Raw genomic sequence first — 57,671 nt, forward strand, 5'->3', positions numbered from 1 at the left:
GGCGCACCGCGCGCCGGGGTCAAGCGCATTGCCCACGCGGCCGACGGCCGTTTCGCGGTGACCGACAACTACGGCGACACCCGCGAATATGCCGCCGTGCTCACCACCTGCCAGAGCTGGCTGCTGACCACCCAGATCGAGTGCGACGAAACCTTGTTCTCACAAAAGATGTGGATGGCCCTGGACCGCACGCGTTACATGCAGTCATCAAAAACCTTTGTGATGGTCGATCGCCCGTTCTGGAAGGACAAAGACCCGGAAACCGGCCGCGACCTGATGAGCATGACCCTGACCGATCGCCTCACCCGTGGCACTTACCTGTTCGACAATGGCGACGACAAGCCTGGCGTGATCTGTCTGTCGTACTCGTGGATGAGTGACGCGCTGAAAATGCTCCCGCAGCCCATCGACAAACGCGTGAAGCTGGCCCTCGACGCCCTGAACAAGATCTACCCGAAGGTCGATATCAAGGCGCGCATCATCGGTGACCCGATCACCGTGTCCTGGGAAGCCGACCCGCACTTCCTCGGGGCTTTCAAAGGCGCGTTGCCCGGCCACTATCGCTACAACCAGCGGATGTATGCGCACTTCATGCAGAAGGACATGCCCGCCGAACAACGTGGGATCTTTATCGCCGGTGATGATGTGTCCTGGACCCCAGCCTGGGTGGAAGGCGCGGTGCAAACCTCGCTGAACGCGGTGTGGGGCATCATGACTCACTTCGGCGGCAGCACCCACCCCGAGAACCCAGGGCCGGGTGATGTATTCGATGAAATCGGGCCAATCGCCCTGGCCGATTAAGGAGTTGAGCATGCGCGTCGCCCTGTACCAATGCCCACCGTTGCCGCTGGATGTGGCCGGCAACCTCAAGCGCCTGCACCAGTTGGCCCACGAGGCGTCCGACGCCGACGTGCTGGTGCTGCCGGAGATGTTTCTGAGCGGCTACAACATCGGCGCCGAGGCCGTTGGCGCCTTGGCCGAGGCACAGGACGGACCGTCGGCGCAGGCGATTGGCGAACTGGCCAAAAGCGCCGGGCTGGCGATTCTGTACGGTTACCCGGAGCGCGCCGAGGACGGCCAGATCTACAACGCCGTGCAGCTGATTGACGCCCACGGCCAGCGCCTGTGCAACTACCGTAAGACTCACCTGTTTGGTGACCTGGACCATTCGATGTTCAGCGCCGGCGACGATGATTTCCCGCTGGTGGAGCTCAACGGTTGGAAGCTTGGCTTCCTGATCTGCTATGACCTGGAGTTCCCGGAAAACACCCGACGCCTGGCCCTCGCAGGCGCCGAACTGATCCTGGTGCCCACCGCCAATATGGTGCCGTTCGACTTTGTCGCCGATGTCACGGTGCGGGCACGGGCCTTTGAAAACCAATGTTATGTGGCCTACGCCAACTACTGTGGGCACGAAGGCGAGATCCAGTACTGCGGGCAAAGCAGCATCGCCGCGCCGAATGGCCTGCGCATCGCCCAGGCGGGCCTGGATGAAGCGCTGATCGTCGGTGAGCTGGATCGCCAGTCGATCCTCGACGCCCGTGCTGCCAATCACTACCTGCAAGATCGTCGCCCCGAGTTATACGGTGCACTGCACAAGCCCTGATCCAGCCGGTTTGTGAGCGGTTTGTTAACATGGGCACATTCTACGTTTCGGAAGTGCCCATGCCTGCGCCGGCCCACCCTCATCACCTTCACCTGACCCTGGCCAACGGCTTGCGGGTAGCCTTGCAACATGCGCCGCGCTTGAAGCGTTGTGCCGCCGTTCTGCGGGTGGCGGCCGGCAGCCATGACGTGCCGCTGGCGTGGCCGGGGCTGGCACATTTCCTCGAACACCTGCTGTTCCTCGGTACCGAGCGTTTTCCCACGAGCGAAGGGTTGATGGCCTACGTGCAACGGCATGGCGGCCAGGTCAATGCCAGCACCCGCGAGCGCACCACGGAGTTCTTCTTTGAACTGCCGGTCGCGACGTTTTCCGGTGGGCTGGAGCGGTTGGTGGACATGCTGACCCACCCGCGCCTGACGCTGGAGGATCAACTGTGCGAGCGCGAAGTGCTGCACGCCGAGTTTGTCGCCTGGTCCCAGGATGCCAAGGCGCAGCAGCAGGTCGCGTTACTGGAGGGGCTGGCGGCTGACCACCCGCTGCGGGGTTTTCATGCGGGCAACCGCGACAGCTTGCCGGTGGAACGTGAGGCGTTTCAGCAGGCATTGCGGGAATTCCACACGCAGTTCTATCAGAGCGGCCAGATGACCTTGAGCCTGGCAGGTCCACAGCCGCTGGAAGCGCTGGAAGGCTTGGCACAGCAGTTCAGCGAGCAACTGACCTCAGGACCTCTTCGCCCACACTCCGCGCCACCGGCATTGATGCAGGGGCAAGCGCAGCGCTATCAGCACATCGCCAATGATCACCTACACCACGTCATCACCTGTAACGCTCCGCGTGAAGCACTGGAATTCCTCTGCACCTGGCTCAATGCCTCGGCACCCGGCGGGTTGCTGGCGCAACTGAAAACTCAAGAGCTGGCCAGCGCACTGCAGGCGTCGGTGCTGTATCACTTCGCCGGGCAAGCCGTGTTGGATATCGACGTTACGCTCAGTAGTCCTGTTGAATCGGCGACTCAAATCGAGGCGTTGCTGCACGACTGGTTGAGCTTTTTCGCACACAGCGACTGGACAGCCTTGCGGGAAGAGTTCGCCTTGCTGGCCGCTCGCCAACAACAGACCCAAGGCGCCCTGGCACTGGCGCGACACGACAGCGAGGCACTCTCGGAACAAGCTGTCATTGCCCTCAGGATCATGCTCGAGTCACTGCACCTGCCACCCGCCGCGCACACGTGGCAACTGCCGCCGAACAATCCGTTCCTGCGTCCACCGGTCAAGGAAGAACGCGCCGGCCTGATTCGCGGCCAGACCAGCGCCCACCGAGGGTTGCGCACCTTTGCCCAGGATCGCTCCCGAGGACGTCGTGATGTATCGGCGCTGGTCTTCAGCCAGGCACTGACGGGTGACAATGATGAAGGCGCCCTGTATCTGCAATGGCAGTCTGCCCCGTCTGGCTTGGAAAGCACAGTACAGTCGTTGCGTGAAAATGCCCGGCAGGCGGGCGTCGACTTGTCGTTCGAAAGCCTGGGCAATGACGGGCTGGTGAAGATGGTCGGGCTGCAGGAGCCCATCCCAGCCGTGCTGGAGGTGTTGGCGCAACGCCTGGGCGAACCGCAGGCTGCCCCAACCGTCTCGCCGCCCATGATTGCCATCCGAGCCTTGTTAAAGGCGCTGCCCGCTTGCTGCAGCGTGAACACCTCCGATTCGACATCGTGGCAGGGCCTGGGGCTGGGCTTCTCCGCCGCGAATGAAGCCGCGATCAAAACAGCGGTGACCCGTTTGCCAGGGCAACCGGCGAACCTCAACCCCGTACTCCCCTCCCTCAGCGGCCAACGTATCTGGCACGCGGTGGAAACCGACTCAACCGAAGCCGCCCTGCTGCTGTTTTGCGCGACACCGAGCGCGTCGCTGGAGGACGAAGCCGCATGGCGACTGCTCAGCCATCTGCTCCAGGGGCCGTTTTATCAGCGCCTGCGCGTAGAGCTGCAAATCGGCTACGCCGTATTCAGCGGCATCCGACAGATAAACGGCCACACCGGCCTGCTATTCGGCGTGCAATCCCCCAGCGTCTCCCTGGAAGGCATTGCTGATCACCTGAACACCTTCCTGAAACAACTGCCGGCGCTGATCAACAGCAACGAAGATCTGGGCAGCCTGGTCCTGGCGCAGCAGTTCTCAGCGCAGACACTGCCCAACGCCCAAGCCGCCGAACTGCTGTGGCATGCGCATCTGGCGGGCCATCCACCGGGCTACCTGGAACACCTTCAGACCCACATCCAAACCTCTACCCGAGAAGCACTGCAGCGCGCCGCCCAGCAATTGAACGACGCTGCCGGCGGCTGGCACTGCGTGGCCAATGGCCCGCGCATCAGTGATGACTGGCAAGCGGCTGACTGATCATTGCCGCCCCTGCAAAAAGCTTTTTCCGCCAAGACAGCGCTAACTTGAAAAGAATTGAGTAACATTCCTACGCACAAAGCTGAACATCTCCGACTGGAGGTGGACTATATGTATTGCTTGGTAGTGAACGTCCCATCCCTTCGTAGGAGTAAGAATATGACCTGGTCCAAACCTGCTTACACTGATCTGCGCATCGGTTTCGAAGTCACCATGTACTTCGCCAGCCGTTAATCCGCTGGGTAATACAACGCCTCGGTTCGCCCGGGGCGTTTTTGTTTTGAGCTTGATGGAGCTGCCATGTTTGTCCAGATTCTAGGTTCCGCCGCCGGCGGTGGTTTCCCGCAGTGGAACTGCAACTGCGTGAACTGCGCAGGTTTTCGTGATGGCAGCCTGCGGGCCCAGGCGCGTACCCAGTCGTCGATCGCGATCTCCGACGATGGCGTGAACTGGGTGCTGTGCAACGCTTCGCCGGATATCCGCGCGCAACTGCAAGGTTTTGCACCGATGCAACCCGGTCGCGCCCTGCGTGATACCGGCATCAGCGCGATCATCCTGATGGACAGCCAGATCGACCACACCACCGGCCTGCTGAGCCTGCGCGAAGGTTGCCCACACCAGGTGTGGTGCACCGACATGGTCCATGAAGACCTGAGCACCGGCTTCCCGCTGTTCACCATGCTCACCCACTGGAACGGCGGCCTGGCCTGGAACCGTATCGAGCTGGACGCCAGCTTCACCATCCCGGCGTGCCCCAACCTGCGCTTCACCCCACTGCCACTGCGCAGCGCCGCGCCGCCTTACTCGCCACACCGCTTCGACCCGCACCCAGGCGATAACATCGGCCTGATCGTCGAAGACCTGCGCACCGGCGGCAAACTGTTCTACGCCCCGGGCCTGGGCAAGGTCGACGCGCCGTTGCTGGAGATCATGGCCGGCAGCGACTGCCTGCTGGTGGACGGCACGATGTGGGATGACGACGAAATGCAGCGCCGTGGCGTCGGCACTCGTACCGGCCGCGAAATGGGCCACCTGGCACAAAACGGCCCTGGCGGCATGCTCGACGTGTTGGAGCAGTTGCCTGAACAGCGCAAGGTACTTATCCACATCAACAACACCAACCCGATCCTCGATGAAGACTCCCCCGAGCGAGCGGAACTGGTGCGGCGCAATGTCGAAGTGGCTTACGACGGCATGAGCATTGAACTGTAGGAGCTGACGAGATGACTGACACGCCGATGACACCCGTCGAATTCGAAGCAGCCCTGCGGGCCAAGGGCGCCTTCTACCATATCCATCACCCGTACCATGTGGCGATGTACGAAGGCCGCGCGACCCGCGAGCAAATCCAGGGCTGGGTCGCCAACCGTTTTTACTATCAGGTGAACATCCCGCTGAAAGACGCGGCGATCCTGGCCAACTGCCCGGACCGTGAGATCCGTCGTGAGTGGATCCAGCGCCTGCTCGACCACGATGGCGCTCCCGGTGAGGACGGCGGTATCGAAGCCTGGCTACGCCTGGGCCAGGCGGTCGGCCTCGACCCGGACCAACTGCGCTCCCAGGAGCTGGTGTTGCCCGGTGTGCGGTTTGCCGTGGATGCCTACGTCAACTTCGCCCGCCGCGCCAGTTGGCAAGAAGCTGCCAGCAGCTCGCTGACCGAGTTGTTCGCGCCGCAGATCCACCAGTCGCGCCTCGACAGCTGGCCGCAGCATTACCCCTGGATCGACCCGGCCGGCTACGAATACTTCCGCACTCGCCTCGGCCAAGCCCGGCGCGATGTGGAGCACGGGCTGACCATCACCCTGCAGCACTACACCACCCGCGAAGGCCAGGCGCGCATGCTGGAAATTCTCCAGTTCAAACTGGACATCCTGTGGAGCATGCTGGATGCCATGAGCATGGCCTACGAACTCAAACGCCCGCCGTATCACAGCGTGACCGAGCAGCGGGTGTGGCATAAAGGGATCCCCCTATGAGCTTTGATCGCAGCAGAATACCGACCTGGCGCCAGGGCTATCGCTACCAGTACGAACCGGCGCAAAAAGGCCATGTGTTGCTCTACCCTGAGGGCATGATCAAGCTCAATGACAGCGCCGCGCTGATCGGCGGCTTGATCGACGGCGAGCGTGACGTGGCGGCAATCATTGCCGAGCTGGATAAACAATTCCCCGGCGTGCCGGAGCTCGGCGAAGACATCGAGCAATTCATGGAGGTCGCCCGTGCTGAGCACTGGATCACCCTTGCCTGAAAAGCCAGCCATCGGGTTGCCACTGTGGCTATTGGCCGAGCTGACTTACCGTTGCCCGTTGCAGTGCCCGTACTGCTCCAACCCGCTGGATTTTGCCGAGCAGGGCAAGGAGCTGAGTACCGAGCAGTGGATCAAAGTGTTTCGCGAAGCCCGCGAAATGGGTGCTGCGCAATTGGGGTTTTCCGGCGGTGAACCCTTGGTGCGCCAGGACCTTGCCGAGCTGATCGCAGAGGCACGCAAGCTGGGGTTCTACACCAACCTGATCACTTCCGGCATCGGCTTGACCGAGCAGAAGATCAGCGACTTCAAGAAGGCGGGTCTCGACCATATCCAGATCAGTTTCCAGGCCAGCGACGAACAGGTGAACAACCTGCTGGCCGGCTCGAAAAAGGCCTTCGCGCAAAAGCTGGAAATGGCTCGCGCGGTGAAGGCGCACGGCTACCCGATGGTGCTGAACTTTGTCACCCATCGGCACAATATCGACAAGATCGACCGCATCATCGAGCTGTGTATTGCACTTGAGGCAGACTTCGTAGAACTCGCCACTTGCCAGTTCTACGGCTGGGCGCAGCTCAATCGTGTGGGCTTGTTGCCGACACGGGAACAGTTGGTGCGCGCCGAACGCATCACCAACGAATACCGCGCCAAGCTGGAAGCCGAAGGCCACCCATGCAAGCTGATCTTCGTTACCCCGGATTACTACGAGGAGCGCCCGAAAGCCTGCATGAACGGCTGGGGCAGTATTTTTCTGACAGTCACGCCAGACGGCACCGCCCTGCCCTGCCACGGTGCCCGACAGATGCCGGTGCAATTTCCCAACGTGCGCGACCACAGCATGCAGCACATCTGGTACGACTCATTTGGCTTCAACCGCTTTCGCGGCTACGACTGGATGCCCGAGCCGTGCCGTTCCTGCGACGAGAAGGAAAAGGACTTCGGCGGCTGCCGTTGCCAGGCCTTCATGCTCACGGGGGATGCGAGCAATGCCGACCCGGTGTGCAGCAAGTCCGAGCAGCACGGCATCATCCTTCAAGCACGGGAAGAAGCTGAACATGCTACCCAGACCATCGAACAGTTGGCCTTTCGCAATGAGCGCAATTCACGACTCATCGCAAAAGGCTGAGGGCCTCAGCGCTTGGCGATGATGTAGACCGCGTGAATGATGCCCGGGAAGTAACCGCACAGGGTCAGCAGAATATTCAGCCAGAACGCGCCGGCGAAACCCACTTGCAGGAACACACCCAGTGGCGGCAGCAGAATGGCGATGATGATACGAATGATGTCCATGGGTCAGCTCCAAAAAATCGGCTCGTGTGAGCCGTGTAGCTAATCGACCTTGGCGGTTCGTGAGGGTTCAGTGGGATCTGGCGTTGGGCCATCCATCGTTGTTACACAGACAAAAAAACGCCCCCGGCCAAAAGAATCAGGCCGGAGGCGCCGCGTAGGCCGCGAGACGGTTCAGGAATAGGGGATTAAACGGCGATGCCCTTGCGGCATTGCAGCTGTGCGGTGCGCACGCGGGAGAAGGCGCGGGCCAGGCGCAGGAGCATTTCGTCGATGTTGCTTTTGCTGACTGTCAGGGCCGGGGTGAAGCGCAGGCAGTTCGGTTGCGGGGCGTTTAGGATCAGGCCTTCGTGCAGTGCAGCCTTTACGACAGCGTCCGCAGAATCATCCGACAGCGTCAGGCCCCACATCAGGCCGTTGCCACGCAATTGACCGTGGTCATAGCGGTAGGCCAGGCGGGCCAGGCCTTCACCGAGGTAAAGCCCGGACTCACCCACCTGCTCCAGAAAGCCGTACTCCAGCACCGTATCGAGTATGGCAACCCCGGCCGACGCCATCAGCGCATTGCCATGATGCGTGCCTTCCAGTTCGCCCACGTCGAAACAACAGGCTGTGCCACGCGCCAGCAACGCTGCGAGGGGCACGCCGCCGCCCAGGCCTTTGCCGAGGGTGATGATGTCGGCACGTACGCCGTATTGCTGTTCGGCGAGCAAGGTGCCGCAGCGGCCTATGCCGGTTTGCACTTCGTCGAGGATCAGCAGGATCCCCAGTTCACGGCACAGCCGCTCGACGCCCTTGAGGTAGTGCTCCGTTGCGGGGATTACGCCGGCTTCGCCCTGGATCGGTTCGAGCATGATCGCGACGGTCTGTGCATCCACGGCGGCATGCAGCGCCGACAGATCGTTGAACGGCACGTGGCTGAAGCCCGGCAATTGCGGCTCAAATCGGTTTTCAATGGCCCCAGCCGACGCCGACATCGCCGCGAAACTGCGACCATGGCAACCACTGCTCGCGCTGATGATGCGGTAAGCGCCGCCGCGATGCAGCTGGCCCCATTTGCGCGCCAGTTTGATCGCGGCTTCGCAGGCTTCCGCACCGCTGTTGAGCAGGTACGCCTGGTCGCTGCCGGTGCGATGGCAAAGGCGCTCGACGAGGTTGAGTTGTGTGCGGTTATGCAAGCTGTGGCCCGGATTGATCAGCGCCTGCGCCTGGTCGGCCAACGCCTTGATCAATACCTGCGGGCTGTGGCCGAGGCTGTTGGCGGCGCCGCCCTGGCTGAAGTCCAGGTACGCGCGGTCGTCGCTGTCCCACAGCCAGGAACCCTGGCCACGCACAAATACTTGAGCCGGCCGCGCCACCGTGGGCATCAGCGCTTCGCTGGAAGCGCTGTCGCCTGGCGTATCGAGGATCAGGTCGTCCAGGCTCGGCGCCGCGCGGCGCATATTGAACAGGTTCACACCTCACCCCTGCTGGCAACCGGACCTTGGTCGGTACGCGCGGTGTAACCTGGTTGAAGATTGTTTGCCTTGCCTATGTAAACGCTATCAACATAAACGCTGTTCATTGCCCGATCCGGCCCTGTAAGCCCTGCGAATAGGCGCTAGACTAGGCGCCTCAGGGGCCAACAGCCATTTCGTTTTTCCAGCTTTTTCGATAAGTAAGCCTTATGGATTTCAAGCAACTGCGTTATTTCGTCGCGGTGTATGAGGAAGGCCACGTAGGCCGTGCCGCGGAGCGCCTGTCGATCTCCCAGCCGGCGCTGTCGCAACAGATTCGCCAGCTGGAACAGAACTTGGATGTCAGCCTATTCGAGCGCAGCAGCAAGCGCCTGCTCCCGACTTTGGCGGCGCATACGCTGTACAACCACGCCCTGCCGCTGATCGATGGCCTGCAACAGGCGGTGGAAGCGTTGCGCAACTTCAAGGGTCAGGCGATGCGCACGCTGGCCATCGGCGTGCTGCAAACCGTGCACACCAGCCTGGTGCCGCAGATGCTCGAGCGCGTGCGCAAGGCCCAGCCGCACCTGGTGGTGCAGATCTACGAATTGACCGGACTTGAGATTGAGCGGCGCTTACTGAATGGCTCGCTGGACATCGGCATCAGCTACCTGCCGCCACGCCAGCCAGGGCTGCACGGCGTGTTGTTGTATGAAGATGAGTTGAAGGTGGTGATCCCCGAGGACCATCCCTTGCGCGAATTCAAGAAAGTCTCGCTGAAGCAGGCAGCCGAGTTGCCGATGTTGCTGCTGGGCGAAGAGTTTCAGGTCCGGCAGATCTGGCAGGGCCAACTGGCCAACCTCGGACGCCGCCCGCAAGTGCAGGCGGAACTGAATACCATGGTGGGGATTCTCGACAGCTTGCCTCACACAAAACTGGCGACGGTGCTGCCGGGACGTTCCCAGGATGAACACAATAGCCAGTCGCTGCTGTGGAAACCCTTGAGTGAACCCAGGGTGCCGCTGAAAGTGGGCTTGGTGTGCCGCGATGTGCAGCGCCAGCAGGCGACGGTGGCGTTGCTGCGCACGTTGCTGGAAGACGTGATGAATGCCCCGCAGGTCATCGCCTGACTTTTTCGCGGGCAAAAGAAAACCCCGCCGAAGCGGGGCTTTGCAGACTGTTTCCCTGACATCCATTTCACTCCGCCATCCTGGCAGAATCCTACGTGTCCGTGTTGTTGCTTTGCGCTTCCTGCGCGACGTCCATGTGAAGTAGATTATCGGTGGATCCAATCTGGCGATAGAGGACGAATAGCAGCACGTCATGTAAGAGAATGCTTACACGCCCTCCAAGCCCTTAGAACAGGGCTTCATCCAGCAAAAATAATGATTCGCTACCGGCTTTTACCGACGCACTCAGCGAATGAATACGTGGCAATAGGCGGGCAAAGTAGAAACGCGCGGTGCCGAGCTTGCTGGCGTAGAAGTCTTCTTCCGACTCTTTGCCCAGGGCGGCCTTGGCCATGCGTGCCCACATATAGGCATACGCCATGTAGCCGAAGGCGTGCAGGTACTCCACCGACGCCGCGCCGATTTCATTCGGGTTGGTCTTGGCGCGGTCCAGCACCCAGGCGGTCAACTCATCCAGGTTATCCACCGCCACGCCCAGCGGTTTGGTGAACTCAGCCAGCTCGGGCCCCGCCGAGGCGATGAACGCGCGGATCTCATCGGCAAACAAGGTGTAGAACGCCCCGCCACTGCCAACGATCTTGCGCCCCATCAGGTCCAGCGCCTGGATACCGTTGGTGCCTTCGTAGATCTGGGTGATGCGCACATCCCGCACCAGTTGCTCCTGGCCCCACTCGCGAATGTAGCCATGGCCGCCAAACACTTGTTGGCCCAGCACGGTGGTTTCCAGGCCCAGATCGCTCAAGAACGCCTTGGCCACCGGCGTCAGCAATGCCACCAAGTTATCCGCACGCTCGCGGGCAACAGCATCTTCACTGAACTTGGCGATGTCCAGTTGCGTCGCCACGTAGGTGGAGAACGCCCGGCCGCCTTCGTTCGAGGCCTTCATGGTCAGCAGCATGCGACGCACGTCCGGGTGCACGATGATCGGGTCGGCCACCTTGTCCTTGGCCTGGGCGCCGGTGGGTGCACGGCTTTGCACGCGGTCGCGCGCGTATTCAATCGCGTTCTGGTAGGAACGCTCGCCGGACGCCAGGCCCTGGATACCCACACCCAGACGCTCGTAGTTCATCATGGTAAACATCGCCGCCAGACCACGGTTCGGCTCGCCGACCAAGTAACCCACGGCTTCGTCGAAGTTCATCACACAGGTCGCCGACGCCTGGATCCCCATCTTGTGCTCGATGGAACCACAGCTCACCGTGTTACGTTCGCCCAGGCTGCCGTCGGCGTTCACCATGAACTTCGGCACCAGGAACAGCGAGATACCCTTCGGACCCGCCGGCGCGTCCGGCAGCTTGGCCAGTACCAAGTGGATGATGTTTTCGGTGAGGTCATGTTCACCCCCGGTGATAAAGATCTTGGTGCCGCTGACTTTGTAGGAACCGTCCGCCTGTGGCTCGGCCTTGGTCCGAATAATCCCCAGATCCGTCCCGGCATGCGCCTCGGTCAGGCACATGGAACCGGCCCATTCACCGGAATACATCTTCGGCAGGTAGGTGGCCTTGAGGTCTTCGCTGGCGTGGGTGTTGATCGACACGCAGGCGCCGGACGTCAGCATCGGATACAGGCCAAACGCCAGGCTCGACGAGTTGATCATCTCTTCGACCTGGGCCGACACGGCCTTGGGCATGCCCATGCCGCCAAAGGCAGGATCACCGCCCACACCCACCCAGCCGCCTTCGGCGTAGGTTTTGTAGGCCTGTGGGAAACCGTCCGGGGTGAACACTGCCGTGTTGTCCCAACGGCAACCTTGTTCATCGCCACCGCGGCTGAGCGGGGCGATGGATTTGGCGGTGACCTTGCCGGCTTCTTCGAGGATGGCCTCTACGGTTTCGGCGTCAACGGTGTCTGCCAATGCCGGCAATTGGGCCCAAGTGGTGGCGACCTCAAAGACTTCGTTGAGGACGAAGCGCATATCACGCAGCGGCGCTTTGTAATCAGCCATGGCAAACCTCGTGAGAACGTGAAAAGTGATTCGGTGAGAGTCGGTTTTACAGGCTCAGAGTGTACCCGAAAAACTTTTCAGACACATAGGGTCCACTTGTGACTGACTGGTATTTTTAAGTCATCACAGCGCAAAGGCCTCCGCAGGCAGACTCATCAGGCATTCGCTGCCCGCTTGCACTGCAACACGGTGGGAGGCGGTACGCGGCAGCAGACGTTTGAAGTAGAAGTCGCATGTCGCCAGCTTGGCCTTGGCGAAGTCGGTGTCCTGCTGCTCAAGGGCGGCGATTGCCATGCGCAGCCAAAGGTAGGCGAGAATGACGTAACCGCTGTACATCAAGTAATCCACAGCCGCCGCGCCCACTTCATCGGGGTTCTTCATCGCGGCCATGCCGACTTGGGTGGTCAGCTCGCCCCACTCCCCGTTCAGTTGATTAAGCTGCGCCACATAAGCCTTGAGCTGCGGGTGCTCGGCATTCGCCCCGCAGAACTTATGCACGATCCTGGTAAACCCACGCAGCAACTTGCCCTGGCTGCCCAATACCTTGCGTCCGAGCAGGTCGAGGGCCTGGATGCCGTTGGTGCCTTCATAGATCGGCGCAATCCGCGCATCGCGTGCCAGTTGCTCCATGCCCCATTCGCGGATGTAACCGTGGCCGCCGAAGACCTGCATGCCGTGGTTGGTCACCTCCAGCCCAGTGTCGGTCATAAAGGCTTTGCAGATGGGCGTGAGGAACGCCAGCAGGTCTTCGGCGTCCTGGCGTTGAGTGGCGTCGCTGCTCAGGTGCGCCGTATCGAGCAATTGCGCGGTGAAGTAGGTCAGCGCGCGGTTGCCTTCGTTGAAGGCTTTCATGGTTAGCAACATGCGGCGCACATCGGGGTGCACGATGATCGGGTCGGCGGCTTTTTCCGGGGCCTTGGCGCCGGTCAGCGAGCGCATTTGCAGGCGGTCGTTGGCGTATTTGATCGCGCCCTGGAAGCTTGCCTCGCCATTGCACAGGCCCTGCATACCGGTGCCCAGGCGCGCATGGTTCATCATGGTAAACATGCAGTTGAGGCCTTTGTTCGCCTCGCCGATCAGGAAGCCCTTGGCGCCATCGAAGTTCAGTACGCAAGTCGCCGACCCCTTGATGCCCATCTTGTGTTCGATGGAGCCGCAGTGCACCGCATTGCGCTCACCGGAATCGGCATGGAACTTGGGCACGATAAACAGCGAAATGCCCTTGGTGCCCGCCGGCGCATCCGGCAGTTTGGCCAGCACCAGGTGGATGATATTGACGCTCATGTCGTGTTCGCCGGCCGAGATGAATATCTTGCTGCCGGTGACCGCGTAGCTGCCGTCCGCCTGGGGCACGGCGCGGGTCTTGATCAGGCCCAGGTCTGTGCCGCAGTGGGCTTCGGTGAGGCACATGGTGCCGGTCCACTCGCCCGCGGTGAGTTTGCTCAGGTAGGTGTCTTTTTGCTCGGCAGTGCCATGGGCATGGATCGCCGACATCGCGCCGTGGGTCAACCCTGGGTACATGCCCCAGGAGGTATTGCTGGAGCCGATCATCTCGCTGAGCACCAGGCCCAATGACTGCGGCAGTCCCTGACCACCGTAGGCCGGGTCCGCTGCCACGCCGTGCCAGCCGCCTTCAACGTATTGGGCGAAGGCTTCCTTGAAACCCTTGGGTGTGGTGACGACGCCATTGTCGAAATGGCAGCCTTCTTCATCGCCGCTGCGGTTGAGCGGCGCGAGCACGTTCTCGCAGAATTTCGCGCCTTCTTCGAGGATCGCGCCGACCATGTCCGGGCTGGCATCGGTCGCGCCCAATGCCGCGTAGTGGCCGTGGAAATCAAACACGTTGTCGATCAGAAAGCGCATGTCGCGAAGGGGAGCTTTGTACTCAGGCATGGCAATGTCTCCGTCAGCAGATGGTTTCAACCTACTGCCAGCCACTGCCGCGGACAATCACTGTAGAACCGCTGAATACACCGCCATCACTCAACCGGCAGCGCTCTCCATGCGCACCGCGCCACGCCGAGTTTGCCCGGCCGCCACCACGCAGTTACGCCCGGCGCCCTTGGCCGCGTACAGCGCCTGGTCGGCGGATTTGAGCACCTCCTCCGGCGTGCGCTGCTCGGCCTGACGTTCGGCCACGCCGATGCTGATGGTCACCGAAACACTCGAGGCGCCGCTGCCCGAGCGACGCTGACGGCCCTGTTGGTCGTCGTTAGGACGGTCCGAGTTGCGCAGCTTGATGTCGTAATCGGCGATGATCTCGCGGATCTCTTCCAGGTGCGGCAAGCATTCTTCCACCGTCTTGCCGGCGAACACCACGGCAAACTCTTCACCGCCATAGCGGTAGGCGCGCCCGCCGCCGTTGACCTTGGACAGCTTGCTCGCCACCAGCCGCAGCACTTGGTCGCCAACGTCGTGGCCGTGGGTATCGTTGAAGCGCTTGAAGTGGTCGACGTCGCTCATTGCCAACACATAGTTGCGCCCCAGGCGCTGCATGCGCTCGTTCAGCGCGCGTCGCCCCGGCAAGCCGGTCAGCTCATCGCGGAAGGCCATTTGATAAGCCTCATGGGCCACACCGGCGGCGATCATCAGCATCACCTGGCTGCACATGATGTTCAGGGTAAACGGCAGGATGAATGTCTGCGGCAACATCCAGAACAGGCCCAGCAGCCCCACCAGTTGCGCCGCATGCAGCGGGCGCGGCTGGTACCAGTACTGCGCCGCCAGGGTCAGGAAGCCGATCAGGAACATCGGGTACGACAGTTGGATCAGGCTCATCCAACTGCCATGCAGCGCCGGCCAGCGAATCTCCGCCAACCAGTTCAGCACCGCCTGGGGATAACTCTGCTCGAGCGCCAAGGCCACGCTGCCGATCGCCAGCAACACCGCGCCACGCGCGACGAAGTCACGGAACAGGTGCGTCTTCTCCTGCCACAGCGCGTAGATGCTGAACAACAACGGCAGCAGCAGGCAGCACAAGTGAAACACCACGGCCGCGTCTTCGCGCACGCGACCGTTGTCGCGATAGAAGTCGGTCTGGGTATCGAGCAGGAAGTAGGCGATGTACACCGTGATCATCAGGAACAGTTCACGCTGACGGCGGTACACCGCGCAGTACGAACCGCCGAGCAACAGCACCAAGGTCGGCAACACATTGAACAGCGAGGTGAAGAAGACGTTGAGGTCCTTGACGTACGCAGCCGAAAGCCCAGCCAGCAAGAGCAGCAACGAAGGTAAAAAGTGACTGAACCGTACAGCGGACACGCGCGACAAGGGTAAAACTCCGACCCGCAAAAAAATGATGGCACTGTGCCTCTATACAGACAGTTAAGCACAACCTGCCGAGCATGTATCACATTGCCATCACTGTAACGGCAGCGGGTGGCAATCCCTGAGCGCTGTACTGCGGTTTTTTATCGCCCACAAAAAAGCCGCCGCTCCGGGAAGGAGCGGCGGCTTAGGAAGTGAACCCGGTAAGGCTTAGTAAGCCAGGCCGAAGTCTTCTTCTTTCATGTCCATCAGGTTGTTGGCGCCCGACAGCATGGTAGCCACGTGAGTGCGGGTACGCGGCAGGATGCGCTGGAAGTAGAAGCGCGCGGTCTGCAGCTTGGCGGTGTAGAACGCCTCTTCGGTAGTGCCGGCCGCCAGTTTTTCGGCTGCCAGGCGCGCCATGTCGGCCCAGAAGTAAGCCAGGCAGGCGTAACCGGAGTACATCAGGTAGTCCACCGAAGCGGCACCGACTTCTTCGCGGTCTTTCATCGCGGCCATGCCGACCTTCATGGTCAACTCGCCCCACTCTTTGTTCAGTGCCGCCAGCGGTGTAACGAACTCTTTGACGGCTTCGTTACCTTCGTTGGCCTGGCAGAACTTGTGCACGATCTTGGTGAAGCCCTTGAGCGCTTCGCCCTGCGTCATCAGCACTTTACGGCCCAGCAGGTCCAGGGCCTGGATGCCGGTGGTGCCTTCGTACAGCATCGAAATGCGGCTGTCGCGAACGTTCTGCTCCATGCCCCACTCGGCGATAAAGCCGTGGCCGCCGTAGATCTGCACGCCGTGGTTGGCCGATTCAAAGCCGACTTCGGTCATAAACGCCTTGGCGATCGGGGTCATGAAGGCCAGCAGGCCATCGGCGTGTTTCTTGGCTTCGTCGTCGGTGCCGTATTTGACGATGTCCACTTGCTTGGCGGTGAAGTACACCATCGCACGGTTGCCTTCGGCGAAGGCTTTCATGGTCAGCAGCATGCGGCGCACGTCGGGGTGCACGATGATCGGGTCAGCGGCTTTGTCCGGTGCTTTCGGGCCGGTCAGGGAGCGCATTTGCAGGCGATCACGCGCATATTTCAGGCCGCCCTGGAAGCCGATCTCGGCGTGGGACAGGCCTTGCAGCGCGGTGCCCAGGCGAGCGGTGTTCATAAAGGTGAACATGCAGTTCAGGCCTTTGTTCGCCGGGCCGATCAGGAAACCGGTGGCCGCGTCGAAGTTCATCACGCAGGTGGCGTTACCGTGGATGCCCATCTTGTGTTCCAGGGAGCCACAGGTCACCGCGTTGCGCTCACCGATCGAGCCATCGGCGTTCGGCAGGAACTTCGGCACGATAAACAGCGAAATGCCTTTGGTGCCGGCCGGTGCGTCCGGCAGGCGGGCCAGTACGATGTGGACGATGTTGTCGGCCATGTCGTGTTCACCGGCCGAGATGAAGATCTTGGTGCCGGAGACTTTGTAGGAACCGTCGGCCTGAGGCTCAGCCTTAGTGCGCAACATGCCCAGGTCGGTGCCGCAGTGTGGCTCGGTCAGGCACATGGTGCCGGTCCATTCACCCGACACCAGTTTGGTCAGGTAAGCGGTTTGCTGCTCAGGGGTACCGTGCTCGGAAATGGTGTTCATCGCACCGTGGGACAGGCCTGGGTACATGCCCCACGACCAGTTGGCGGCACCCACCATTTCGCTCACCGCCAGACCCAGGGATTCGGGCAGGCCTTGGCCGCCGTGCTCCACGTCGTGGGCCAGGCTTGGCCAGCCGCCTTCGACGAATTGTTTGTAGGCTTCTTTAAAACCCGTTGGGGTTTTAACGCCCGACTCACTCCAGGTACACCCTTCGATGTCGCCCACGCGGTTCAGCGGTGCCAGCACTTGCTCACAAAACTTGGCGCCTTCTTCAAGGATGGCGTCAACCATGTCCGGGGTAGCGTCCTGGCAAGCCGGCAGGCTCTGATAGTGCGCTTCATAGCCAAGCAGTTCGTCACGAACGAAGCGAATATCACGCAAGGGGGCCTTGTAGTCAGGCATAGCGATAAACCTCTGCTGATGTATCTGGAATGAACAACCGCTTGGAATTGTGCTGTGGCGGTCAAACAGGTGTTTGAAACATACGTTTACCACCTGGGGATGTCAAGCGTCGTCCGGACGCCGTTTGTCATGACGCGGATCAAAGGCGCGCACGGCAACGCTTGCGGCAAGACGCCACAAGACTGCGGGAGTGTAGAAGTGCAGAAGTACGACACACATAAAAAATGTGGGAGGGGGCTTGCCCCCGATAACGATGTGTCAGCCATACACACGTTGGCTGATCCATCACTATCGGGGGCAAGCCCCCTCCCACATTTTTTAGCGCCAGCAGATCAGGCGTAGGTGTCGATCAACGTGCCGAGCATTTCATCCGAGGCCTTGGCGACTTTCACACCCAATTCCACCTGAAATTTGCCTTGGGCCATTTCGACCATGTTGCTGGCCGAGTTGGAAGGCTGTGCACGGTCGTTGGCGCGCAGACGGTCAACTTGCGCATCCGACGGCTGGGTAGTCGCGGCGCTGGCGATCTTGCCGGCGGCCTGGTCGACACGGCTCTGCCCGGTCTGAATGGTGCTCAGGCCCGAGTAAAACGCGCTGCTGCCAGAGATGTCCATGGCGTAAACCTGCCTTTAGAGAATCGTGAAGTTGAATTGAAGCAGATATCCCGGCAAAGGGCCCGTCAAAAACACTAATGGCATAATGCCTTAGCGATAGCCAAAATCAGTCAAGCAGGTCCAACTGCAAGTATTCAGCAACCGCTTCGGCCCCGGCGTGCTTGAGTTTGGGCACACGCCCCAGGCACGGCGCAGGCAGCCGCTCGGCCAGGGTGGCGAGGTTCTCTTCCAGACGAGAGGTCTTGGGGTCGATGATATTCGCCACCCAACCCGCCAGCGGCAAACCGTCCCGGGCGATGGCCTCGGCGGTGAGCAAGGCATGGCTGATGCACCCCAGGCGCACGCCCACCACCAGGATCACCGGCAGTTTGAGCGCCATGGCCAGGTCCGACAGATTGTCCTGATCAGCCAACGGCACGCGCCAGCCGCCTGCGCCCTCGATCAAGGTGAAATCCGCTTGCCTTGCCAGAATCTGCTGCATCGGCTTGAGCAAGGATTGCACCGTGAGCGAGACACCCGCCTCCCGCGCTGCCAGATGAGGCGCGATGGCCGGCTCAAATGCCACCGGGTTGACCTCGGCATAGGTCAGCGGCAATGAGCACTCGGCCAGCAGCGCCAGGGCATCGGCGTTGCGCAAGCCTTTGGGCGTGACTTGGCAGCCGGACGCCACCGGTTTGCCAGCGGCGGTGCTTTTGCCGGCTTGCCGCGCCGCATGCAACAGCCCCGCGGCGATGGTGGTCTTGCCGACATCGGTGTCGGTACCGGTGATGAAGTAAGCGGCACTCATAGAGGTTTCTCCAGCACGGCATACACCACTTGGTAAGTCGCCGGCAGGCCTTGGGCCTGGCGGAACCGCTCATACGCTTGCACCAGTGCAACAATCCGCGCGCGCCCCGTCAACCCTCCCGGCCGGCCGGGGTTGAGGTTATGCGCGCCCAACGCCTTCAATTCGTGGGTCAGGCTGCGTACATCCGGGTAATGCAGCACATGGGGACGGCGCTCCAGGCTGACCAGTCGCAGGCCGCTGGCCGCGCACAGTTGCTGATAAGCCTCGAAGGTGCGAAAGCGATTGACGTGCACCAGGCCATCCGCTGCGCGCCAGCTTTCGCGCAGCTCTTCCAGGGTGCCCACGCACAGACTGGCGAACGCCAGTACACCGCCCGGCTGCAACACGCGATAGGCCTCGCTGAGTACCGCCTCGAAGTTCGCACACCATTGCACCGCGAGGCTGGAGAAGATCAGTCCCAGGCTTTCAGCCTTGAGCGGCAAGCGTTCGGCATCCCCCGCGATGAAGTGATGCGCGCCCCCCAACGGGCGGGCGTGGTTAAGCATGCCCTCAGCAATATCCAGCGCGATGCCTTGGCTGGCGGGTAACCGTTCGGCCAGCATGCGGCTGAAATACCCGGTGCCGCAGCCCATGTCCAGCCAGCGTTGTGGCGCGGTGCCCCCCGGCAAGCGCGCCAGCAACTGGCTGCCCACCGCCCGCTGCAACTCAGCAACGCTGTCGTAGCTGGCGGCTGCACGGGAAAAGGAGGCCGCCACCTGGCGCTTGTCCGGCAAGGCACCCGGCAGCGGGGCGTGGGATAAATCAGTCATCGACGTACTCATGCAAAAAAGCCTGGATCGCCCCCGCCACACCGTGGGGGTCTTCCAGAAGAAAAGCGTGACCGGCCTGTTCAATCAGGCCGATTTCAACATCGGGCAGCAGCGCCAACAGGTCGCTGGCGGCTTCGGCGGGCACCAACCCGTCCAGCCCGGCGAACAGGTGCAACTGCGGGCCGCGATAGGCCAGCAAGGCCTCGCGGGTGTCGAGTTGGGCGAGCAGTTCAAGCCCAGGCATCAATACGCTCGACGGCGTATTCGGTGCACCGCTGACCAGCAGCCGCGACAGCCCGCGTGGGTCCTCGGCGCCCTTGGCGCACAACAGGCCGAAACGTTTGAGGGTGACTTGGGAGTCGGCATGGCAGCCGGCGAGAAACGCGTCGAATGTCTCGGCGGGCATCGCGCTCGGCCAAGCGTCGTGGGCGACAAAACACGGGTTGCTCGCCAAGGTCAGCAGCCCGCAGCAGCGTTCGCCGCGCCGCGCCGCCAGCTCCGACGCCAGCATGCCACCCAGGGACCAACCGCCCAGCCAGGCGTTATCCGGCAAGGTGGCGTCGAGTTCATCGAGCCACTCATTCAGGTCGCTGGAACCCAACGCCGGCAACGGCTCGATATGCACCTGCAGGTGCTCGTCCAGGCCTTGCAAGGCGGCGGCCAATGGTTCCAGCGGCGATACGCCGAGGCCCCAGCCGGGCAGCAATACCAATCGATCACGCATGGTCGGGCTCCGAACTGCCTAACAGGCGAAAACACGCTTCCAACGCATTTAACAATAGCTGCACCTGCGCCGCGCTGTGGGCCGCCGTCAGTGTCACGCGTAAACGCGCGCTGCCGGCAGGCACGGTGGGTGGGCGGATCGCCGTCACCATCAGGCCGCGCTCGCGCAGCATCTGCGACAGGCGCACGGCCTTGGCGCTGTCGCCGATCAGGATCGGTTGGATCGGCGTGAAGCTGTCCATCAGGTCCAGGCCAAGCTGCTCGGCGCCCGAGCGAAACTGGCGGATCAACCCATTGAGGTGCTCGCGCCGCCAATGTTCGGTGCGCAACAGTTCCAGGCTTTTCAAGGTGGCGCACGCCAGGGCGGGCGGTTGGCTGGTGGTGTAGATGTACGGGCGGGCGAACTGGATCAGGCTTTCGATCAGGTCTTCACTGCCGGCTACAAAGGCCCCCGCCGTGCCGAACGCCTTGCCGAGGGTGCCGACCAGCACCGGCACGTCGTCCTGGCTCAGGCCGAAATGCTCGACGATCCCGCCGCCGTTGGCGCCCAACGGGCCGAAGCCGTGAGCGTCATCCACCATCAACCATGCACCTTTGGCCTTGGTTTCACGGGCGAGTGCGGGCAGGTCTGCCAGGTCGCCGTCCATGCTGAACACGCCATCGGTGACCACCAAGGTATTGCCGGTGGCTTTCTCCAGGCGCTTGGCCAGGCTGTCAGCATCGTTGTGCAAGTAACGGTTGAAACGCGCACCGGAGAGCAGGCCCGCATCCAGCAGCGAGGCATGGTTGAGACGGTCTTCCAGCACCGTATCGCCCTGCCCCACCAACGCCGTGACTGCGCCAAGGTTGGCCATGTAGCCGGTGGTAAACAGCAACGCGCGCGGGCGACCGGTAAGGTCCGCCAGAGCTTCTTCCAGCTCATGGTGCGGCGTAGCATGCCCGACCACCAAGTGCGAAGCGCCGCCGCCCACGCCCCAACGGGACGCACCGGCGCGCCAGGCTTCGATCACTTGCGGGTGATTGGCCAGGCCGAGGTAATCGTTGTTGCAGAACGCCAGCAATGGCTGGCCGTCCACCACCACTTCCGGGCCTTGGGGGCTGTCCAGCAGCGGGCGTTGGCGATAAAGGTGTTCGGCACGGCGGGCAGCGAGGCGCGCGGCGAGATCGAAAGACATGCAGGCCTCGGTTAAGCAGGATGTACGCGCTAAAGAATGTGGCAGGGAGCTGATGTGGGTGGGGGCTTGCCCCCGATTGCAATCTGTCAGTTGATGGAGGTGTCGACTGACCCATCGTCATCGGGGGCAAGCCCCCTCCCACACACGTCATTTCCAACAGTGGGGTGGCATTTCAATCAAACGGCGGCGTTGTAAAACTGCTCGCTGCTCTTCTGCTCCACCAACGCCTGTTCGATCGCCGCCTGATGCACCTCATCGGCGTGCTCTTCGCGCGCTTCCGGCAGGATGCCCAAGCGCGAGAACAGTTGCATGTCCTTGTCGGCCTGCGGGTTGGCGGTCGTCAGCAACTTGTCGCCGTAGAAAATCGAGTTGGCACCGGCAAAAAACGCCAGGGCCTGCATCTGCTCGTTCATCGCTTCACGGCCAGCCGACAGCCGTACGTGGGACCGCGGCATCAGGATGCGCGCCACGGCGAGCATGCGGATGAAGTCGAACGGGTCGATGTCCTCGGCGTTTTCCAGCGGCGTACCGGCGACTTTCACCAGCATGTTGATCGGCACCGATTCCGGATGCTCCGGCAGGTTAGCCAGCTGGATCAGCAGGTTGGCGCGGTCGTCGAGGGACTCGCCCATGCCGAGGATGCCGCCGGAGCAGATCTTCATCCCCGAATCACGCACGTAGGCCAGGGTTTGCAAGCGCTCGCCGTAGGTGCGGGTGGTGATGATGCTGCCGTAGAACTCCGGCGAGGTATCGAGGTTGTGGTTGTAGTAGTCGAGGCCGGCCTGGGCCAGGGCTTCGGTCTGGTCCTGGTCGAGACGGCCGAGGGTCATGCAGGTTTCCAGGCCCATGGCTTTTACGCCTTTGACCATCTGCAGCACGTAGGGCATGTCTTTGGCCGACGGGTGCTTCCAGGCGGCGCCCATGCAGAAGCGGGTCGACCCGATGGCTTTGGCGCGGGCGGCCTCTTCGAGGACCTTCTGCACCTCCATCAGCTTCTCTTTTTCCAGACCCGTGTTGTAGTGGCCCGACTGCGGACAATATTTGCAATCTTCCGGGCAGGCGCCGGTTTTGATCGAGAGCAGCGTCGACACTTGCACACGGTTGGCGTCGAAATGCGCGCGGTGCACGGTCTGCGCCTGGAACAGCAAGTCATTGAAGGGCTGCACGAACAGCGCTTTGACTTCGGCGAGGGACCAATCGTGACGCAAGGTGGCGGTGGTGCTGGCGCTCATGGGCGATTCCTTGATTATGCTTTGGCAAGCGCTGCGGGAAGGGCAATACCCACAGGCACGACACGGATGCTCGGCATATTTAAGGAAGATTCATGCACTGTCAACTCAAGCACAAACACCAGGTTTACATCTGGCTAAAAAACATACAATTCTGTTTAGTCTGTGATGAGGCGACGGAATCAGCCCATTGTGTGTGCAACGCCTGCGAAACAGAGCTGCCCTGGCTGATGGAGCACTGCGATGTGTGCGCCCTGCCCTTGCCAATGGAAGGTCTGATCTGCGGCCAATGCCAGAAACAACCACCCGCCTTTAAACAGGTGACCGCGCCCTGGACCTACAGCTTTCCCATCGACAGCTTGATCAGCCGCTTCAAGCACCAGGCGCGCTGGCCTCTCGGGCAGATGCTCGCCCGGCTTTTAGCGCAGCATCTGCAACACCGCCTCGACAACAGCGAACTGACGCGCCCCGACTGCCTGTTACCGGTGCCCATGGCCCGCAAGCGCCTGCGCGAACGCGGCTATAACCAGGCGTTGATGCTGGCGCGCTGGCTCAGCAGCGACTTGAACATTGCCTACGATGAACACCTGTTGTTACGTCCCCATGAAACCGTCGCCCAACAAGCCCTGGACGCCAAGACTCGCAAGCGCAACCTGCTCGGCGCCTTCGCCCTGGCGCCTGGCGCCCAGGTGCAGGGCCGGCACTTTGCCTTGGTCGACGATGTGCTCACCACCGGTGCCACCGCCCACAGCCTGGCGCGGTTATTGATCAATGCTGGCGCACGACAGGTCGATGTGTACTGCCTGGCCCGCACACCCAAACCGGGCAGCTGACTTGACTCCGGCGCACCTTGCCCGCAACGTTCGGCTCATCACATCGAAGCGCATCCACATGTCTCTGCCAGCGTCCCTCAGCCAACACATCATCCGTCGCCCCCAGCGCATTGCCTTGCTGGCGCATATCGCCGAGCAAGGGTCCATCACCCGCGCGGCGAAAAGTGCAGGCCTCAGTTACAAGGCGGCGTGGGATGCCATCGACGAGCTGAACAACCTGGCGCAAAAACCCCTGGTGGAGCGCAGCGTCGGCGGCAAAGGCGGTGGCGGCGCCAAGCTGACGGCCGAAGGTGAACGCGTGTTGCGTCTTTATCAGCGCCTGCAAGTGTTGCAGGCCGAAGTGCTGGGCTCGGACGAAGCCGCCAGCGACTTCAACCTGCTCGGTCGCTTGATGCTGCGCACCAGTGCGCGTAACCAACTGCATGGCCAAGTCATCGCCATCGAGCCGCATGGCCGTAACGACCTGATCCGCCTGCAGCTGGCGGGCGGGCTAACCCTGGAGGCGCAGATCACCCACGACAGCACGCAGCGGCTGGAACTGGAAACCGGCGTGGAAGTGGTCGCGCTGATCAAGGCCGGCTGGTTGGAATTGCTGGCTCCCGGCGACCCTGCAACACCTGGACACAATTGCATGAGCGGCAGCGTCGACGCCATTCTCGACGCCGACGACGGCCCCAGCGAAGTCCGCATCGCCCTGCCCAACGGCCAGGTTTTATGCGCCCTGGCGCAGCCCGGCGCGCTCATCGCCCTCGGCGCCGCCGAGGGCCAGGCAATCCACGTGCAATTCGCGCCGAACAATGTGCTGCTCGGCACGCCGGTTTAACCGCTGCCGGTATTCAAACTGCAACAATTTCGTCACGCCCGCTCCTTAAGGTGTCTGCAAAAACCGCAGGGAGCCTGAGATGAGCCTATTAGAAGAAAACCAAGCCACCGACCTTGAACAGATGGTCGGCCTGACCCGCCGCCGCTTCATCGGCGCCGGTGCCTTATGCGGTGCCGCGATGTTCCTCGGTGGCAACCTGCTGACGCGCAGCGCCCTCGCCGTCAACGCCGCCAGCGCCAGCCCGTTGCTGGGCTTTACCAGCATCGCCGCCGCCACCCGCGACACCATCACCTTGCCGCCGGGCTACAGCGCGTCGGTGCTGATCAGCTGGGGCCAGCCGCTGAGCAGGAGCGCGCCGGCCTTCGATCCGTCCGGCAACGGCACGGCCAAGGCCCAGGAACAGCAGTTCGGCGACAACAACGACGGCATGAGCCTATTCGCCTTCCCCGGCGACGATAACCGCGCGCTGATGGCGATCAACAACGAATACACCAATTACCGTTACCTCTTCGCCCACGGCGGCGCGCCGCAATCGGCCGAAGACGTGCGCAAGGCCCAGGCCAGCGAGGGCGTCTCGGTGATCGAAGTACGGCGCAAGGGCGACACCTGGCAGTTCGTGCAGGACTCGCGCTACAACCGACGCATCCACGGCAACTCGCCGATCCGCCTCAGCGGCCCCGCCGCCGGCCACGCCTGGCTGAAGACCAGCGCCGACAAAACCGGCAAGAACGCCCTCGGTACCTTCCAGAACTGCGCCAACGGCAAGACGCCGTGGGGCACTTATCTGACCTGCGAAGAGAACTTCACCGACTGCTTCGGCAGCAGTAACCCACAACAGACGTTCGACGCCGGGCAGAAACGCTATGGCGTGGTGGCGGCCAGCAAAGACATCAACTGGCACCCGCACGACCCACGCTTCGACATCGCCAAGAACCCCAACGAACTGAATCGTCATGGCTGGGTGGTGGAAATCGACCCGTTCGATCCGCAATCCACCCCGGTCAAACGCACCGCCCTGGGCCGCTTCAAACACGAAAACGCTGCCCTGGCCGAAACCCGTGACGGCCGCGCCGTGGTGTACATGGGCGACGACGAACGCGGCGAGTTCATCTACAAGTTCGTCAGCCGCGACAAGATCAACCACAAGAACCCCAAAGCCAACAAAGACCTGCTCGACCACGGCACCTTGTACGTAGCGATCTTCGATGCGGGCGACGGCAACGCCGACCATCCCAAGGGCAAGGGCCAGTGGGTCGAGCTGACGCACGGCAAAAACGGCATCGACGCCAGCACCGGTTTCGCCAGCCAAGCCGAAGTGCTGATCCATGCGCGCCTGGCCGCCAGCGTGGTGAAAGCCACGCGCATGGACCGCCCGGAATGGATCGTGGTCAGCCCCACTGATGGCCAGGTCTATTGCACCCTCACCAACAACGCCAAGCGCGGTGAAGACGGCCAGCCGGTGGGCGGCCCCAACCCGCGCGAGAAAAACGTCTACGGCCAGATCCTGCGCTGGAAGGCCGACGCCGATAACCACGGCGCCAACGAATTCAGCTGGGACCTGTTTGTGGTGGCCGGCAACCCTGGCGTTCACGCCGGCACGCCGAAGGGCGGTTCGTCGAACATCAACCCACAGAACATGTTCAACAGCCCCGATGGGTTGGGCTTCGATAAGGCCGGGCGCTTGTGGATTCTTACGGATGGCGACTACAGCAACGCCGGTGACTTCGCGGGGATGGGCAATAACCAGATGCTGTGTGCGGACCCCTCCACCGGGGAGATCCGCCGCTTCATGGTCGGGCCGGTGGCCTGTGAAGTGACAGGCATCAGCTTCTCGCCGGATCAGAAGACGCTGTTTGTGGGCATCCAGCACCCAGGCGAAACCGGTGGTTCGACCTGGCCGGAGCATCTGCCGAACGGCAAGCCGCGGTCGTCGGTGATGGCGATTCGGCGGGATGATGGTGGGATCGTCGGCGCCTGACAGGGCCTGATCGAGGGCAAGCCCCCCTCCCACACTGACTGTGTTCACAAGTCAAAATATGTGAATGCAGTCAATGTGGGAGGGGGCTTGCCCCCGATAGCAATGGCACAGTCACCACCTATCTCAGCCCCGGTGCGTTACCATACCCGGCCGGACGCGGCGCTCTGCTGCGCGCAGGAGTTCGCATGGCCCACCCGTTTGAAACACTCACCCCCGACCTGGTGCTCGACGCTGTCGAAAGCATCGGTTTCCTCAGCGATGCTCGCGTTCTGGCGCTGAACAGCTACGAAAACCGCGTCTATCAAGTGGGCATCGAAGATTCGGAACCGCTGATCGCCAAGTTCTACCGCCCGCAGCGCTGGACCAACGAAGCGATCCTTGAAGAGCATCGCTTCACCTTCGAGCTGGCCGAATGCGACGTGCCAGTGGTCGCCCCGATGATCCACAACGGCGAAAGCCTGTTCGAACATGCCGGTTTCCGTTTCACCCTGTTCCCACGCCGCGGCGGCCGTGCGCCGGAGCCGGGTAATCTCGATCAACTGTATCGCCTTGGCCAATTGCTCGGCCGTTTGCATGCGGTGGGTTCCACCCGTCCGTTTGAACACCGTGAAGCCTTGGGCGTTAAGAATTTCGGTCACGACTCCCTCAACACCCTGCTGGAAGGCAACTTCATCCCCAAGAGCCTGTTGCCGGCCTACGAGTCCGTGGCCCGCGACCTGCTCAAGCGTGTGGAAGAGGTGTACAAGGCCACGCCGCACAAGAACATCCGAATGCACGGCGATTGCCACCCCGGCAACATGATGTGCCGCGACGAGATGTTCCACATCGTCGACCTGGATGACTGCCGCATGGGCCCGGCGGTGCAGGACCTGTGGATGATGCTCGCCGGAGATCGTCAGGAATGCCTGGGCCAGCTGTCGGAATTGATGGACGGCTATCAGGAATTCCACGATTTCGACCCACGTGAACTGGCGTTGATCGAACCCCTGCGCGCCTTGCGGCTGATGCATTACAGCGCCTGGCTCGCACGACGCTGGGATGACCCGGCGTTCCCCCACAGCTTCCCGTGGTTCGGCAGCGAGCGCTATTGGGGTGACCAGGTGCTGGCGCTGCGCGAGCAACTCTCGGCGCTCAATGAAGAACCCCTGAAACTGTTCTGACAGCTTCTCTGTGGGAGCCGGGCTTGCCCGCGATGCAAGCGCCTCGGTTTTGCAGGAGTACCGAGGCGATGCTATCGCGGGCAAGCCCGGCTCCCACAGAAAGCACATCCCATCGCCGGACAAATATCCTTACAATCGCGCTTTGTTAGCTGCCTAAGCAAGGATTCTGCAATGCAAGCCGCCAACCCCCGCAAGGGCTACATCCTGGGCCTGAGCGCCTATGTCATCTGGGGTCTGTTCCCGCTCTACTTCAAAGCCATCGCCAGCGTACCCGCCGCCGAGATCATCGTGCATCGCGTGCTGTGGTCGGCACTGTTCGGCGCGTTGCTGTTGATGGTCTGGAAGCACCCAGGCTGGTTCCGCGAACTGCGCGACAACCCCAAACGCCTGGCGATCCTGGCACTCAGTGGTTCGTTGATCGCGGGTAACTGGCTGACCTATGTGTGGTCGGTCAACAGCGGGCGCATGCTGGAAGCCAGCCTGGGTTACTACATCAACCCCTTGGTGAATGTGGTGTTGGGCATGCTGATCCTGGGCGAACGCCTGCGTCGTCTGCAGTGGGTTGCCGTTGGGCTGGCCGCAGTGGGTGTGGCACAACAGGTGTGGCAAGTGGGCAGCCTGCCCTGGGTGTCGCTGGTGTTGGCGCTGACCTTTGGCTTCTACGGGCTGATTCGCAAGCAGGCACCGGTGAAAGCGCTGCCGGGGCTGGTGGTAGAAACCTGGATGCTGGTGCCGATTGCCGTGGCATGGTTGCTGTTCAACCCCTCGGCCCACAGTGCTCAGATGGTGTTCTGGAGTACGTCCGAGGCGTGGTGGCTGGTGGCCGCTGGCCCGGTGACGCTGATCCCGCTGGTATGTTTCAACGCCGCCGCACGGCACTTGCCCTACACCGCCCTAGGCTTCTTGCAATATGTGGCGCCGACCCTGGTGCTGCTGGAAGCCGTGCTGCTGTTCGGTGAACACCTGGCGCCGAGCACGTTGACCGCCTTCGCTTTCATTTGGGCGGGCCTGGTGGTGTACAGCGTGGATATCTGGTTGAGCGTGCGCAAACGCTGATCAAAAAACGCACAATCCTCTGCAAGCCACAGCGGTCATGGCTTGCAGACATCCACCCCAAGGTTATCCACAGCCTGATCCCCGCCATTTGTGCACAAGCCCTTGAAACTGCTCGTTTTTTGCTCAGCTGGCGAAGAGGCCCGGCCGGCGTGGCCTGGCGCCGGGTCTCTACAGGTTATCCACAGGCCCATGCAAGATTTCCATGCATAACCCTGTGGGTAGATTATTCCTCGTGGTGCAGCTCCACCATAAAGTCATCGGCCAAGGTTTCAAGGGACAGTTGTAAGGTATCCAGGGATAACGCTGTCGGCACCTGCAGCAGCGCCTCGGCGGTAAACAGCGGATCACCGCTCATCGGCGCCGGGCGTACATCCGTGCTCAGGCTCTCAAGGTTCACGCCCTGCTTGCTCAGCAGCGCCGTGATCTCGCGAACGATGCCCGAACGGTCATTGCCGACCAGCGTCATCATGATCGATTTAGAGGCCGAGGCTTGCCCGCTACTGCCCTCGCCCACTAACACACGAATGCCGTGTGTGGCTAAATCCTCCAGCGCGCCCACCAATGCCTGACGCTGCTCGGCAGGCACGCTGACCCGCAGGATCCCGGCAAACTGCCCGGCCATATGTGCCATGCGGCTTTCCAGCCAATTGCCACCGTGGGCGGCAATGTTCTGCGCAATACGTTCAACCAGGCCGGGTTTGTCGGCGGCGATAATTGTGAGTACAAGATGGTCCATGGCAAAGCCCTCTGGAATTCAACCTACAAGGTGGACCCGAAGGCCCTTGATAACAAATCGTGTACCATTTTTATATTTATCTGGAACAATCCAATAGTTTTTTGAGAACATCCGGTTCTCCGCTGTGACCGTACGACCAAAGTGGGTCGCTAATCGACGTATTTAGTCTAATTTTCACAACCGCAAGTCATCATGTAGTATGCCCAACCGTGCACTACATAATGAAATCTGAAAAAGCGCATAAGCTCCGCAGAGTGAGGCAAGCAATGACTGAACACGTTCAAGTCGGTGGCCTGCAGGTCGCCAAAGTCCTGTTCGACTTCGTGAACAACGAAGCCATTCCCGGTACCGGCATCACTGCCGACCAGTTCTGGGCCGGTGCCGACAAGGTCATCCACGACCTGGCACCGAAGAACAAAGCCCTACTCGCCAAGCGCGACGATTTCCAGGCGCGGATCGATACCTGGCACCAGACTCACGCCGGTAAAGCGCACGACCCGGTGGCCTACAAGGCCTTCCTGCAAGACATCGGATACCTGCTGCCAGAAGCCGCAGACTTCCAGGCCACGACCCAAAACGTCGATGACGAAATCGCCCGCATGGCCGGCCCTCAGCTGGTGGTGCCGGTGATGAACGCCCGCTTCGCCCTCAACGCCTCGAATGCGCGCTGGGGTTCACTGTATGACGCGCTGTATGGCACCGACGCCATCAGCGAAGCCGGCGGCGCCGAAAAGGGCAAGGGCTACAACAAGGTGCGGGGCGACAAGGTGATCGCCTTCGCCCGCGCCTTCCTCGATGAAGCCGCACCACTGAGCGCCGGCAGCCACGCTGAGTCGACCGGCTACAAGATCGTCGATGGCACGCTGATTGTCAGCCTCAAAGGCGGCAGTAACAGCGGCCTGCGCGACGATGCGCAGTTGATCGGTTTCCAAGGCCCTGCGGCCGAGCCGATTGCAATCCTGTTGAAACACAACGGCCTGCACTTCGAAATCCAGATCGACGCCAGCACCCCGGTCGGCCAGACCGACGCAGCCGGCGTCAAAGACGTGCTGATGGAAGCCGCGCTGACCACCATCATGGACTGCGAAGACTCCGTCGCCGCCGTGGATGCCGATGACAAAGTGGTGATCTACCGCAATTGGCTCGGCCTGATGAAGGGCGACTTGGCCGAAGAAGTGGCCAAGGGTGGCAAGACCTTCACCCGCACCATGAACGCCGACCGCGTTTATACCGGCGTGGATGGCCAGGACGTGACGCTGCATGGCCGTTCGCTGCTGTTCGTGCGCAACGTGGGTCATCTGATGACCATTGACGCGATCCTCGACAAAGACGGCAACGAAGTCCCCGAAGGCATCCTCGACGGCCTGCTCACCAGCCTGGCCGCGATCCATAGCCTGAACGGCAACAGCAGCCGCAAGAACAGCCGCACCGGTTCTGTGTACATCGTTAAACCGAAGATGCACGGCCCGGAAGAAGCGGCGTTCACCAACGAGCTGTTCGGCCGTATCGAAGACGTGCTGAACCTGCCGCGCAACACCCTCAAAGTCGGGATCATGGACGAGGAGCGCCGCACCACGGTCAACCTCAAGGCCTGCATCAAGGCCGCCAGCGAGCGCGTGGTGTTTATCAACACCGGTTTCCTTGACCGTACGGGCGACGAGATCCACACCTCCATGGAAGCCGGCGCGATGGTGCGCAAGGCCGCCATGAAGGCGGAAAAATGGATCGGTGCGTATGAGAACTGGAACGTTGATATCGGCTTGAGCACTGGCCTGCAAGGTCGTGCGCAAATCGGTAAAGGCATGTGGGCCATGCCCGACCTGATGGCGGCGATGCTCGAGCAGAAAATCGCCCACCCATTGGCCGGTGCCAACACCGCCTGGGTACCGTCACCAACCGCCGCCGCACTGCACGCGTTGCATTACCACAAGGTTGATGTATTCGCCCGTCAGGCCGAACTGGCCAAGCGCGAGCGCGCCTCGGTGGACGACATCCTGACCATTCCTCTGGCCAGCAACACCGATTGGTCCGACGAAGAGATCCGCAACGAGCTGGACAACAACGCCCAGGGCATCCTCGGCTATGTCGTACGCTGGATCGACCAGGGCGTCGGCTGTTCGAAAGTACCGGACATCAACGACGTCGGCCTGATGGAAGACCGCGCCACCCTGCGCATTTCCAGCCAGCACATCGCCAACTGGCTGCGCCACGGCATCGTCAACGAAGCCCAGGTCATGGAAAGCCTCAAGCGCATGGCGCCGGTGGTGGACCGTCAGAATGCCGGGGACCCGCTGTATCGCCCGCTGGCACCGGATTTTGACAGCAACATCGCGTTCCAGGCAGCGGTGGAGTTGGTGATTGAAGGTACCCAGCAGCCTAACGGGTATACCGAGCCGGTGTTGCACCGTCGGCGTCGGGAGTTCAAGGCTAAAAACGGCCTGTAAATGAAAAAGCCCTGATCGAGAGATCGGGGCTTTTTCTTTGGGGTTGTGGTGGCTGAACTGGCGCTATCGGGGGCAAGCCCCCTCCCACAACTAATAGGCGGCGCAGCAAACATGTGGGAGGGGGCTTGCCCCCGATGAGGCCGCTATATACACCGCAGAATCAGGACGCCATCCCCAACTCTCGCTTGACCATCTTCGCCAACTTCGCGCTATCAATCGGCTTGAGCAGAAAGTCCACCACGCTCAAATGCATCGCATCGATCACATCCGGCGCTTCCGCGTCCCCCGACATGATGATGATCGGCAACGCCGCACGCGGGGATTCACGCACCTGGCGGATCAGTTCCAAGCCATTGCTGGGCGCCATGCGCAGGTCGGTGATCAGCAAACCGATAGAGCTGCTGGACTTCAACAAATCCCACGCCGCCTCACCATTTTCAGCGGTCATGCAGCGAATACCGTCCAGCCCCAGGATCTCCGCCAGCAGTTCACGCGCATCCTTGTCGTCGTCAACAATCAATACGCGTTGTGGCGGTAAATCAGGCTCCAGCATCACGGCGCTCAGCGCCTCGCGCTCGGCATCGCTCAAAATATCGTGATCGGACATACGGTTCTCAGCAATTCTCATCAATCTCCCAGCACACTCGTCAGACATCTGCGGGAGGGCGATCAATGTGCACTTCGTCGGAAAGTTTGCCTAGTGGGTGTTCTACGGGGTTTGGACGATAGTCATGTAAGGTTTTTCCCTAGTTCTGCGGCATTTTCAGCGACCTAGACTTACGTCCAATGGGCACCCGCCGCGCAGGGGTCGACCATGAAGGACGATAACGACAAAAAAATTGCGGTCACTGTTATGAGTAAAGCTGATGCTTTCGCCCAAGCGGGGAAAACTGCTGTGTTGCAGAACATTCACGGCACCCTGCAGTTCCTGCAACGCTTCCCGCCCTTCAACCAGATGGAAAACGCCCACCTGGCATTTTTGGTGGAACAGTGCCAGTTACGCTTCTATGGCCCCGGTGAGAGCATCCTCAAACCGTCGGGCGGGCCGGTTGAACACTTTTACATCGTCAAGCAGGGCCGGGTCGTCGGTGAGCGGCCCGTGGCCAATCAAGAAACCGCTGAAACCACCTTCGAAATCACCACCGGCGAATGCTTCCCGCTGGCCGCACTCCTGGGTGAGCGGGCGACCCGCACCGAGCACAAGGCCGCCGAAGACACCTTCTGCCTGCAGCTGAACAAACCGGCGTTTATCAAGCTTTTCGCGCTGTCCAGCCCGTTTCGCGACTTTGCCCTGCGTGGCGTCAGCAGCCTGTTGGACCAGGTCAATCAGCAGGTTCAGCAAAAAGCCGTGGAAACCCTCGGCACTCAATACTCCTTGAACACCCGCCTCGGCGAATTGGCCATGCGCCATCCGGTCACGTGCAGCCCAAGCACACCCCTGCGCGACGCGGTGACGCTGATGCATGAGCAGCAGGTGGGCAGCATCGTGATCGTCGATGAGCACAAAGCCCCCCTGGGAATTTTCACCTTGCGTGACCTGCGCCAGGTGGTGGCCGATGGCGCCAGCGACTTCAGTCAGGCCATCGACGGCCATATGACCCAGGCGCCCTTCTTCTTGACCCCGGACCACAGCGCCTTCGACGCCGCGATCGCCATGACCGAACGGCATATCGCCCATGTGTGCCTGGTCAAGGACCAGCGCCTGTGCGGCGTGGTGTCCGAGCGCGACCTGTTTTCCCTGCAACGCGTGGACCTGGTGCACCTGGCCCGTACTATCCGCAACGCGCCGCGTGTGGATAATTTGGTGGCGATTCGCGGTGAGATCGGCCAGTTGGTGGAGCGCATGCTGGCCCATGGCGCATCGTCCACCCAGATCACCCACATCATTACGCTGCTCAACGATCACACCGTGTGCCGGGTGATTGAGCTGACGCTCGCCGAAAAAGGCGACCCCGGCGTTCCATTCAGTTGGTTGTGTTTTGGCAGCGAAGGCCGTCGTGAACAGACGCTGTACACCGACCAGGACAACGGCATCCTGTTTGACGCCAGGGACGCCGCCGAAGCGGCCGAGATTCGTGGGCGTTTGCTGCCGCTCGCGCAGCAGATCAACCAGAGCCTGGCGCTGTGCGGGTTCAGCCTGTGCAAGGGCAACATCATGGCCGGCAACCCCGAGCTGTGTTTGTCGCGGGCCGAATGGGCGCGGCGTTTCGCGGCGTTTATCCGAGAGGCGACGCCGGAGAATCTGTTGGGCTCCAGCATCTATTTCGACCTGCGCGTGGTGTGGGGCGATGAACGTGGCTGCGAGCAACTGCGCCAAGGCATCCTGGATCAGGTCGCGGATAACCGATTGTTCCAACGCATGCTGGCCGAGAACGCGTTGCGCCAGCGGCCGCCCGTCGGACGTTTCCGCGAATTTGTGCTGACCCGTAAAGGCGGCGAGAAAGCCACCCTCGACCTCAAGGTGCAGGGCCTCACGCCCTTTGTCGACGGCGCGCGCTTGCTGGCCCTGGCTAACGGTATCCACGCCAACAACACCCTGGAACGCCTGCGCCAGCTGGTGGTCAAGGCAGTGATCGAGCCCCTGGACGGCGCGGCCTATGAAGAGGCTTACCACTTTATTCAGCAAACCCGCATGCAACAGCATCAGTTGCAGACTCGTGAGAACCAGCCCTACTCCAACCGTGTCGACCCGGAGAGCCTCAACCACCTGGATCGGCGCATCCTGCGCGAATCCCTGCGCCAGGCTCAGCGCCTGCAAAGCAGCCTGACATTGCGGTATCAGCTGTGAGTTTGTTCGGCTGGCTGCGTAAGAAAAAACCAGGGCTCGACGCGGCGCAACAACGACGACTGGAGCAATTGCCCAAGCCTGCAGCATTGGGCGACGGCTCATTGCGCAGCCAACGCTGGGTCGTGCTGGACCTGGAAACCAGCGGCCTGAACCTCAACCGTGACCAAGTGCTGTCCATCGGCGCGGTGGTGATCGAGGACGGCGCGGTGGACTTCTCCCAGCTGTTCGAACGCACACTGCAACGCGCCGAGACAAAACTCAGCCCCAGCGTATTAATCCACGGCCTCGGCCCCAGTGCGATCGCCGCCGGCAGCGATCCGGTTGAAGCCCTGCTGGACTTCATGGCGTTCGTCGGCGACAGCCCGTTGCTGGCCTTCCATGCGCCGTTCGATCAACACATGCTGTGCCGGGCGCTCAAGGACAGCCTGGGTTACCGCCTGGCCCATCCGTTTCTGGATGTGGCCGACATCGCCCCGCTGCTATGCCCGCAAGCCCATATCCGCGAAGCGGGGCTGGACGACTGGATCAACCACTTCAACCTGCACGTGGGCGAACGCCATCACGCCAGCGCCGATGCCCTGGCCACGGCCGAGCTGATGCTCATCCTGTTCAGCCGCGCGCGTGCGCAACACATCGACACGCCTCAGGCGTTGCAAGAGCGTTTGAGCCAATGGAAACGGCGCCAACACGCACCCTCTTTCTAACACCGCTGATCCTCGTAGTGAGCGGGCTTGCCCCGCGCTGGGTGGCGCAGCCACCCCAATAAAAACACCGCGTTCTGCCCGGCAAACCGTTAAATCAGGTTTTGGGGCCGCTACGCAGCCCAGCGCGGGGCAAGCCCACTCACCCCAAAAGCGTCCCCCTTCAAACCGACAGACGCCAATTGCGCCCACCCCACGGCTCTGACACAATCGCGAATAATTCTCGTTAGTTTAAACATCGCGTTTGCCAGGTGCTGCCTTGTCGTCAATCCAGAACCCACACAGTGAGCTTGTTGGCGCGTTGTATCGCGACCATCGTGGCTGGCTGTTGGCGTGGCTGCGACGCAATGTGGCCTGTCCTAGCCGCGCCGAGGACCTGAGCCAGGACACCTTCATGCGCCTGCTTGGCCGTGACGAGTTACGCGAACCCCGCGAGCCCCGCGCGTTTCTCATCGCGATCGCCAAGGGCCTGCTGTTCGATTATTTCCGTCGCGCTGCCCTGGAACAGGCCTACCTCACCGAACTGATGCTGATCCCCGAAAGCGAACACCCTTCGCCGGAAGCCCAGCAACTGATCCTCGAAGACCTCAAGGCCATCGACCGCCTGCTCGGCAAATTGTCGAGCAAGGCCCGCGCAGCCTTTCTCTACAACCGCCTCGACGGCATGGGCCACGCAGACATCGCCCAACGCCTCGGCGTGTCAGTACCGCGCGTGCGCCAATACCTGGCTCAGGGCATTCGCCAGTGCTACATCGCGCTGTATGGCGAGCCGCAGTGACCGTGATCAGTTCCAAGCCGGTCTCGGCCCGTGTGCTGGATGCGGCGATTGCCTGGCAACTGTCCCTCGATTCGGGCGACGGCAGCGTGGTGGAGCGCGAAGAATTCGACAAATGGCTGGCCAGCGATGAAGAGCACGCCCGCGCCTGGCGGCAGTTGGGCATGCTCGACCAGCGTTTCAGTGCGGCCTCGGGCCCGGCGCGGGCGGCGTTGTTGCAATCGCGTGAGGGCATTCGCCAACGTGTGCGCAAGTTGGGCAGTGGTCTGGCGAGTATCGCCGTGGTAATTGGCCTGGCGTTGTTTGCCGGTGAGCGTTATGTGCCGATCCACTATTGGCTGGCTGACCAACGTACCGCCACCGGCGAGCAGCGCACGCTGAAACTGGCGGACGGCACGCTGATCAACCTCAATACCCACAGCGCTATCGACGTGCGTTTTGATGAAAAACGCCGACTGATCGTGTTGCAGGAAGGCGAAATCCTGGTCGAGACCGGCCACCACGACGCACGCCCGTTCTATGTGCAAACTCGCGACGGCAGCCTGCGGGCACTGGGCACGCGGTTTATCGTCAAGCGCGAAGACGACGCCACGCGCTTGAGCGTGCTGCAGTCGGCGGTGGCCGCTCAGCCCGAAGCCCTGCACCGGGAACAGATTTTCAAGGAAGGCCAGCAAGTGCTGATGCGCAGCGACGGTCTCGGCCCTACGCTTGCCGTCACCCCGGCCACCGACGCCTGGACACGCGGCATGCTGGTTGTGGACAACGCTCGCCTGGGCGATGTGGTCGAGGAGCTGAGCCGCTACCGCACCGGTTACCTGGGCGTGGATAAAAACGTTGCCGACCTGCGCATCACCGGCAGCTTCCCGCTGCACGACACCACCTTGGCGCTCAACGCGCTGCTACCGACGCTGCCGGTGCAGATCGAGCAGCACACACCGTGGTGGGTGACGGTTACCCGTAAGCCTTAGGTTTGGCGGTGCCTTGGCTATCGCTTGCTCGCGACGATGCCCTGCCAACCCCCTCAAATACCCCAGACAAAAAATATTTCCATCCCCCCCTATCACTTTTCACTTCTCGTTCGGCACCTAGGCAATTGAGAAATATTTCCATTCAGGAGCCGCCGTATGTCCCGCACGCTAGACACCTTGTTGCGCCCCAGCCTGTTAGCCGTGGCCATTGCCCTCAGCGCCCCGCTGGCCAGCACCGCGCTGGTCGCCGCCGAACAGGCTTCCAGCGTGCGCGCCTACAACCTGCCGGCGGCGCCACTGGCCAGCACCCTGAACCAGATCGCCAGCCAGGGCGGCCTCGCGCTGACCCTCAGCCCGGCGCTGGCGTCGGGCAAGACCTCGGCGCCGGTCCAGGGCCAGTTCGATGCGCCGGGAGCGCTGCGTGAGGCGCTGCGTGGGACGGGTTTGCAGTTGGAGCAAAGCAGTGCGGAGACTTATACCTTGGTGGCTGTGCCGGAGGGGGCCGTGGCGTTGCCCACCACCAATATCACCGGCCAGGACAGTTATGAAAGCGCCTGGGGTCCGGTAGACGGCTACCTGGCCAAGCGCACCGCCGCAGGCACCAAGACCGACACCGCGCTCGTCGAGGCACCGCGCTCGATTTCCGTCGCCACCCGTGAGCAGATGCAGGACCGCAACGTCCAGAACCTGGATGACGCGGTCAAATACATGCCCGGCATCGTGTCTGCCAGCTACGGCAGCGACACCCGTTATGACTGGATGCGTGTGCGCGGCTTCGAGCCGACCCAGTTCCTCGACGGCCTGCCACTGCCGCGCGGTGTGTATGCCAACCCGAAAGCCGAAACCTGGAACCTCGACCGCCTCGCCCTGCTGCGCGGCCCGGCTTCGTCGGTCTACGGCCAGACCCCTCCGGGCGGCCTGCTGGATATGGTCAGCCGACGCCCCAGCGAAGAATCCAGCCATGCCATCCAAGTGCAGTACGGCAGCGACAACTACCGCCAGATCAACTTCGCAAGTACCGGCAAGATCGACGATGAAGGCCAGTTCCTTTATGGCCTCAGCGGCGTAGTGCGCGATGCAGGGACCCAGGTCGACCATATCGACAACAAGCGCTACAACATTGCGCCGAGCCTGACGTGGAACATTGACACCGACACCAAACTGACGCTGCTCTCGCAATTCACCCGCGACGATACGGGTACCACCAGCCAGTTCCTGCCGATCCAGGGCACCAAGATCAAATCACCGTTGGGCGAGGTTTCCCACCACAAGAACCTGGGCGATCCAGACTACGAGTACTACGACCGCACCTACTACGCGCTGGGCTACGCCTTCGAACACCGCTTCAATGACACCTGGCAGTTCAAGCAAAACCTGCGCTATACCAAGTCGGAATTGTCGTTCCAGCAGTTGACTGTGGGTTCCTATGCCTTCTCTCCCGCTAATGCAGCGGGCGATATCAGCCGTTCGACGACCAACGTTGACGAGAACATCGGACAGTTCGCGGTAGACAACAACTTCCAGGCGGATTTTGCTACCGGCGATATCACCCACACCTTGCTGCTTGGCCTTGATCACCAGCGCACCGATACGTCCTACCGCGCAATTTTCGGTACAGCGTCGGATACCAACATTTTCAACCCGATCAACACCCAGCCGACGGTGCGCCCGACCACTGTCCGACCTTTTTACGACTACAACCAGAAAACCGTACAAACCGGCCTTTACGTACAAGACCAGATGGCCTTGGACAAATGGCGCCTGACCTTGGGCGGTCGTGAAGACTGGGTGCACCAAGGCACCACCTACTTCAACCAAAGCGACGCAACCAACACTGACCGCAGCAAGAATTTCAGCGGCAACGCGGCGTTGAGCTATGTGTTCGACTCGGGCTTCGTGCCGTACCTGTCCTACGCCGAATCCTTCCAGCCAGCGAGCAACGCCAGCGTCTCGCCAACCGAATCGTACAAACCCACCGAAGGCAAGCAATGGGAACTGGGGGTCAAGTACCAGCCGCCCGGTTCCAACACCTTGTTGAGCGCTGCGGTTTACGACCTGACCCAGAAAAATGTGCTGGTTACCAGCTTCCAGTCAGGTGGTGTCTCCATCACCGACCAGACCGGCGAAGTGAAGGTCAAGGGCCTGGAACTGGAGGCGGTGTCTGACGTAACCGAAAACCTCAAGGTGATCGCCGCCTACACGCTGGCCAAATCCGAAGTGCAAAAAGGCCAATACAAAGGCAACCGCCTGCAACTCATGCCCAACCAGCAAGCCTCGCTGTGGACCGACTACACCTGGCACACCGGCCCGCTCGACGGTTTCGGTATCGGCTTCGGTGCCCGCTACACCGGTAATACCTACGGCGATCAGGCCAACACCTGGCTGGGCAAGGCCAATGCCTACACCGTGTTCGATGGTGCAGTGCACTACGACCTGAGTCGCCTGGACAACAGCCTGAAAGGTGCATCGGTGAAGTTGAACGCCACCAACCTGTTCAATAAGGACTACCTGTCCACCTGTGATGGTAACTACTGCTACTTCGGCGACCAACGCAGCGTCGTCGCCAGCGCTACCTACCAGTGGTAATCGGCTGAGTTAACCACCAGGCCGCCCCAGTGGGCGGCTTTGGTGTGTCTGAAGGTTGAAAAAATGAAAAGCAAAACCATCCGCCGCTGGTCCTTCATCCACACCTGGACCAGCCTGATTTGCACGGTCTTCCTGCTGCTGCTCGCCCTCACCGGCCTGCCGCTGGTGTTTCACCACGAGATCGACCACCTGCTGGGCAACGAGCCGGAACTGGCGCAGATGCCTGCCGACACGCCGCAGCTCAACCTGGAACAGCTGGTGGCCAAGGCGCAGGCGCATCGGCCCGGCGAAGCCATGCAGTACCTGGCCTGGGACGAAGATGACAAGAACGGCGTGATCGCGATCATGGCGGCCACCGCAGGCACTGAGCCCAACTCGTCACACACCTTCATGCTCGACGCGCGCACCGGCGACGCGCTGGAAACCCCGGCGGCCAACGGCGGCTTCACCTTGTTCCTGCTGCGCCTGCATGTGGATATGTTCGCCGGTCTGCCGGGCAAGTGGTTGCTGGCGTTCATGGGGGTGCTGTTTGTCGTAGCGATCATCTCGGGCACGGTGCTTTACCTGCCGTTCATGCGCCGCTTGAAGTTCGCCACCGTGCGCCGGGACAAATCCACCCGCCTGCGCTGGCTCGACCTGCATAACCTGATCGGCGTGGTCACCCTGACGTGGGCGCTGGTGGTGGGCGTGACCGGCGTGATCAGCGCCTGCGCCGACCTGATCATCGCTGCCTGGCGCCAGGACAGTCTCAGCGCAATGATCGAGCCCTACAAAAACGCCCCGCCACTGACCCAGCGCGCACCGGCCACCGAGCTGCTGAACATCGCCGCCAAAGCCGCGCCCGGCATGGAGCCGGACTTCATCGCCTTCCCCGGCACGCGCTTTTCCAGTGAGCACCATTACGCCGTGTTCATGAAGGGCAGCACCCACCTGACCTCGCACCTGCTCACACCGGTGCTGATCGACGCCAGCACTCTGGCCGTCACCGCCATTGCCGAACGGCCCTGGTACATGGACGCCATGGGCATGTCCCAGCCGCTGCATTTCGGTGACTACGGCGGCATGCCGATGAAGGTCCTCTGGGCGGTGCTGGATGTGCTGACCATTGTCGTGCTGGGCAGCGGCGTCTACCTGTGGGTTGTCCGGCGCAAGGCGGGCAAGCCATGAAGCCGCGCCAGTCGAACTTCTGGAAGGTGTTTGCCTTCCCGCTGGGGATAGGCCTGCTTACGGCGGCAGGGTTGTTCGCGGCGTTATTGGGGGATGGGCTGTGGGATTCGCTGAGTTGGCTGGGGCTGGGGGTTCCGGCAGTCATTGCGCTCTGGGGGGTGCTGCACCGTTGAGTCGGGGGCAATCAATAGATCGCTTCCCAGCAATAATTAGACATTAATAACAACTTATACAAAGCATCTAAATACGCTTAATCTCTGCCCCAGGTCACACATCCTGTGCCGACAGTTTGCGGGGCAATACGTAATGACGCTTCCCATCTATGACCTTGCCGACCTGCGCACTGTGCTGAAGCGCGACGACATGCTGCGCGTGGTGCGCGATGCCTGTATGCAACATGCCCAACACAACGTCATCAGTGCCAAGTCCGGCGAGCTGCTGTTCCAGGAACCTCCTGGGGACTGTCATATCAGGCTCGGCTATTTGCGGGGCGGGGAAACCTTCGTCGTCAAACTGGCCATGGGGTTCTATGAGAACCCGTCCAAGGGGTTGGACACCAATAACGGGTTGATGCTGGTCTTCAGCTCACACACCGGCAAGATCATCGCCATCCTCAACGATGAAGGCTGGTTGACCAGTTGGCGGACAGCCGCCGCCGGGGCATTGGCGGCGAAGGCCGGCGCTCCGCCACAGGTCACCGCGCTGGGTATTCTCGGCACCGGGCATCAGGCCGAACACCAGGCCCACTGGGCCGCACACCTCCTGGGGACCGACCGGGTGTTTATCTGGGGGCGGGACCCGGCCAAAGCCACCCGGCTGGCAGAGAAACTGGGGCATCACGGTTTGTCGGTTCACGCGCTGGCCACGGTTGAGGAGGTGTTCGAGCACTGCAATGTCGTCATCACCTGCACGCCGTCAACCCAGGCAATTGTTCCGGTGTCCGTCGTAAAACCTGGCACCCATATCGTCGCCCTGGGCGCGGACAGCCAGGGCAAACAGGAACTTGACCCGCACATTCTGGCGATGGCCCAGGTCATCATGACCGACGACCACCGCCAATGCGCCGAGCGCGGTGAACTGGGGCATGCCCTTCGCGCCGGGCTGGTCACCAACACTGCCGACATCTCCCTGGGGCACGTGTTGGCAGGCAGCCTCCCAGGGCGCATCAACGCTGACGACGTGACCGTCGCTGACCTGACCGGCCTTGCAGCCCAGGACATTGCCATCGCCACCCTGGCTGTCGGGTTGGTCCGGGCCGTGGCGCCTGGCGATGCGGACAACGTCACCCCCTCCTAGGTACCGAATCAACACCTGAATAAACAATAACAATAAGGTAGGTATTCAAATGAAAAAGCCGCTTAGTACGATTTCCACAGCATCCCTCTGGCTGCTCTGCACCGTCACGGGTGCGGCACACGCTGAAACACTGCGCATTGCCAGCGAAGGGGCTTATCCACCGTTCAATTACGTGGACTCCACCAACACACTGCACGGCTTCGATATCGACATTGCCAACGCCCTGTGTGAGCGAATGAAGGTCACGTGCACCTTTGTCACTCAGGACTGGGAGGGCATGATTCCCGCGCTGCTGGCGAAAAAATACGACGCCATAGTGGCCTCGATGAATGTCACCGAAGAGCGCAAAAAGAAAATCGCCTTCACTAACCGCTATTACCGCACACCGTTGTCGGTCGCCGTGGCCAACGACTCAGGCATCCGCGATGCCCAGACCGACTTTAAAGGCCTGACGGTGGGCGCCCAGTCTTATTCGACACAAGCCATCTACGCCGAAGAACGCTATGGCGCGGCCGGCGCCACGGTGAAGCTCTATCCCTCCCAGGACGAAGCCGCCAGCGACCTGGCGGCCGGGCGCCTGGACGGCGTCATCGCCGACAAATACCCGCTGCTGGCATGGGTAGAAAGTGCCGGCAAAGACTGCTGCAAGGTCCTCGGGGACATTTACGGCACCAACACCGATGCGGCCATTGCGGTACGCCAGGAAGACGTCGCGTTGCGCGAGCGGCTGAACCGGGCGCTGGACGAAATCGTCGCCGATGGCACTTACAAAAAGATCGCCAGCCGCTACTTCGCCTTCGATATCTATTGACCTTCGGGGCCCGGGCACTGGCCCGGGACGCTCCTCCGGCACTGCGGCGCCGTGCTGATCTAGAGCACCGCACGCCCGTGCAGGTCAAATTTCGCGAGAGGGTTCTGGCATGCTCGAACAACTGTCATTGTTATCTTTTGCCAGCGATGGCTGGGGCTCGGCGCTGCTCGCAGGTGCGTTGGTCACGATCGCCCTGGCCCTCGCCTGCGTGCCGCTCGGTTTGCCGCTGGGCCTGGCAGTAGCGCTGGCTGCGCGGTCCAGACGGCGCTGGTTGCGGACTGGAGCCACGGCATTTTCCACGGTATTCCGTGGACTGCCCGAACTACTGACCCTGCTGATCATTTATTACGGCTGCCAGATCGCCGCACGAAAGCTATTTGCCGCCATGGGTTACCAGGGCGAGGTAGCCATTAACACTTTCGTCGCGGCCATGATTGCCTTCAGCCTGGTGTTTGCCGCGTTTTCCAGCGAGATCTGGTTAAGCGCCCTCAAGACACTGCCCAAGGGTCAGCTGGAGGCGGCCGCCATGCTGGGCTTGTCCAAAGGCACGACCTTTCGCAGGGTGGTCCTGCCACAACTGACACGCATCGCCTTGCCCGGCCTGTCGAACAACTGGTTGTCACTACTCAAGGACACCTCGCTGGTTTCGACTATCTCCCTGGTCGACCTGATGCGCCAGACCAGCCTGGCGGTCAGCGTGACCAAAGAACCCATGCTGTTCTACACCGTGGCCTGCTTGGGCTATCTGTTTTTCTCGGCGTTGTCCGGCCGCGTGTTCCATGTGCTCGAACGCTGTTTCAGCCGCCACCAACAGAGTGCCAAGCCATGAACATCGAGAATCTGTTGAGCGCGCTGCTCAACGTGGCGTTGCTTGAACGTTACGCCCCACGCTTTATCGACGGCTTGCTGGTAACCGGCAAACTGGTGGCGATTTCTTTCAGCCTCGGGGCATTACTGGGTCTACTGATTGCCTTGGGCCGCTTGTCGACCTATCGCTGGGTGCGCGGCTTCACTGGCGTCTATGTGTACTTCTTTCGCGGTTCGCCGCTGCTGGTCCAACTGTTCATGCTGTATTACGGCCTGGGGTCTTTCAAAGGCTTCTGGCAAGAGGTCGGTCTCTGGTGGTTCTTCCGGGATGCCTGGCTCTGCACCCTGCTGGCCTTCACCCTGAACACGGCGGCCTATCAAGCCGAGATCATGCGCGGTGCCCTGACCGCCATCGCACCGGGCCAGCGCGAAGCCTCGCAAACCCTGGGTCTGTCTCGCTGGACCACCTTGAGAAAAGTCATCCTGCCGCAATCGCTGCTGGTCGCCATCGGTCCGCTGGGTAACGAACTGGTCCTGATGATCAAGGCCAGTTCCATCGCTTCGCTGGTCACTATTTATGACCTGATGGGCGTTACCAAACTGGCCTTCTCACGCACCTTCGATTTCCAGATCTACCTCTGGGCGGCGGTGCTGTACCTGGTCATCGTCGAAGTCGTCAGGCGCGCGCTCAAACGACTGGAACGGTCACTGAGCAAGCACATCGGGTAATCCGTTCTCCCCCCCACACTGCGGTCCAGAGGGCTAGTCATGAATTCGTACATCACCGCACCAGACGGTCTTTCCCTTTCCGCCCCGCCCACGCGAAACTCCGTGGTGCAAATCAGCGGATTGAACAAATGGTATGGCAACTTCCAGGTCCTTCACGCCATCGACCTTAACGTCAGCCAAGGTGAGCGCATCGTTCTGTGCGGCCCTTCCGGTTCGGGAAAGTCGACCTTGATTCGCTGCATCAGCCGCCTTGAAATTGCCGAGAGCGGGGTCATCCGAGCGCTGGATACCGACCTCGGGAAACCTTCGCCGGCCAGGCATAAAGCGTTGCGCGAGATTGGCATGGTGTTCCAGAACTTCAACCTGTTCCCCCACATGACGGTCCTGCAAAACTGCACCCTGGCCCCGATATCGGTACGCGGCCTGTCACGCAGGCGCGCCGAAGAACACGCACGGCATTATCTGAGCAAGGTCGGCATCGAAAGCCAGGCGAACAAGTACCCCAGCCAACTTTCAGGCGGCCAGCAACAGCGGGTCGCAATCGCCAGGGCACTGTGCATGGAGCCGAAAATCATGCTGTTCGACGAACCCACCTCGGCACTCGACCCGGAAATGGTCAACGAAGTGCTGGACGTCATCGTCAAATTGGCCGACACCGGCATGACCATGCTGTGCGTCACCCACGAAATGGGCTTCGCTCGCCAGGTCGCCGAACGGGTGCTGTTCCTCGACGCGGGACGCATTGTGGAAGACCTGCCCCCAGAGCAGTTTTTTACCGAGCCCAAGAGCGACCGGGCTCAAGCCTTCCTGGCGCAGATCCACCGCTGAGCGCGCAGGTATCGCCAAGACCGGACAACCTGTCAAAGGCAGGGTCGACTCCGTACAATCAGTCCCTTCACATTCAAGTGCTTTATTTCCCCATGGCCAATATCGCGTTCATGAATGCAGCGGCAGACGGCATCGCTGCCTTGCTTTTTCCCGACCTGGAAGCGGTGGTTCACGATATCCGCAGCGGATTGATCGTGCACATCGCGAATGGTTTCTCCAAGCGCAAAGTCGGGGATGCCTCCCTGATTTGCAATCTGCCGGAGCTGGACCAGGGGCTGGATGTCATCGGTCCGTATGAAAAGGCCGGCCCCAATAACCGCACGCTGCGCTCAATCTCTATCGCGGCCCGCTCCGAAGAGGGCGACATCGTCGCCCTGCTGTGTCTGAACTTCGATATGACGGCGTTATCCCAGGTGCAAAAGCTACTCAGCGGCTTCGCCGTGGGCCTGCAACCTCAAGCGCGACCCGCGCCGTTGTTCAGCGCGGATTGGCGGGAAAAGCTCAACGACATCGTCGAGGCCATATCCGTCGAACACTGCGTGCGGCGACGTGACTTTGGTCGCACCGAGATCATGTACGCCCTGGCCCAAGCCAGAGCTAATGGCCTGCTGGACATTCGCAACTTCGTCGATTATTTCGGCGAGTACTTCGATATTTCCCGGGCCACGGTTTACAACTACTTGAGAGCAATCCCGCCAGAAAAAAACTAACCACCGGCCTCATTGGGCACTGATTAAACTGGGTGCCCTGGCGTGCTCCGCCGATAAACCCGGCGCGGCTGAGGACGCCGTCGGTTACCCCACTGCTCTTTCCGAGGAATGCCCATGTCCACTCCCAGCATGACCTTGTTCCACAACCCCGCTTCGCCGTTTGTGCGCAAAGTCCGCGTGCTGTTGATCGAAACCGGCCAGCAGGACCGCGTCGCCCTTCACGGCTGCATGCCGACCCCGGTCAACCCGGATGCGCAGCTGGTACAAGACAACCCCGTGGGCAAGATCCCAGCGCTGCGCCTGGCCGACGGCACGGTGCTGCACGACAGCCGGGTGATCCTCGATTACTTCGACCACCAGCACGTCGGCAACCCGCTGATCCCTCGTGACGGCTCGGCCCGCTGGCGCCGCCTGACCCTGGCCTCGATGGCCGATGGCATCATGGATGCCGCCGTGCTGGTGCGTTACGAAAGCGCCCTGCGACCGGTGGAGAAGCATTGGGCCCCGTGGCTCGACGAGCAGCGCAACAAGATCCGTCGCACCCTGGCCGAGTTAGAGGCTGATGCGATTGCCGAACTGACCAGCCACTTCGACATCGCCGCCATCAGCGTGGCCTGCGCCTTGGGTTACCTCGATTTCCGTCACCCTGATATGCAATGGCGGTCGGATACCCCGCAGCTTGCCGCGTGGTACGCCGAGGTCAGCCAGCGGCCGTCGATGTTGGAGACGCAACCGCCCGTGTGACCTCAAGACTCCCCCCGCGCCGGGCCGACAGTCTTTCTGTAGTGAGCGGGCTTGCCCCGCGCTGGGCTGCGCAGCAGCCCTAATCAAGCAACCCAGGGTGTATCAGGCACGCCTCAGCGGCTGGTTTTGGGGCTGCTGCGCAGCCCAGCGCGGGGCAAGCCCGCTCACTACACGGGGTCCGCGTAGATCAGGAAATAGCTGATTTATCCTGGCCACCAACTGCGCCTTCATCTGCTGATCCTCCCGCAATCCGATCATTGCACTGCCTCCAGGTCAAACTCCAATGGGGCGGTCACCTTGCGCTTGCCCACGCCATACCAGTCCAGTTTGCGCGTCAGCACCATCACCGTGCCCAGCAGGCCGAACAGCAGCAGCGAGCCCATCAGCAACGCGTAATCTTCGGCACTCAGCAGCCCGTACAGCAAGCCATACAACGCCGCCAGCCCGGCAGAAAAGCCCAGGCCATGGGTCACACTGCGCAGTACGTGGCATACGTAGAAGCCAATCAACACCACACAGGCGCTCGCCGAGATCAGGTAGGCCAGAGCGAAGCCTATGTGCTCGGACAACGACAACAGCAGCAGGTAGAAAAACGCCAGCGCAACACCCACCAAGGCGTATTGGATCGGGTGCACCGCCAGGCTTTTGAGCACTTCGAACAGGAAGAAACCGGCAAACGTCAATGCGATGAACAGCAGCGCGTATTTGATCGCGCGGTCGCTCTTGAGGTACTGATCCACCGGGTCGATGAAGTTCACGCCGAAGCTGCGGTTGTTGAAGTCCTCACAGCCTTGCTTGTCCAGGCAGGTTTGCAGGGCTTGTTCGAGGTTGGTGGAGAAGAATGAGGTCTGCCAGTTGGCGGTAAAGCCGTTGTCGGTTACCTCGCGTTGTGCCGGGAGAAAGTTGCCGATGAAGCTGGGGTGCGGCCAGTTCGAGGCGAGTGACACCTGGCTGGTCTTACCCACCGGCACCACTTGCAGTTGTTCGGTGCCTTGCAGGCGCAGGTCAAAGGCAAAGTCCACCACATAGGGCTTTTTGCTGTCCTGCTCCGGCAGCGCCACGTGCACGCCCTCACCCAGCCAATCCACCTGGGAGCCCGGTTCGAACTCCAGGCGCTGGCTGCCCAGTTCCAGCTTCAGCGCGTTTTCGATGCCACGAATATCGCTGATACCCACCGCCAGAAACGCCGGGTCAAAGCGGTAATCGGCATAGTCTTCAGTGATGCCCAACTGCGCAGGCAACTCGAAACGCCCGCTGATGCGGTTGTCGGCATGGAACAGCCGCGCCTGGTAGATGCCCCGTGCGCGCAGCTCGGTTTGCACTTTACCGTCAAGCTCAAAACGGTCCGGCAGGAAATACAGACGACCGCGCTCTTCACGGGTGACTTCGTAGCGTTTGTTGAGTTTTTCATTGAGCTTCCACTCGCGCACGGTCTTGCGATACGGCACCACCATCACCGGGCCGGTGAGGCGCTGGGCGTAGCTGGAGCTGCGGGCAATGTCCATCAGGACGCCATCGCGCAGTTGCTGGCGGTCACTGATGATGCCGTTGATCATCAGCAATGGAATCAGCAACAGCAGGATCAGCAGCGCAATCGCGCCAAGTTTGAAAAGCAGGCTGCGGTTCATGGGTCTCTCCCTGTTTTGATGGGGAGAGTCTGGGCAGCCTGTGTGGGGGATTTATGTGGGCAATGTGGAGACTGTGTGGAGATGCAGTACCACCTGCACGCCGCCTTCGACATTGCCGATCTGCAGCGCGCCGCCGTGCAGCTTCATCACTTCCTCGACAAAGTTGAGGCCCAGGCCGGTGCTTTTGCGCCCGCTGGCCGGGCGTGGCAGTGAGTAGAAGCGCTCGCTCAGGCGTGGCAGGGCGTAGTCGGGAATCGGCGCGGCCTGGTTGAACAGGCTCACCTGCACGTCGTTGTGTCGCGTCTGTGCGCCGAACCTCAACAGGCCGCCGGGCGGTGTGAAGTCCAGCGCATTCTCCAGCAAGTTGCCCAGTGCCTGACGCAATAAGAAGGGTTCGCCATAGACCTTCACATCCACCGCAATCGCTTGTTCGATTTGCAGACCAGCACCTTCAATTCGCGCACATTGGGCGTTGAGCACCTCATCGACCATGGCCGCCAAGGGGATGCTGGCCTGCGCTTCCAGGCCCTGGCGTTGCTCGACCTGCGCCAGGTTCAGCAAGCGTTCGATCAACTGCTGCAGGCGCGCGCTTTCGCTGTCGATATTGCCGACGAAGCGCTGCTGTTGTTCGCGGGTCATATCGCCCTGCAACAGCTCGGCCGCACCGCGTATCGCGGCCAATGGGCTCTTCAATTCGTGGGTCAGGGTGTGTACGTAGTGTTCGACGTAGGCTTTGCCCTCCAACTGCGTGCGCATGTGCTCCACGGCGGTGGAGAGCTGCTTGAGCTCACCGCCACGGTAATGCGGCAACTCGGCACGCCGGCCCTCGCTGACCGCCTGGGCGTAAGCCGTCAACCGACGTAGCGCAACGCTCAGCCACCACGACAACAGTGCACCCAGCAGCAGGCCCAGAATCACCAAGCCGGCGCCATACCACAGCAGGCGACGCTCGGTGCGGTCGACATAGGGCTGCAACGAGCTATTGGGCTTGGCCACGGTGACCACGCCGATGATCTGGCCGTTGTCACGGATCGGCGCACCGACGTGCATCACCGACGAGGTAGGGTCATCCAGTTCGCCGCGGGTGGAACGGGCGCCGTATTCGCCGCGCAGGGTCAGGTACACGTCGTTCCACTTGGAATAGTCCTGCCCCACCGCTTCACCCGAGGAGTCGAGCAGCACGGTGCCCTTGGCGTCGGTCACGTAGATACGGTGGTTGACCTGGTTTTTCGGCAGCCCCCAGATGGTCGCGCCCGGTTGGCGATTGCCATAGGCCTTGAGCAGTTCCGGCCAGTGGCTTTGGCCGAGGGTGCCGTTCTTCACGTCATCGCGCAGGATCTCGGCCAGCAGGTTGGCAGTGTCCACCAAGGTTTCTTCGGTGGATTGGCGCACACCGGGGCGGATTTCCTTCATCACGGTGCTGAGCACAAAATAGCCGGTCAGGCCGATAAACAGGGCATACACCAGGAAAATCCGCAGCCCCAGGCGCATCAGCTGTTGCTCGGGCTGTAGCTGTAGCCAAGGCCGCGATGGGTCTGGATCGGCTCGGCATCGGCGGCCACGCTGCGCAACTTGCTGCGCAGGCTTTTGATGTGGCTGTCGATATTGCGTTCGTAGCCCGCATCGGCCGCCACACCGACCGCATCCAGAAGTTGCTCGCGGCTGAAGACGCGCTCGGGCTGTTCCAGCAGGCTTTGCAGCAAGCGGAATTCATGGCGTGTGAGGCTCAAAGGCTGGCTGCGATAACTGATCTGCATGCGCTCCAGATCAACCTGGAACACCGCAGGCGCAGCACTTGGGCCGATCCGCTTAAGGATCGCCCTGACCCGCGCCGTCACTTCCCGTGGGCTGAACGGCTTGACCACATAATCGTCGGCGCCGATCTCCAGCCCCACCACTCGGTCGATCTCGCCATCCCGGGCACTGAGGAACATCACCGGCACTTCGCTGAACCGGCGCAGTTGCTTGCACGTTTCAAACCCGGTGATGTCCGGCAGGCCGATGTCGAGGATGACCAGGTCGGCCGGCGTCTGGCGCTGATAGGCCAGCGCCTCCTGGCCGAGGCTCAGCCAGGTGGTGGTGAAGCCCTCGCCTTGCAGGGCGAATATCAGTGTGTCGGCTATCGCCGCTTCGTCTTCGACAATCAGGATATGCGGCATGGTGGTCCGTCAGCAGTCCGGTTTGTCCGCAGTGTAACGACGCGCCGGGTTTACCGCAGCGCCGAATTCACGCAGGGCCTTGGCGCCGATCAGCAACGGATAGTTGAAGCTGCTGCGGTCGGTGAGGTTGACCTCGACGGTGCGCTTGACGTTGCCCAGGCACATTTCGAGGTCGACCACCGGACGTTTGGCCACAGTCGGCTCGTCCTTGTCGTCGTCTTCGTCGGCGCGGCTCTTGATCTTGCTGATGCGCGAGACTTTGTGTTCGTAGACTTTATTGGACGCATCCTTGCCGCCGAGGCGGAAGCGCACCCAATCGTCGCCATCACGGGTGAAGGTCTCGATGTCGCGGGCCGACAGCGAGGCGGTCAGCGCGCCGGTGTCCATCTTGGCCTTGAAGGTTTCGCCGATCTCCGGCAACTGGATGTATTCGTAGCGACCGTAAAGGGTCGGTTCGGCGGCCATGACAGGCAGGGCAGCCAGGGCGAGGGAGGCAAGGAGCAGTTTCACGAAGTGATTTCCTCGGAAAGAAGTAGGCGGATTCTAGACCGCAAAGGCAGCACTTAGTTAGCTCACCCCAGCATAACCGGCACATTGTGAAACATTCGTCCGGCGAATTGGGATTTGGCCTCTAGACTCAAGCTGCTTATCATGGCCCGCCCACAGGATTCCAAGAGTTACTTATGCGCCGCCTGCTCACCGGCTGTTTCGTCTCACTGCTGCTCTTGCTCAACACCCTGGTCCTGATAGGCCCGCTGATGGTGTTTGCCCTGCTCAAGCTAGTGGCCCCCGGCCGCTATCGTGATTACATGTCGTGGGCGGTGATGTGGATCGCCGAGACCTGGGCAGAGATCGACAAGCTGATTTTCGCGCTGTGCATCCCCACCCAATGGGACATTCGCGGCGGCGGCGATTTGCGCGGTGACACCAGCTACCTGGTGATCAGCAACCACCAATCCTGGGTCGACATCCCGGCGCTGATCCAGGCCCTGAACCGGCGCACGCCGTTCTTCAAATTCTTCCTGAAAAAAGAGCTGATCTGGGTGCCTTTCCTGGGCCTGGCCTGGTGGGCGTTGGACTACCCGTTCATGAAGCGCTACACCAAGGCGTTCCTGGCCAAGCACCCGGAACTCGCTGGGCAGGACTTGAAGATCACCCAGGAGGCTTGCGAGCTGTTCAAGCGCCAGCCGGTGACGGTGGTCAATTACCTGGAAGGCACGCGGTTCAGCGAGGCTAAGCGCAAGCAGCAGGCGTCGCCGTTTGCTCGCTTGCTCAAGCCCAAGGCGGGCGGCGTGGCGTTTGTGCTGGCGGCGCTGGGAGAACAGCTGGACGCCGTGCTGGACGTGACCGTGGTCTATCCGCAGCAAAAGATTCCGGGGTTCTGGGACTTGATCAGCGGCGCGGTGCCCAAGGTGATCATTGACATCCAGACCCGTGAGTTGGATCCGGCATTGTGGCAAGGGGATTACGAAAACGATCCGGCGTTTCGCCAGACCGTCCAGCACTGGGTCAACCAGCTCTGGACGGAGAAAGACGCGCGCATCGAGCAACTGCGCGCGGAGCGTCTTTAACTGCCGGTGCCCCAGGCCTGGGCCAGCTTGCCCAGCAACGAGCTGTTGGCACCCTGCCCGCCCAGGTATTGCAGGATCACCGGGGCAAACTGGCCGACCATCCCACTGTCCATGCCCAGGGCGCTGAACGCGGTGTTCAGGTCGTTGGTGTTCTTCACGTTACCCAGCAAACCGTCCAGGCCGCTGGTCTTGCTGCCGCCGGCCTGGCCGAGCATCCCGCTCAACGCCCCGAGGCTACCCAACGCATTGTTGCCCGACAGTTGGTCGAGGCCCGGCACACTATTGCCCAGTTGCGAATAGTCGTTGCCGCTCAGTTTGTTCTTGGCCAGGCCCAGCATGGCGCCTGTACCGCCTACGGCTTGTTCAGGAGTGATGTTCAGTTGCGAGGTCAGGGCGCTGAGCAGCCCAGCCGTCTCGGAAGACGGTGCCGCAGCAGCCGCCTTGTTGTTGCCACCCTGCATGCCGGAAATGGCATTGGCCGCGTCGCCAAGGCTGAACCCTGCCGCAAACACCGGGCCGGCCGCCAGGGTCATCAGGCAGGAAAGGGCGAAACCGCGTGAAATCTTCATCGAAACAACCTCTGGGTGTAGGGGCGAAAGCAGGCGTTTGACTGGGTATCCGGCACATTGTTCCGGGTCGGCCGAGGAACCCAATCGGCCTACCAGAGTCCATGAAATGACTTCAAGACTTGCCAGGAACAGCCATATGAGCGCCAGCCGCCCCCAAGTAATTGAACAAAAAAAACCATTCTGGAGCCGCCCGCGCGTGTTCATAGGCGTCTGCGTGGCCATCGTCGCCGGGCTCGGCGGCGCGCTCTACACCCAAGACAACGTCAAGTCTGCCGCCACCCTGGTGACCACTGCCCAGCAACCCGCGGCACAGATCATGGCGCACAAGGACTACCTCGAAGTAGAACCGATCGCCACGGCAGCGGCTGAGCCGGATCGCAGCCTGGAACTGTGGGCCATGCCCGAAGGCAGCGCACCGGTGTCGCTTGGGCTGCTGCCGGAAGATGGCAAAGGCATTATCGGACTTAACCCGCGTCAGCAGAAAAGCATCCGCAAGCCGGTGGAGTTGATGGTGAGTTCGGAGACCAAGGGTGGGTCGGTGAGCAAGCAGCCGACAGGGCCAACCGTCTACCAAGGCGCCCTCGCCTACCGCTGAGACCACAAAAACCTGTGGGAGCGGGCTTACCCGCGAAAGCGGTAGGTCAGTCAAAGAGGCTTTAACTTAACCACCGCATTCGCGAGCAAGCCCGCTCCCACAGTTGGATTGCTGTGTGCCTGAGCGTTATGCCGCGCTGAAGAGTTTGTGCGGGTCAATCACAAACTTCTTCGGTACACCCGCATCAAACTCGCCATACCCACGCGGGGCATCATCCAGGCTGATCACCTGCACGCCGACGATTTCGGCAATGTTGATACGGTCCCACATGATCGCCTGCATCAACTGGCGGTTGTACTTCATCACCGGTGTCTGCCCGGTGTGGAAGCTGTGGGATTTGGCCCAGCCCAGGCCGAAACGGATGCTCAGGCTGCCCATTTTCGCGGCGGCGTCCACAGCACCTGGGTCTTCGGTGACGTACAGGCCGGGGATGCCAATCTTGCCGGCCACGCGCACGACGCCCATCAGTGAGTTGAGCACCGTGGCCGGTGCCTCTGCCTTGACGCCGTCATGGCCGTGGCCGCGTGCTTCAAAGCCCACACAGTCAACAGCGCAGTCCACTTCCGGCTCGCCGAGCAGTGCGGCGATCTGTTCGTGCAGCGGCGTGTCTTGGGACAGGTCGGCAATTTCAAAGCCCTGGGCCTTGGCGTGAGCCAGACGGATAGGGTTGACGTCGCCGATGATCACCACGGCAGCACCCAACAGGCGGGCGGAAGCCGCAGCGGCCAAGCCCACAGGGCCGGCACCGGCGATGTACACGGTGCTGCCAGGGCCAACGCCGGCAGTGACGGCGCCGTGGTAACCGGTCGGGAGGATGTCGGAGAGGCAGGTCAGGTCGCGGATTTTCTCCATGGCCTTGTCACGGTCTGGCAGTTTCAGCAGGTTGAAGTCGGCGTACGGCACCAGCACGTACTCGGCCTGGCCGCCGGTCCAGTCGCCCATGTCGACATAGCCGTAGGCGCCACCGGCACGCGCCGGGTTGACGGTGAGGCACACGCCGGTGTGTTGTTCTTTGCACGAGCGGCAACGGCCGCACGCCACGTTGAAAGGTACCGAAACCAGATCACCGATCTTCAGGTTTTCGACATCGCTGCCCTTCTCGATCACTTCACCGGTAATTTCATGACCGAGCACCAGGCCGGTCTGGGCAGTGGTACGGCCGCGCACCATGTGTTGGTCGGAGCCGCAGATGTTGGTGGAGACCACGCGCAGGATGACGCCGTGCTCAATCTTCCTGCCACGGGGGTCCTGCATTTTGGGATAGTCGATTTTCTGTACTTCGACCTTGCCGTTGCCGAGATACACGACACCACGATTACCAGACATGCTTTCACCTCGCTGTTGTTTTTATGGAACTGCGTTGCCCATTTGGGTGGGCAGCGCGTTTAAGTGCTCGGGTACAGATGCTGTTTTCTTGCGTTGTTTGTGAGGGCTTCATCGGGGGCAAGTCCCCTCCCACATTCGACCGCATTCCAAAGGCAGAACTTGGTCAACTGTGGGAGGGGGCTTGCCCCCGATTGGCGCCAGTCAGAGCACCACCGTCCGATTGGCGTTCAAAAACACCCGCCGCTCAATGTGATACCCCACCGCCCGAGCCAATGTCAGCCCTTCGATATCCCGCCCCTTGGCAATCAAATCCTCGGGATAGTGGCTGTGATCCACCACCTCCACACCTTGGGCGATGATCGGCCCTTCATCCAGATCGTTGTTGATGTAATGCGCCGTGGCGCCCACCAACTTGACCCCCTTGTTGTACGCCTGGTGATACGGTTTGGCGCCCTTGAACCCCGGCAGCAACGAGTGGTGAATGTTGATCGCTTTGCCATCCAGCTTGCGGCACAGCTCCGGCGACAGCACTTGCATGTAGCGCGCAAGGATCACCAATTCGGCGCCGGTGTCTTCCACCACTTGCCACACCTGACGCTCCTGGGACGGTTTGTCGTTGGGGTCGAGGGGGAAATGGTAGTAGGGAATCTGGTGCCAGTCGGCCAAAGGTTTCAAATCGGGGTGGTTGGACACCACCGCAACCACGTCCATCGACAGTTGGCCGATGCGCTGGCGGTACAGCAGGTCGTTCAGGCAGTGATCGGCCTTGGAGACCATGATCACCACTTTTGGCCGGTAGTTCGGCGCCGTCAGCTCGAAGATCATGCCAAAGGCTTCGCCACGAGTGGCCAGGCCATCGCGGAAACCCTGCTCGTCAAAACCGTCGGGCTGGGGGAATTCCACGCGAATAAAAAATCGCCCGGAAAGCCGATCATCGAACGAATGGTGCTCGGTAACGTAGCAACCCTGCTCGAACAGATAGCGGGTGACCGCGTCCACCGTGCCGAGCACGCTGGGGCAATCGGCGGTCAAAATCCATGTATCGGGTGCGCGGCTCATGGGTGATTCCTCAGGCTTGGACGCTCAGGCCGAATTCAGCCGAGGCATCCTGCAGCCACAACCACCAGTAATCCGAGAAGCTGCGACGGATCACCAGCTCCCAGGTGTCTTCAGCCGTGTGGCGGATCACCAGTTGCGACTTGGCGAACACCGTGCCCACCGCCTTGCCCACCGGGAAGTTGTTGGGGTGCACGTCGTAGCTGGTGGACTTCATCAGCACATCGCGCACGTTCGGGCCGCTGAGCTCAAGGATCTGCTGGCCGCCGCTGACGTTGACGATCTGGATATGCAGGTCGCCCAAGGCGGCACGCAGGTTTTGCTCGGCGGCGAATTCTTCACCGCTTGGCACGACCAGCAGCCACTCATCCGGGCCGAGCCATTGCAAGCTGGTTTCGCCTTTGAGGATGACCTGCAGGGCGCCTGGAAGCTCAATACCGAGGGCTTTGTGTACGCCGGCGGCGAAGGCTGCATCGTGGCCATCGCCACGAAGGGTCAGGTGGCCAAGGAGTTTCTTTTCACGCACGGTCACGCCGGCGTTCTTGCGGCCCTTGCCGATCAGGCTGGCGAGGTCGGCATGGTGCAGCGACGACTCGGCTTTGGCGCCGGTGGTGGGGCGTTGTTGGTATACGTTGGCTGCTGTCATAGAGCACCTGTCCTGAATTCTATGGTGACTGTTCTGGCCTCATCGGGGGCAAGCCCCCTCCCACAGGGGAATGCATTTCAACATGTGGGAGGGGGCTTGCCCCCGATGCAGGCGACTCGGTCTATCAAATGTTCTGCCGTTCACCTTTCGGATCAAAGAACACCGAGGACACAATCTCCGCCTCGATCACGCTGCCATCCGCTTGCGGCGAGAACACCCGCTCACCGATGCGCTTCAAGCCGCCCTTCACCACCGCCATCGCAAACGAATAGCCGAGGGAGTTGTGGGCATAGCTCGAGGTGACGTGGCCGACCATCTTCATCGGGATCGTCTGCTTCGGATCGAACACCAACTGCGCGCCTTCCGGCAGCCACACGGTTGGGTCGATCGGCTTCAAGCCCACCAGTTGCTTACGCTCTTCACGCACGCAGTCTTCACGGTTCATCCCACGCCAGCCGATCCACGAGAACGGCTTGGTGCGGCCGACGCACCAGCCCATGTTCAGGTCGTCCGGGGTCATTGAGCCGTCGGTGTCCTGGCCGACGATGATGAAGCCCTTCTCGGCCCGCAGCACGTGCATGGTTTCGGTGCCGTACGGGGTCAGGTTGTACTTTTTGCCGGCCTCGACGATCTGTTCCAGCACGCCCATGGCATAGTCGGCCTGCACGTTGACTTCGTACGACAGCTCACCGGTAAACGAGATGCGGAACACTCGCGCCGGCACACCGCCGACCAGGCCTTCTTTCCAGGTCATGAACGGGAAGCCGTCCTTGTCCAGGTCGATGTCGGTGACCTCACTCAACAGCTTGCGGCTGTTGGGGCCGGACAGGGTCATGGTCGCCCAATGGTCGGTGACCGAGGTGAAGTACACCTTGAGGTCTGGCCATTCGGTCTGCTGGTAGATTTCCAGCCACTGCAGCACGCGGGCGGCGCCGCCGGTGGTAGTGGTCATCAGGAAGTGGTTGTCGGCGAGGCAGGCAGTGACGCCGTCGTCGAAGACCATGCCATCTTCTTTGCACATCAGGCCGTAGCGCGCCTTGCCCACGTCGAGCTTGGTCCAGGCGTTGCTGTAGATGCGGTTGAGGAACTCACGCGCGTCCGGGCCCTGGATGTCGATCTTGCCGAGGGTCGACGCGTCCAACAGGCCGACGCTGTCGCGCACGGCCAGGCATTCGCGTTTCACCGCGGCGTGCAGGTCTTCACCGTTGCGCGGGAAGTACCAAGGGCGTTTCCACTGGCCGACGTCTTCAAACTCGGCGCCGTTCTTGACGTGCCAGGCTTGCAGGGCGGTGTAGCGCACCGGTTCGAAGATGTGCCCACAGTGACGGCCCGCCACCGCGCCGAAGGTCACCGGCGTGTAGTTGGGGCGGAACATGGTGGTGCCCATCTGCGGGATGGTCACGTTCAGCGAGCGCGCAGCAATGGCCAGACCGTTGACGTTGCCCAGCTTGCCCTG

The 57,671-nt window shown here is 61.5% G+C and carries 54 protein-coding genes (2 of these 54 cut by a window edge); 31 read left to right on the forward strand and 23 right to left on the reverse strand.

Annotation, left to right across the window (positions count from 1 at the left end; all coding sequences use genetic code 11):
• The 8 genes from K7431_RS04870 to pqqE form a co-directional block, all read left to right on the forward strand.
• Positions 1-801, forward strand: partial view of a flavin monoamine oxidase family protein gene (locus K7431_RS04870; protein WP_015886191.1) — the end only. 903 nt of this gene lie to the left of the window's left edge; 801 of the gene's 1,704 nt are visible here — the last part of the coding sequence; the start codon falls outside the window, past its left edge; the stop codon is at positions 799-801.
• A 10-nt stretch (positions 802-811) separates the two neighbouring features.
• Positions 812-1,606: a carbon-nitrogen hydrolase family protein gene (locus K7431_RS04875; RefSeq protein WP_015886192.1), complete on the forward strand. Its 795-nt coding sequence runs from the start codon at positions 812-814 to the stop codon at positions 1,604-1,606.
• Positions 1,607-1,665: 59 nt separating this feature from the next.
• A complete protein-coding gene (pqqF, locus tag K7431_RS04880; RefSeq protein ID WP_043205987.1) occupies positions 1,666-3,999 on the forward strand; it encodes a pyrroloquinoline quinone biosynthesis protein PqqF in 2,334 nt (777 codons plus the stop codon).
• Positions 4,000-4,158: 159 nt separating this feature from the next.
• The gene (gene pqqA, locus K7431_RS04885) at positions 4,159-4,233 is read left to right on the forward strand and encodes a pyrroloquinoline quinone precursor peptide PqqA (protein WP_003194766.1); all 75 of its coding nucleotides are present in this window, start codon (positions 4,159-4,161) and stop codon (positions 4,231-4,233) included.
• Between the two features lie 66 nt (positions 4,234-4,299).
• Positions 4,300-5,211, forward strand: a complete 912-nt coding sequence (gene pqqB, locus K7431_RS04890) for a pyrroloquinoline quinone biosynthesis protein PqqB (RefSeq protein ID WP_015886194.1) — start codon at positions 4,300-4,302, stop codon at positions 5,209-5,211.
• Between the two features lie 11 nt (positions 5,212-5,222).
• Complete coding sequence (gene pqqC, locus K7431_RS04895) at positions 5,223-5,975, forward strand: pyrroloquinoline-quinone synthase PqqC (RefSeq protein ID WP_015886195.1); 753 nt, start codon at positions 5,223-5,225, stop codon at positions 5,973-5,975.
• The gene (gene pqqD / locus K7431_RS04900; RefSeq protein ID WP_015886196.1) at positions 5,972-6,247 is read left to right on the forward strand and encodes a pyrroloquinoline quinone biosynthesis peptide chaperone PqqD; all 276 of its coding nucleotides are present in this window, start codon (positions 5,972-5,974) and stop codon (positions 6,245-6,247) included. The genes pqqC and pqqD overlap by 4 nt, the downstream gene beginning before the upstream one ends.
• Positions 6,240-7,370 carry a pyrroloquinoline quinone biosynthesis protein PqqE gene (pqqE, locus tag K7431_RS04905; protein WP_015886197.1) on the forward strand — a complete coding sequence of 377 codons (1,131 nt, stop codon included), beginning with the start codon at positions 6,240-6,242 and terminating at the stop codon, positions 7,368-7,370. Before pqqD ends, pqqE begins: the two co-directional genes overlap by 8 nt.
• Before the next feature lie 5 nt (positions 7,371-7,375).
• Here the strand turns inward: pqqE and K7431_RS04910 are convergent, their stop codons facing one another.
• Both K7431_RS04910 and K7431_RS04915 read right to left on the reverse strand, forming a co-directional pair.
• Positions 7,376-7,534: a YqaE/Pmp3 family membrane protein gene (locus K7431_RS04910; RefSeq protein WP_010207008.1), complete on the reverse strand. Its 159-nt coding sequence runs from the start codon at positions 7,532-7,534 to the stop codon at positions 7,376-7,378.
• A 185-nt stretch (positions 7,535-7,719) separates the two neighbouring features.
• Positions 7,720-8,988, reverse strand: coding sequence for an aspartate aminotransferase family protein (locus tag K7431_RS04915; protein WP_015886198.1), 1,269 nt, complete (start codon positions 8,986-8,988; stop codon positions 7,720-7,722).
• A 209-nt stretch (positions 8,989-9,197) separates the two neighbouring features.
• Between K7431_RS04915 and K7431_RS04920 the strand changes: the two genes are divergently transcribed.
• Complete coding sequence (locus tag K7431_RS04920) at positions 9,198-10,097, forward strand: LysR family transcriptional regulator (RefSeq protein WP_015886199.1); 900 nt, start codon at positions 9,198-9,200, stop codon at positions 10,095-10,097.
• Between the two features lie 226 nt (positions 10,098-10,323).
• Here the strand turns inward: K7431_RS04920 and K7431_RS04925 are convergent, their stop codons facing one another.
• From K7431_RS04925 to bioB, 10 genes are all read right to left on the reverse strand, one after another.
• On the reverse strand, positions 10,324-12,102 hold the full coding sequence (locus K7431_RS04925) for an acyl-CoA dehydrogenase C-terminal domain-containing protein (protein ID WP_015886200.1): 1,779 nt from the start codon (positions 12,100-12,102) through the stop codon (positions 10,324-10,326).
• A 123-nt stretch (positions 12,103-12,225) separates the two neighbouring features.
• Positions 12,226-13,995: an acyl-CoA dehydrogenase C-terminal domain-containing protein gene (locus K7431_RS04930; RefSeq protein WP_015886201.1), complete on the reverse strand. Its 1,770-nt coding sequence runs from the start codon at positions 13,993-13,995 to the stop codon at positions 12,226-12,228.
• 90 nt (positions 13,996-14,085) lie between these two features.
• Positions 14,086-15,375 (reverse strand): GGDEF domain-containing protein, encoded by a 1,290-nt coding sequence (locus K7431_RS04935; protein WP_043205994.1) that lies wholly within the window; start codon positions 15,373-15,375, stop codon positions 14,086-14,088.
• Positions 15,376-15,582: 207 nt separating this feature from the next.
• Entirely contained in the window at positions 15,583-17,388 is a 1,806-nt protein-coding gene (locus K7431_RS04940) for a phenylacyl-CoA dehydrogenase (protein ID WP_015886203.1), read from the reverse strand.
• Positions 17,389-17,720: 332 nt separating this feature from the next.
• A complete protein-coding gene (locus K7431_RS04945; RefSeq protein WP_015886204.1) occupies positions 17,721-18,002 on the reverse strand; it encodes a hypothetical protein in 282 nt (93 codons plus the stop codon).
• 106 nt (positions 18,003-18,108) lie between these two features.
• Positions 18,109-18,789, reverse strand: coding sequence for a dethiobiotin synthase (gene bioD, locus K7431_RS04950; protein ID WP_015886205.1), 681 nt, complete (start codon positions 18,787-18,789; stop codon positions 18,109-18,111).
• Positions 18,786-19,598 carry a malonyl-ACP O-methyltransferase BioC gene (gene bioC, locus K7431_RS04955; RefSeq protein ID WP_015886206.1) on the reverse strand — a complete coding sequence of 271 codons (813 nt, stop codon included), beginning with the start codon at positions 19,596-19,598 and terminating at the stop codon, positions 18,786-18,788. Before bioC ends, bioD begins: the two co-directional genes overlap by 4 nt.
• Positions 19,591-20,322, reverse strand: coding sequence for an alpha/beta fold hydrolase (locus K7431_RS04960; RefSeq protein WP_015886207.1), 732 nt, complete (start codon positions 20,320-20,322; stop codon positions 19,591-19,593). The genes bioC and K7431_RS04960 overlap by 8 nt, the downstream gene beginning before the upstream one ends.
• Complete coding sequence (bioF, locus tag K7431_RS04965) at positions 20,315-21,496, reverse strand: 8-amino-7-oxononanoate synthase (RefSeq protein ID WP_015886208.1); 1,182 nt, start codon at positions 21,494-21,496, stop codon at positions 20,315-20,317. The genes K7431_RS04960 and bioF overlap by 8 nt, the downstream gene beginning before the upstream one ends.
• Positions 21,497-21,672: 176 nt before the next feature.
• On the reverse strand, positions 21,673-22,728 hold the full coding sequence (gene bioB / locus K7431_RS04970) for a biotin synthase BioB (protein ID WP_015886209.1): 1,056 nt from the start codon (positions 22,726-22,728) through the stop codon (positions 21,673-21,675).
• 92 nt (positions 22,729-22,820) lie between these two features.
• On the opposite strand from bioB, the gene K7431_RS04975 reads away from it, so the two are divergent.
• The 5 genes from K7431_RS04975 to rarD all read left to right on the forward strand — a co-directional run bounded on the left by K7431_RS04975 (position 22,821) and on the right by rarD (position 28,575).
• Positions 22,821-23,558 (forward strand): ComF family protein, encoded by a 738-nt coding sequence (locus K7431_RS04975; RefSeq protein WP_015886210.1) that lies wholly within the window; start codon positions 22,821-22,823, stop codon positions 23,556-23,558.
• 58 nt (positions 23,559-23,616) lie between these two features.
• The gene (locus tag K7431_RS04980; protein WP_015886211.1) at positions 23,617-24,381 is read left to right on the forward strand and encodes a TOBE domain-containing protein; all 765 of its coding nucleotides are present in this window, start codon (positions 23,617-23,619) and stop codon (positions 24,379-24,381) included.
• A 79-nt stretch (positions 24,382-24,460) separates the two neighbouring features.
• Positions 24,461-26,359, forward strand: coding sequence for a PhoX family protein (locus tag K7431_RS04985; protein WP_015886212.1), 1,899 nt, complete (start codon positions 24,461-24,463; stop codon positions 26,357-26,359).
• Positions 26,360-26,544: 185 nt separating this feature from the next.
• Positions 26,545-27,519 (forward strand): serine/threonine protein kinase, encoded by a 975-nt coding sequence (locus K7431_RS04990; protein WP_015886213.1) that lies wholly within the window; start codon positions 26,545-26,547, stop codon positions 27,517-27,519.
• A 171-nt stretch (positions 27,520-27,690) separates the two neighbouring features.
• A complete protein-coding gene (gene rarD / locus K7431_RS04995) occupies positions 27,691-28,575 on the forward strand; it encodes an EamA family transporter RarD (protein ID WP_015886214.1) in 885 nt (294 codons plus the stop codon).
• A 223-nt stretch (positions 28,576-28,798) separates the two neighbouring features.
• On the opposite strand, the gene K7431_RS05000 is transcribed toward rarD, so the two are convergent.
• On the reverse strand, positions 28,799-29,311 hold the full coding sequence (locus K7431_RS05000) for a glycine cleavage system protein R (RefSeq protein WP_015886215.1): 513 nt from the start codon (positions 29,309-29,311) through the stop codon (positions 28,799-28,801).
• Between the two features lie 266 nt (positions 29,312-29,577).
• Between K7431_RS05000 and K7431_RS05005 the strand changes: the two genes are divergently transcribed.
• Entirely contained in the window at positions 29,578-31,755 is a 2,178-nt protein-coding gene (locus tag K7431_RS05005) for a malate synthase G (RefSeq protein ID WP_015886216.1), read from the forward strand.
• Positions 31,756-31,915: 160 nt separating this feature from the next.
• On the opposite strand, the gene K7431_RS05010 is transcribed toward K7431_RS05005, so the two are convergent.
• Positions 31,916-32,362, reverse strand: a complete 447-nt coding sequence (locus K7431_RS05010) for a response regulator (RefSeq protein ID WP_043205997.1) — start codon at positions 32,360-32,362, stop codon at positions 31,916-31,918.
• A gap of 246 nt (positions 32,363-32,608) precedes the next feature.
• On the opposite strand from K7431_RS05010, the gene K7431_RS05015 reads away from it, so the two are divergent.
• From K7431_RS05015 to K7431_RS05080, 14 genes are all read left to right on the forward strand, one after another.
• Entirely contained in the window at positions 32,609-34,543 is a 1,935-nt protein-coding gene (locus tag K7431_RS05015; RefSeq protein WP_015886218.1) for a putative nucleotidyltransferase substrate binding domain-containing protein, read from the forward strand.
• Entirely contained in the window at positions 34,540-35,247 is a 708-nt protein-coding gene (locus tag K7431_RS05020; protein ID WP_015886219.1) for a 3'-5' exonuclease, read from the forward strand. Before K7431_RS05015 ends, K7431_RS05020 begins: the two co-directional genes overlap by 4 nt.
• Before the next feature lie 256 nt (positions 35,248-35,503).
• Positions 35,504-36,022, forward strand: a complete 519-nt coding sequence (locus tag K7431_RS05025; protein WP_015886220.1) for an RNA polymerase sigma factor — start codon at positions 35,504-35,506, stop codon at positions 36,020-36,022.
• Positions 36,019-36,987: a FecR domain-containing protein gene (locus K7431_RS05030; RefSeq protein ID WP_043205999.1), complete on the forward strand. Its 969-nt coding sequence runs from the start codon at positions 36,019-36,021 to the stop codon at positions 36,985-36,987. Before K7431_RS05025 ends, K7431_RS05030 begins: the two co-directional genes overlap by 4 nt.
• Before the next feature lie 156 nt (positions 36,988-37,143).
• Positions 37,144-39,573 (forward strand): TonB-dependent siderophore receptor, encoded by a 2,430-nt coding sequence (locus K7431_RS05035; RefSeq protein ID WP_015886222.1) that lies wholly within the window; start codon positions 37,144-37,146, stop codon positions 39,571-39,573.
• 63 nt (positions 39,574-39,636) lie between these two features.
• Positions 39,637-40,740 (forward strand): PepSY-associated TM helix domain-containing protein, encoded by a 1,104-nt coding sequence (locus K7431_RS05040; RefSeq protein WP_015886223.1) that lies wholly within the window; start codon positions 39,637-39,639, stop codon positions 40,738-40,740.
• Positions 40,737-40,913, forward strand: coding sequence for a hypothetical protein (locus K7431_RS05045; RefSeq protein ID WP_015886224.1), 177 nt, complete (start codon positions 40,737-40,739; stop codon positions 40,911-40,913). Before K7431_RS05040 ends, K7431_RS05045 begins: the two co-directional genes overlap by 4 nt.
• 133 nt (positions 40,914-41,046) lie before the next feature.
• Positions 41,047-42,036, forward strand: a complete 990-nt coding sequence (locus K7431_RS05050; RefSeq protein ID WP_015886225.1) for an NAD(P)-binding domain-containing protein — start codon at positions 41,047-41,049, stop codon at positions 42,034-42,036.
• Between the two features lie 49 nt (positions 42,037-42,085).
• Positions 42,086-42,847: a transporter substrate-binding domain-containing protein gene (locus K7431_RS05055; protein ID WP_015886226.1), complete on the forward strand. Its 762-nt coding sequence runs from the start codon at positions 42,086-42,088 to the stop codon at positions 42,845-42,847.
• 109 nt (positions 42,848-42,956) lie between these two features.
• Positions 42,957-43,676, forward strand: coding sequence for an ABC transporter permease (locus tag K7431_RS05060; RefSeq protein WP_015886227.1), 720 nt, complete (start codon positions 42,957-42,959; stop codon positions 43,674-43,676).
• A complete protein-coding gene (locus K7431_RS05065) occupies positions 43,673-44,383 on the forward strand; it encodes an ABC transporter permease (protein ID WP_015886228.1) in 711 nt (236 codons plus the stop codon). The genes K7431_RS05060 and K7431_RS05065 overlap by 4 nt, the downstream gene beginning before the upstream one ends.
• 39 nt (positions 44,384-44,422) lie before the next feature.
• On the forward strand, positions 44,423-45,211 hold the full coding sequence (locus K7431_RS05070; protein WP_015886229.1) for an amino acid ABC transporter ATP-binding protein: 789 nt from the start codon (positions 44,423-44,425) through the stop codon (positions 45,209-45,211).
• Between the two features lie 92 nt (positions 45,212-45,303).
• Positions 45,304-45,921: a helix-turn-helix transcriptional regulator gene (locus K7431_RS05075; RefSeq protein ID WP_043206001.1), complete on the forward strand. Its 618-nt coding sequence runs from the start codon at positions 45,304-45,306 to the stop codon at positions 45,919-45,921.
• A gap of 114 nt (positions 45,922-46,035) precedes the next feature.
• On the forward strand, positions 46,036-46,665 hold the full coding sequence (locus tag K7431_RS05080; protein WP_043206002.1) for a glutathione S-transferase: 630 nt from the start codon (positions 46,036-46,038) through the stop codon (positions 46,663-46,665).
• Between the two features lie 254 nt (positions 46,666-46,919).
• Here the strand turns inward: K7431_RS05080 and creD are convergent, their stop codons facing one another.
• From creD to rloA2, 4 genes are read right to left on the reverse strand one after another with little or no spacing between them, the layout of a single operon-like run.
• On the reverse strand, positions 46,920-48,293 hold the full coding sequence (gene creD / locus K7431_RS05085) for a cell envelope integrity protein CreD (protein ID WP_015886232.1): 1,374 nt from the start codon (positions 48,291-48,293) through the stop codon (positions 46,920-46,922).
• Between the two features lie 51 nt (positions 48,294-48,344).
• Positions 48,345-49,784 carry a two-component system sensor histidine kinase CreC gene (creC, locus tag K7431_RS05090; RefSeq protein ID WP_015886233.1) on the reverse strand — a complete coding sequence of 480 codons (1,440 nt, stop codon included), beginning with the start codon at positions 49,782-49,784 and terminating at the stop codon, positions 48,345-48,347.
• Complete coding sequence (gene creB, locus K7431_RS05095; RefSeq protein WP_015886234.1) at positions 49,784-50,452, reverse strand: two-component system response regulator CreB; 669 nt, start codon at positions 50,450-50,452, stop codon at positions 49,784-49,786. Before creB ends, creC begins: the two co-directional genes overlap by 1 nt.
• A 9-nt stretch (positions 50,453-50,461) precedes the next feature.
• On the reverse strand, positions 50,462-50,962 hold the full coding sequence (gene rloA2 / locus K7431_RS05100) for a retropepsin-like aspartic peptidase RloA2 (RefSeq protein ID WP_015886235.1): 501 nt from the start codon (positions 50,960-50,962) through the stop codon (positions 50,462-50,464).
• Positions 50,963-51,135: 173 nt separating this feature from the next.
• On the opposite strand from rloA2, the gene K7431_RS05105 reads away from it, so the two are divergent.
• Positions 51,136-52,023, forward strand: a complete 888-nt coding sequence (locus K7431_RS05105; protein ID WP_015886236.1) for an acyltransferase — start codon at positions 51,136-51,138, stop codon at positions 52,021-52,023.
• Here K7431_RS05105 and K7431_RS05110 read toward each other — a convergent pair.
• Complete coding sequence (locus tag K7431_RS05110; RefSeq protein ID WP_015886237.1) at positions 52,020-52,592, reverse strand: DUF2780 domain-containing protein; 573 nt, start codon at positions 52,590-52,592, stop codon at positions 52,020-52,022. The genes K7431_RS05105 and K7431_RS05110 overlap by 4 nt on opposite strands.
• A 136-nt stretch (positions 52,593-52,728) precedes the next feature.
• On the opposite strand from K7431_RS05110, the gene K7431_RS05115 reads away from it, so the two are divergent.
• Positions 52,729-53,187, forward strand: a complete 459-nt coding sequence (locus K7431_RS05115; RefSeq protein ID WP_043206004.1) for an anti-sigma factor domain-containing protein — start codon at positions 52,729-52,731, stop codon at positions 53,185-53,187.
• Positions 53,188-53,313: 126 nt separating this feature from the next.
• On the opposite strand, the gene fdhA is transcribed toward K7431_RS05115, so the two are convergent.
• The 4 genes from fdhA to K7431_RS05135 all read right to left on the reverse strand — a co-directional run.
• Positions 53,314-54,513 (reverse strand): formaldehyde dehydrogenase, glutathione-independent, encoded by a 1,200-nt coding sequence (fdhA, locus tag K7431_RS05120; protein WP_015886239.1) that lies wholly within the window; start codon positions 54,511-54,513, stop codon positions 53,314-53,316.
• A gap of 201 nt (positions 54,514-54,714) precedes the next feature.
• Complete coding sequence (gene purU / locus K7431_RS05125; protein WP_015886240.1) at positions 54,715-55,572, reverse strand: formyltetrahydrofolate deformylase; 858 nt, start codon at positions 55,570-55,572, stop codon at positions 54,715-54,717.
• Between the two features lie 10 nt (positions 55,573-55,582).
• On the reverse strand, positions 55,583-56,215 hold the full coding sequence (locus tag K7431_RS05130) for a sarcosine oxidase subunit gamma (RefSeq protein ID WP_015886241.1): 633 nt from the start codon (positions 56,213-56,215) through the stop codon (positions 55,583-55,585).
• 124 nt (positions 56,216-56,339) lie between these two features.
• Positions 56,340-57,671, reverse strand: partial view of a sarcosine oxidase subunit alpha gene (locus K7431_RS05135; protein ID WP_015886242.1) — the 3' end only. The gene runs 1,686 nt beyond the window's last position; only the last 1,332 of its 3,018 coding nucleotides appear in the window; its start codon lies off the right edge, out of view; the stop codon is at positions 56,340-56,342.

This window comes from Pseudomonas fluorescens group sp. (genome assembly GCF_020093335.1).
Lineage (GTDB): Bacteria > Pseudomonadota > Gammaproteobacteria > Pseudomonadales > Pseudomonadaceae > Aquipseudomonas > Aquipseudomonas petroselini.

Bases quoted from the DNA above. Each gene is read 5' to 3' on its own strand.
- K7431_RS04875 (WP_015886192.1), top strand. From the start codon at position 812: ATGCGCGTCGCCCTGTACCAATGCCCACCGTTGCCGCTGGATGTGGCC.
- pqqF (WP_043205987.1), top strand. From the start codon at position 1,666: ATGCCTGCGCCGGCCCACCCTCATCACCTTCACCTGACCCTGGCCAAC.
- pqqB (WP_015886194.1), top strand. From the start codon at position 4,300: ATGTTTGTCCAGATTCTAGGTTCCGCCGCCGGCGGTGGTTTCCCGCAG.
- pqqC (WP_015886195.1), top strand. From the start codon at position 5,223: ATGACTGACACGCCGATGACACCCGTCGAATTCGAAGCAGCCCTGCGG.
- pqqD (WP_015886196.1), top strand. From the start codon at position 5,972: ATGAGCTTTGATCGCAGCAGAATACCGACCTGGCGCCAGGGCTATCGC.
- K7431_RS04910 (WP_010207008.1), bottom strand. From the start codon at position 7,534: ATGGACATCATTCGTATCATCATCGCCATTCTGCTGCCGCCACTGGGT.
- K7431_RS04920 (WP_015886199.1), top strand. From the start codon at position 9,198: ATGGATTTCAAGCAACTGCGTTATTTCGTCGCGGTGTATGAGGAAGGC.
- K7431_RS04925 (WP_015886200.1), bottom strand. From the start codon at position 12,102: ATGGCTGATTACAAAGCGCCGCTGCGTGATATGCGCTTCGTCCTCAAC.
- K7431_RS04930 (WP_015886201.1), bottom strand. From the start codon at position 13,995: ATGCCTGAGTACAAAGCTCCCCTTCGCGACATGCGCTTTCTGATCGAC.
- K7431_RS04940 (WP_015886203.1), bottom strand. From the start codon at position 17,388: ATGCCTGACTACAAGGCCCCCTTGCGTGATATTCGCTTCGTTCGTGAC.
- K7431_RS04945 (WP_015886204.1), bottom strand. From the start codon at position 18,002: ATGGACATCTCTGGCAGCAGCGCGTTTTACTCGGGCCTGAGCACCATT.
- bioD (WP_015886205.1), bottom strand. From the start codon at position 18,789: ATGAGTGCCGCTTACTTCATCACCGGTACCGACACCGATGTCGGCAAG.
- bioC (WP_015886206.1), bottom strand. From the start codon at position 19,598: ATGACTGATTTATCCCACGCCCCGCTGCCGGGTGCCTTGCCGGACAAG.
- K7431_RS04960 (WP_015886207.1), bottom strand. From the start codon at position 20,322: ATGCGTGATCGATTGGTATTGCTGCCCGGCTGGGGCCTCGGCGTATCG.
- bioF (WP_015886208.1), bottom strand. From the start codon at position 21,496: ATGTCTTTCGATCTCGCCGCGCGCCTCGCTGCCCGCCGTGCCGAACAC.
- bioB (WP_015886209.1), bottom strand. From the start codon at position 22,728: ATGAGCGCCAGCACCACCGCCACCTTGCGTCACGATTGGTCCCTCGCC.
- K7431_RS04975 (WP_015886210.1), top strand. From the start codon at position 22,821: ATGCACTGTCAACTCAAGCACAAACACCAGGTTTACATCTGGCTAAAA.
- K7431_RS04980 (WP_015886211.1), top strand. From the start codon at position 23,617: ATGTCTCTGCCAGCGTCCCTCAGCCAACACATCATCCGTCGCCCCCAG.
- K7431_RS04985 (WP_015886212.1), top strand. From the start codon at position 24,461: ATGAGCCTATTAGAAGAAAACCAAGCCACCGACCTTGAACAGATGGTC.
- K7431_RS04990 (WP_015886213.1), top strand. From the start codon at position 26,545: ATGGCCCACCCGTTTGAAACACTCACCCCCGACCTGGTGCTCGACGCT.
- rarD (WP_015886214.1), top strand. From the start codon at position 27,691: ATGCAAGCCGCCAACCCCCGCAAGGGCTACATCCTGGGCCTGAGCGCC.
- K7431_RS05000 (WP_015886215.1), bottom strand. From the start codon at position 29,311: ATGGACCATCTTGTACTCACAATTATCGCCGCCGACAAACCCGGCCTG.
- K7431_RS05005 (WP_015886216.1), top strand. From the start codon at position 29,578: ATGACTGAACACGTTCAAGTCGGTGGCCTGCAGGTCGCCAAAGTCCTG.
- K7431_RS05010 (WP_043205997.1), bottom strand. From the start codon at position 32,362: ATGTCCGATCACGATATTTTGAGCGATGCCGAGCGCGAGGCGCTGAGC.
- K7431_RS05015 (WP_015886218.1), top strand. From the start codon at position 32,609: ATGAGTAAAGCTGATGCTTTCGCCCAAGCGGGGAAAACTGCTGTGTTG.
- K7431_RS05035 (WP_015886222.1), top strand. From the start codon at position 37,144: ATGTCCCGCACGCTAGACACCTTGTTGCGCCCCAGCCTGTTAGCCGTG.
- K7431_RS05040 (WP_015886223.1), top strand. From the start codon at position 39,637: ATGAAAAGCAAAACCATCCGCCGCTGGTCCTTCATCCACACCTGGACC.
- K7431_RS05045 (WP_015886224.1), top strand. From the start codon at position 40,737: ATGAAGCCGCGCCAGTCGAACTTCTGGAAGGTGTTTGCCTTCCCGCTG.
- K7431_RS05050 (WP_015886225.1), top strand. From the start codon at position 41,047: ATGACGCTTCCCATCTATGACCTTGCCGACCTGCGCACTGTGCTGAAG.
- K7431_RS05055 (WP_015886226.1), top strand. From the start codon at position 42,086: ATGAAAAAGCCGCTTAGTACGATTTCCACAGCATCCCTCTGGCTGCTC.
- K7431_RS05060 (WP_015886227.1), top strand. From the start codon at position 42,957: ATGCTCGAACAACTGTCATTGTTATCTTTTGCCAGCGATGGCTGGGGC.
- K7431_RS05065 (WP_015886228.1), top strand. From the start codon at position 43,673: ATGAACATCGAGAATCTGTTGAGCGCGCTGCTCAACGTGGCGTTGCTT.
- K7431_RS05070 (WP_015886229.1), top strand. From the start codon at position 44,423: ATGAATTCGTACATCACCGCACCAGACGGTCTTTCCCTTTCCGCCCCG.
- K7431_RS05075 (WP_043206001.1), top strand. From the start codon at position 45,304: ATGGCCAATATCGCGTTCATGAATGCAGCGGCAGACGGCATCGCTGCC.
- K7431_RS05080 (WP_043206002.1), top strand. From the start codon at position 46,036: ATGTCCACTCCCAGCATGACCTTGTTCCACAACCCCGCTTCGCCGTTT.
- creD (WP_015886232.1), bottom strand. From the start codon at position 48,293: ATGAACCGCAGCCTGCTTTTCAAACTTGGCGCGATTGCGCTGCTGATC.
- creC (WP_015886233.1), bottom strand. From the start codon at position 49,784: ATGCGCCTGGGGCTGCGGATTTTCCTGGTGTATGCCCTGTTTATCGGC.
- creB (WP_015886234.1), bottom strand. From the start codon at position 50,452: ATGCCGCATATCCTGATTGTCGAAGACGAAGCGGCGATAGCCGACACA.
- K7431_RS05105 (WP_015886236.1), top strand. From the start codon at position 51,136: ATGCGCCGCCTGCTCACCGGCTGTTTCGTCTCACTGCTGCTCTTGCTC.
- K7431_RS05110 (WP_015886237.1), bottom strand. From the start codon at position 52,592: ATGAAGATTTCACGCGGTTTCGCCCTTTCCTGCCTGATGACCCTGGCG.
- K7431_RS05115 (WP_043206004.1), top strand. From the start codon at position 52,729: ATGAGCGCCAGCCGCCCCCAAGTAATTGAACAAAAAAAACCATTCTGG.
- fdhA (WP_015886239.1), bottom strand. From the start codon at position 54,513: ATGTCTGGTAATCGTGGTGTCGTGTATCTCGGCAACGGCAAGGTCGAA.
- purU (WP_015886240.1), bottom strand. From the start codon at position 55,572: ATGAGCCGCGCACCCGATACATGGATTTTGACCGCCGATTGCCCCAGC.
- K7431_RS05130 (WP_015886241.1), bottom strand. From the start codon at position 56,215: ATGACAGCAGCCAACGTATACCAACAACGCCCCACCACCGGCGCCAAA.